The organism is Vibrio sp. L5-1, assembly GCF_021728315.1.
GTDB lineage: Bacteria > Pseudomonadota > Gammaproteobacteria > Enterobacterales > Vibrionaceae > Vibrio > Vibrio splendidus_K.
This window is the reverse complement of record NZ_JAKKCQ010000001.1, coordinates 1,326,446-1,384,116: the sequence shown is the minus strand read 5'-3', so window position 1 is coordinate 1,384,116 and position 57,671 is coordinate 1,326,446. Positions and strand designations below refer to the sequence as shown.

Genomic DNA, 57,671 nt, shown 5'->3' with positions numbered 1-57,671 from the left:
GTGGTTACTTATTGTGGCACTGATGTACTTCGCGATTCCGTTTACTTTGATGATCTACGGCGAGCAATATATCTCTTCTGGTTTAGCGTCGATCATCTTCGCGAACATGCCGGTTGCTGTCATGCTAATGTCTGGCTTATTCCTAGGCCTACGATTGGCAAAGCACCAAATATTCGGTTTGATCACGGCTGTTGTGAGCCTATGTTTAATCCTTGGCAACGAAATGCAGATGGGTGGCGATGATTACCTAATGGGTACCATTTGCCTAGGACTTGCTGTCGCCATTCACGCTGTTATGTATGTGTTGGTTCAGAAACACTGCAAGGGCATTGAAGTGCTGACTTACAACGCATTACCGAGCTTTATTGCTTCTCTATTCTTATTCGCTGTCTCGGCTATCGGTGAAAACGTCAATGTTGAATCGTTCACTTGGGATTCGATTTCAGCCGTGATTTACCTAGGCTTGGTAGCGAGTGTTGGGGGCATTGTTGCTTACTTCAAGCTAGGACAGGTTTCGTCACCTTTCCAAGCTTCTATCTGCTTCCTGATTTTCCCTGTAGTTGCTCTACTGATCTCTTGCTACGTCAATGGTGAAGTTCTGTCTGAACAATCATTGTTTATGATGATTCCCCTGCTTTGCGGCATCTTGCTCACCAAGGCGCCAAAGGGAATTTTCAAGCTTCGCTCTACGCTAAAAACGGCAAGCAACAACTAAGCTCCATGTTAATTCACCCTAGAAGCTCGCAATGAGCTTCTAGGGTTTTATTGAGTTACTCGAATCGAAGCTCCTACCTCCCCCCCCCCACTCCAACTGGTCTCACCGCAATCACTGTGTAACGACTCATAATTAATAATTAATAGTTAATAGTTAATAGTTAATAACACGCCAAACGAATGACTTAAAAGTTACTATCAACTACATTAGAAACAACTAGAATCGTCGACCATTGTCTTAGCCTACACAACATCAGTATTCAGAAAAGGAACGTCATGAGAGCACCCATTAAACACGTTCGACTCATCAAAGGTCAGCCTTGCCGTGCCACTGAGCTGTCTAAAAACGATGACGACGCGTTTCTTGAACCACACAGGCATGAATATTGGGAGTTGGTATGGTGCGTGGATAACCTAGGCAGTCAGAGTATTGATTTCATTGACTATGACAACAAGATCGGGCGTATTTTCACCATCGCTCCAGGTCAGGTGCACCGCTCAGAACTGGTGGGAGAAAATGCTCGTTTACTGGTATTTACCCCAGGTTTTGTCAAAACCAATCATCGCAACACACAATTAGTCGACACTGTTTTTGCCATGCATCAAAGTCGCCCTCCCTATTTGGATTGCAGTGAGGAAGGCAACCGCTACCTGCTGCCTATTTTCACCATGATCAAAGAAGAATGTGAGCGAGTGGATAGCGACTGGGATTTGGTAGAATCACTCATGAATAGCTTTTTGCGCTACATATTACGCTTTGCCACCCAATCCTCATTGAAAGGTGAAGTGCGCGACAGCCGAGTAAACAAGGTTACTGATTTGATTGAGCAACATTACGCCACGCACAAACATTGCGAGTTTTATGCGCAAGCGCTGTCGATAACTAACAAGCGCATCAACGAAATCGTCAAAGCAGAACGAGGTAAAACGGTCACGCAACTAATCCACGACCGAACCATCTTAGAAGCGAACCGAGAATTGATCTTTTCGACCAAGACAATTAAAACCATCGCTTTTGAACTCGGCTTCGAAGACCCTGCCTATTTCAGTCGTTTTTATCGCGGCCAAATGAACGAGTCACCCGCAGAGTTTCGAACTCGATGTGCAGATAGTGCAACATAATACGCAGATAATCCCTTTTTAGAATTCAATTAAGTTCGGATAATGCTCCCTCTTTATTTCATCCAATTTGTTGGGAGCTTTCTGGAATGGGCATTAATCTCAAAACCGATCCGATCTCAAAATCCTTTTATCAATACCTTTGGCCCGCACTAACGGGCATGGTGATCAAGTCTCTTTTTATCATGGGAGATGCTTGGTTCGTCGGACGTGGTGTTGGCCCTGATGGGCTTGGTGCTATCGCTTTGACCATCCCTGCTTTTTCAATATTCACCGCCATTGCCATGATGGTGGGCATTGGTGGCGCAGCACTTATGTCTATCGAAGTCGGCAAAGGAAACACAACATCTGGCCAAACACTTTTTAATCAATCAATGCTCAGTACCGCTGTGCTTAGCACCATTTCAGTCAGCATCGCTCTGTATTTTCTAGACGACATGATTGCGTTAATGGGCGCTTCTGGTTACATGGCTGAACTGACTCACGATTACCTGTCTGTGATGCTGCCATTCTTTGTGTTGTACTCGTTAGCTTGGGTCATGTCATGCTTTGTTCGGAACGATACCAACCCAAAACTGGCGACTTACGCGATGTCGATCGGTGCTGTGGTTAACCTAGTACTGGATTACTTCTTCGTCTTAGAATTTGGCTGGGGCATGAAAGGCGCGGCCTACGGTACAGCAATTGCTCAAGGTGTTATCGCTTGTATTTTATTAAGCCATTTCGTGCGTAAACAAGGCACCTTGGAAATGAGCTTAAAAGGGATTGGTTTGGGCAAACTGCCAAGCATCCTAAAAATAGGTACGCCGACATTCTTCATTGAAGTAACCGCAGCGATGACAATCTTATTGTTCAACTACGTGTTGCTGCATCAGTTTGGTGAGAACCATATTATCGCCTACGGCTTAACAGCAAACATTGGGGTTTTTGCTCTGTTTGTAATGGTCGGCATAGCTCAAGCATGTCAGCCAATCATCAGCTTTAATCATGGTGCCAACAAACCAAACCGAATCGAAGCGATTTTTCGCTTAGGTTTAAAAAGTGCAATTGGTAGCGGCTTGGTGTTTATGGTTCTGGTGTACCTGTTTGCTCCACAAATCGCAGCCCTCTATTTGGGTGACTCAAGCGATTTGATTGCACTGTCATCAACCGCATTGACGTTCTTCTTCTTTGCTGTGCCGCTGATGGGCATAAACTTAGTGATCGCCAATCTGTTTCAGGCAACGGCCAAACCTAAGCAAGCAACACTGATATCTCTAGGACGAGGTTTTGTGTTCGTCGCATTGGGTATCATGATTTTGCCAAAGCTATTCCCAGAACAAGGTATTTGGGCAAGTATCCTGTTTGCTGAAACCTTAACAGCCACATTCAGCTTAAGCATGTTACGCAGCTATAAGAAGCGTTTTTCAAGCTCCTTGGCAGAGCCAATGGCATAAGAAGCAATCCGTTTAGAGCGTAACGCTTCTTTGACCATCCGTAGCAGGTTTACTCATGAGTAGAGCTTCCTTATCATTATTCCATCATCAAACTCTTGTTTCATTAGAACCAACAAATGAGCCGCTCAAAGATTTACACCATGGAAAATGAAGACTTTAATAGTCAAATAAAAATGAACGGTAAAACCCTCAAAACAATCTTCCATGAGGGCTTTACTTATTTTATACATCCCAACGTACATTTTAGAAACCCTAGAAAAATAACCACTTAGCCAGGGGAGATTCAATGATATTTTATATATATTCACCCATAACACATCAACAACTGAACATTAATTTAAACATTAAATAATCAACACACAGAAAGGCTTATTAGATTTCATACTTAACATGACACATATTTAAATATAAATATTCTGATAAAGTGCTTAAAAAATTATTATTATCATTTTAGAAAACCCCACATACAAACTCTGTTCACTCCATTTTCCTAAGTTACGTGTATTAAAGATAGTGTCGCTAATTGTCTCGTAGGTTGACGAATTAGAAAATTAAGGTCTTTGTAAAGTGCTAGATATCACGTTTATTGAAAAGTAATGTTGATGATTTAAATTTAGATTTAAAGAGAATTAGTAATTATTCTATGGCTCAACTAATCAATAGACAGAGTTTAAGGTACTCATCAGCACTTCGGATTAATTTTCTACCTATGGAGGGTCACAATGACCAAAAAGTACATTTTTCTTATATTCACCGCATTAAACTTATCTGCATGTGGAAGTGATTCATCTCCATCATCAGACACTCACCAAGACAACTCTTCTCTGACCGTATCCCAGTCAATTCAAGCTAAAAGCATACTTTTAGAATGGAATAAAATTGAAGGAATTAAACATTATAAGTTGATACGTTATAGACCCTCGGCTTATGGCTTAATTAGCGAAGTAATTGAACCATCAATCACTGGTACTTCATATAAGCTAAAGATCGACCTCGTCGATTTTGATGCCGCTTTTTCTGATTATGAACTGTTAGCCTGCAAAAATAATGATTCTTGTCTTGTTCAATCTTCACAATTTCAATTAAAAAATCTAGAACAAACTGTCATCCGCGTTAAAACATATCTTGAACATTCTGATTGGAACAACGTTCGCTTTGGCGAAGCGCTAACTTGGCAAAATGACCATTTAGTTGTCAATTCAGGTAAAGATACAACTCGTATAGTTGATATTTATACAAAGCAGAAAAATGGCAATTATGGTTATGATGAAGACATAGCAAATAGCACGAGCTATAACATTGACGGACAAAAAACAACGAATAGTCTTGTGGGCATAGGTAACACTCTCGAAGACATGATGCTTGCAACATCTACGTGTTCGACGAAAAAAGAAGCGCTCGTTCATATTAACAAAATGCACCACGATAATAATGGGCGTCCAAAACTTTCGCTTGAAAATTACAGCGGTTCAAGTGGCCAAGCTTTAGCTAGTTCAGGTGAAAATGGCGATATCATCATAATGGGAGACCCCGAAAAAAATAATGCAGGGGAAGTCTCATTCTTCCTCAATAAAGACCTCAACTTTCCAGCAGCTCCTGAATCGGGCATAAAAACCTTACGTCACCCTAATGAGTTGAAACTAAAGCGCCCAGATGACCTAGCTGCAGATGCAAGGTTCGGTGCTAGTGTCGCTCTTGCAAAAGACAACGTTTTAGTCGTTGGTGCTCCTATGGATTCATTACGAAAAGATACTGGAAATGAAGTCAAACACGGTGGTGCTGTATACGTATACCGTCTTAACCCCTCTCCAAACGAAGACAATGATATTTGGCGTTTAGAAACCGTATTGAAATTGCCTATTCCGATTGAAAACAGTGGTTTTGGGTCATCAGTCACTATAAGTAAAGACGCAAACCTTATTCTCGTTGGGGCTCCTGGAGTTGATCAAGTCTTGAGCTATAAATATGACTCACAAAGAGGATTTTGGTCAAAAGTCGATACAATAGATCCAGTAAAAGCATTTAAAGGTCAAAAATTTGGTTCCGGTATCGCGTTTAGTGACAATGGTTATCTAGCGGTATCCGCCCCGCTTGCCCCATGGCGTGGATTTGGTTTTCATCACGGCTCTGATACCTTAGAAGTTGGTGGCGACCCAGATGGTGCTGTTTATGTTTACCACTTGACTAGCTATGGTGATCGAGACTATGCATGGCAAGGAGTTTTTACAGGTGATAGTGTCAGTGGTGTAAAAGAAGAGTTCGGAAAATCAATGATGTTTAAACCAGGCAGTGATGAGCTTGCTATCGGAGCACCCGGACACCCTTCGGATCCTGATCTCGATTGGAGCGACAATTCATGGAAAGATGCTGGAGCCGTTTACATTTTCTAAATTAATAGAGTAACTGTACATCAGCTGAAAGGGTATGAGGAACCAAACTACAACCCTCACTTGAGAAAAGTAATTATTGGAATCAATAACGTAGACATTCACATCTAGGATTTTATTGTCTCATTCTCTAGTGGCAATCACCCAATGAGCATGACTTTAATGTAAACATTGAAATTCATACCGAATCAATATTTAACTTTGTATTATATTGTGACTTATTAATTAGTTTACGTTAGGGGATTATTTTACTGTTAGTAAACTCGGTGACTTTACTTATACCCGTATCCATTGTTGATGGTATCAACCAATCTATAACTAATCAGAGCCAAGGTAAGTTATTATAAAGTTTTATTTAAAATAATATTAATCACTAAAAAGTAGGAACATTGAAATGAGATCAGGTTATGAAAGTGAACTATCACTTATTTTTGGTGGTGAAGATATAAAAATGGATCGTATATTATTTCTGATGGAAAGAACTCATCAGTATGAGAAAAGTCTATATTGGATGAAAATTAAATTTATGATCTTCGGAATGATAATTCCCACAGTACTATCAATAGCTGCACTCTTTTTCTCGGTTATTAAATAAATCATTCACGTGTATTAACTTAGTCGTAAGGTCGAGTTTTCACTCGACCTATCACACTATACTCAATTCAAAAATCGCGATTCGAACCCAACATACGATACTTGTCCATTTAGGCCGCTATACACATTCCTTTGAACATGAGAACTGAAGCGAAAACTGCTTATTTTTCTCGCGTTGATAAGGTATATCACACCTTACCCTACTGTTCGTAAATCCGAGTCATCAAGTTCACCCGTTTAGAGCGTCACGCCTTTGACTACCATTTAGCGCATACAAAAAAGCTCCAATATCGCTATTGGAGCTTTTTGTTTATCTCATCAGATTGAAATGAACATTAGCGCCAGCTAAACATCCGGACTTCGTTACCCTCTTCAGGCTTCTTAGGAATGTTTAAAGACAGCGCCAAAGAAACCGCCGCCATCACTGCACCAATGTAGAAAACCGTTGCAGGAGAAGACAGCCAAATCACACCAAACGCAACTGGAATAACAACCGCTGCAATATGGTTGATGGTGAAAGAGACACCCGCGGTTGATGCCATGTCAGCAGGATCCGCAATTTTCTGGAAGTAGGTTTTGATCGCCAATGCCAACGCAAAGAACAGATGATCGACCACGTAAAGTGCTGCCGCCCACTCAGCGCTTTGCACCAAGCCATAACCAACAAACACACCAATCAAACCCACATACTCAAAGATCAGCGCCTTACGCTCACCGACTACACCAATAAATTTACCAATGCGTTTTGCGAACAAGAAATTAAACAGATAGTTGATTAAGAACAGTAGCGTGATGTCAGCAGCCGAGTAACCGAACTTCTCTACCATCAAAAAGCCTGCGAACACCGTGAAGATCTGTCTTCTTGCACCACTCATAAAGGTGAGAGCGTAGTAGAGCCAGTAACGCTTTCTCAGCACCAACTTCTTATTCTGTTGAGTCTTGGTCTGAAACTCCGGGAAACCAAAGGTCATCACCAAAACCAAAATAAAGCCAATACCGCCAGTGATGCCATACACCCAAGCAAAGTCGAGTTTAAATTGCTCTAGCATCATCCAAATCGAGCCATAGGTGATTAACGAGGCTAACGCGCCAACAGAGATCATTTTACCTAGCATCTCTGGCGCTTCTTCTTTACTCAGCCATTGCAGTGACAAAGACTGCTTCAGCGTTTCAAAATAGTGAAAGCCCGTCGACATCAAAATCGTAGTCAGCAACAAGCCAGTAAGTGAAGGGAATAAACCGGTAATCGCCGTGCCTACGGTTAACATCGCCAGCGATATCAACATAAAGCGTTGCTCACGAATGAATGCCAACACAAACACCACAGTAAACGCTAAGAAGCCCGGGATTTCACGAACACTTTGCAGCAAGCCAATATCAGCACCGTCAAAGTTCGCTTTCTCAATCACGAAGTTATTCAGCAGAGCCATCCAGCTCGAAAACGCAATAGGGACAACAATCGAAATCAGTAATAAGAAGTTTTGCGGCGTTTTCCAGCTCGCTGTTGATGCACTCATGACAGCCAAATCCTAAATAGTAATCCAGTATCATACTCCGGTTTTATGGGAATTAACAAACGATTAACTTTTGTTTTCTAGTGTTTATACAGAGCATAAATGCATGGTGCGAAAAGAAATAAACAAGAGAAATAGGTCGTTATGAAAAAGAGAGGTGAAATAAAAAAGGAGGAATCAGAAGGGAGCAAGCCTCCCTTCTTTGAAGCAATAAACCGTTAAAGGCCTTTATAGAAAGTTAGCCATTCACCTCGTTCTAAGCCACTGACGTGCACACCAGAGATGCCACTTGAAGTTGTCGCATTGGTCGGAGAAAACGAGAGGTTTACGTTTTTGAATTGATCGGAGATTTCACTTTCCGTGCCCGTTTGAGAAAGAATGTAGCCCAAGTTCGTTGAACTCCAATTTGAATTGCCGCTGTCTTCCCACTTTTTGAGGAGTTCTTTGGTCACCAGTTGGCTGCCAACTTTTAGAGCCGGGCCACTAATATTTCGGAATTGATAATAGTCCGCACCTGAAGAAGTTAACGCAATCACCTTATCTTCTAACACATACAAAGACTTGATAGCATTGTTACTCAGAGACTCTGTTACAAGTAAGGTTCTCGTCATGTTATCAACGATATAAAGAGAACTTGCTGTGGTAATCGCACTGGTTTTTCCGTCTCGCGATGTCGCTATCTTGCTAATAGCAGAATCAACGGTCAGCTCCCCAAGTACAGTTTGTTGTATCGAGTTAGACACCCACTCAACCTTATTGCTATCCAACCCCAACAATATCTGCTGATTCACGACAATATTGGCTGTTTTAAGGTTTAACTTATCAATCGTCATCTTAGTGGATAGGTTAGAGGTGTCGATAACTTCTGCCGCTAAATTACTGTTTGAAAAGTAATTCTTATAAATAATTAATGCTTCACTTTCGTCATAAGATGACATGACTTGCGGTGAAGAAGCTTTCAATGCGTGACTCCAGCTTTTCATATCAAGTTTATTAGCACTTAGCAATTTGAGTTCTTGCTGTGAGTATATCGAGCTTCCGGTGTTTTTAATCGCCAGTAACGAGCCACTTTGTAACAGAGGAACCACTGCTGCGAAGTTATCATTGATGCACGACTCAGTCGATTTAGGCGGAACGGCTGGATTAGGTTTTGGAATGGGTGGAAGCGTGCCTCCACTGCGACTGCTGTATGTATCAATCGCAAAAGCCTTCACGCCAACATTGTTATTATTCGAACCATTGAGGCTTGTGAGGAAAACACCATTAGCGCCTTGGCTATTACAAATATCACTCGATGTGGGTGAGACGTAAGCGGTCGGTTTGTAAACCTTGTATGCCTGAACACCATTTAGCGCAGGAACTAACTGAATGATTTCACTCGAATCTACCGGTATTTCTCCGCCTCCAGTGCCACCTCCGTGATCGTCATCATCGTCATCGTCGTCATAATCATCGTCGTCGTGCGAACGGATACTAACCAGACCAGAAACCGCTTGAGATGCAGGGTCACCATTGATTGTCACCGGCTTATTGCGTGAAGAGCTATCAATTTGCATAACCACATCATTAGCCGTTAAAAACACAATCTGACTGCTCGCTGGATTCAGAGCTATCGACTTCGCACCAGACAATTGCGGTACCGATTGTGAACCGCGAACAACCAAAGAGTCTTCAATTTGTAGATGCCGAGAAACCGCCCCAGCCACATCGATAGCTGATAAATCTAGAGTCTTGTGCTCAATCATTAGATCTAACGCGTGAGCAATATTAGTATAAGGCGCTTGCTTGCCGTCACTTTGTGCCTTTTTCAAAGAATTTAGCAACAAATCAGATGAATCTTTAGGGCCATAGGTGGTATCGAGCGTACTGAAATTGATACCAACATGATCACCCAACTTACTTTGAAGTGATGATTTTGCTTGTTCAATATCGTTGCTTACGCCGGGATTAAACATCATCTCACTATGAATCAAGGTCGTGAAAGGTGTGACCAATTCCATATTGGGAGAAGCGGTCAAAATTGCACCATCATATTGCCTCTGTTTCGCGTACCCAGAAACCTCTTCAAGCTGTTTCTCTTGGTCACTGCATACGCCGTTCAGATCTGCATCAGCACATACTAATGAACCTTGATAGGCGTAGCCTGAAGCCGATGTTCCAACCGAACTATCCCCGTCCGAACCGCCACCACATCCAGAGACCATTAAGACACCAGATATTGCTAGTGACAGTTTGCATATTAAAAATTTATTGTGCATTTTTTCGACCGATTCACCTAGTTTATGATTTGATTGATAGTATTTTATTTTGCTATTAAATCACTTAACGAAATAAAAGATCAAATGATATTGATAATTACTATCATTTAAATTAATATCCCCCGCCTTTCCTATGGGTAATTTATAAATTATTTGGAGTTCAGGTGGTAAGAAATCCATACAAATTAATGAGTGTTTCACTCGTTTCCACAATGCTGATTGCTTGTGGCGGAGCAGAGTCAGATCCGAAGCTCAAACAGTCACAAACTAAGCCAAGTTCTCAGAATATTTCGGGCATAGCTTTGGATGGTTATTTACACAACGCGAAGGTTTGTTTAGACAGAAACAGCAATGCCATGTGTGATTCTGCTGATGGAGAAATTGCCACTACGGACACCGAAGGACGATTTGAGCTAGACGTCGACAATGATGCCGTTCAATACCCAATATTGGTCGAAGCGATTGCTGGCGTAACCATCGATATGGATTCACCGAATCAACCTATCGAATCCGGATTTACTCTAGAAGTACCGAGTAACAACTCAGACGTGATTAGCCCCGTGACATCTCTCATTGCCAGTGTGTCGAGAACCAGTGGAATCAGTTTTGATGATGCAACCCTGCTTGTAGCCAGCGACTTAGGCATAGATAAACAACTGGCTGTTGGTGATTATTCCGCATCAAACTCAACCAAAAGCCGTGAAGTACACATGTTTGCGCGTGGTGTTACTCGCGTACTTCAAGAAGCACAAATGGCCTCTGTTGATGCAGGTGTCGACCAAGTAAATGCTCGAAAAGGGTCTATGTACAAGCTGGCAGAGCTTGATTTAGCAGAATTTAAAGCCAAGACCGATTTGCTGTCTCATGGCGCATCAGGAACCGACAGCGCATTGAAACAACTTGGTAAGGAATACCGAGACCAACTCAAAGTTTCCCAAGAAGACATCGATGGAAATGAAATCATCACTAGGCCGCCAGCTCCTAAGCATGGTCAAGTCAATGATGCCTCAGACACCTTCGACTGGCAGTTTGTACGTGGCTTCAACCACAACACAGATTACGAATATTCGCTAGATTCAGGTAACACTTGGACAACGGTAATTCGTAAGCCGATTGTTGTAGGGAAACTGGCGTTCGACAAAGGAGCCGTTCAAGTTCGAGTTGCTGCGTCTAGCGTTCGTAATACCCCTGCCGGAAAGCCCATTCTCTCAGACAAAGCATTTACGCTAACTACCGTGCCTGCTGCTCCAGCTTGGATTACTGTGAATAACGCGATCAATCAATTTGACTGGGCATTTGTCGACTCGTTTAATGAACTAAGTTTGTATGAATATTCATTAGATAACGGCTCAAACTGGACAAAAACAACTGAAAAGCCTCAAGACATTCAAGACCTAGATATTCCAGTTGGACATCTAAAAGTTCGTGTAGCCAAAGATGACTCGCTAGGTAACCCGACGGGATTAAGTTCAGCGTCAGAACAACCGATGACGGTAACCCCAATCCAACCAGTAAAACCGGTATTGGAATTTGCTAACGACAGCACCAATCAGATCAACTGGCTTTGGGTTAATGGATACAAGGATCCGTCTTTCTACGAGATTAATCTAGGCAATGGTTGGCAGGACGTAACCGCACTGCCGTATCTTGTTGGCAATGTTTCACTTCCTGCAAACACGATTTCGGTTCGCGTTAAGTCAAATGCACTGGATGCCCGTCCCGCGGGAGTTCCGTTGGTTATCAGTTCTGTATTCACTCGCTCAGAAAATCAACCTATAGCACCAACCTCACCGATTGTTGACGATGCAGAAAACACATTCGCATGGACAGACGTTGAAGGATTTACGGGAAGTAATCTCTACGAATACTCTCTCGATAGAGGCATTACTTTTACCCCTGTAACTAGCAACCCACAAGCTATCCCTGATGAGATATTTTCCAAGGGGCAAGTCTGTGTGCGAGTAAAAGCGGAATCGGATCCTCAGCATGACCCTGGTGAAACCTTGTGTTCAGACAAGGGCTACTCTGTTACTCCTAGTATGCCTGCCGCACCGACATCACCAATCTCTCATGATGGATTAGATACATTTGACTGGACGTTCGTAAGCGGATTTTCAGAGGCAACGGATTACGAGATCAATGCATTCAACACCGGTTGGACCGTCGTTACCACAAAACCATATCAACTAAACGATCAAGCTTACGCTATCGATTCAATCCAAGTACGCGTTAAACGAGATCCGATTACGGGTCGTCCTAGCGGTTCAGAGTTGACGAACGATGTTCCTTTTACTGTTCGTCCGTCAGCACCAAACGCCCCGACGGGTCTGGTGGTTAACGACACAAACAATACTCTCGATTGGGCATACTTCGGCGAATTTACTCAGCCCGAGCACTTCGAAGTCACACTCGACTCCGGCTCAACTTGGACAAAAGTAACCGTTAAGCCTGTAGTGATTGGCAATGTAGACAAGAACATCGCTGAAGTGCAATTGCGAGTAAGCAAGAACCCAACTAATGGCATGCCTCATGGCGTTGCAACTCCAACTGCACAAGCCTTTACCAAAGTGTTTGAAATACCCGCGCCAACCTCGCCTGAAATTGTAAATACTTTCACAGGTAGTAACCCAATCAATACCAACGGATTTCAATGGGCTTACTTAACCGCCAACGTTGAGGGTCAATCGGTTCGTTTTGATCAAGCCGAAAACTATGAGTTCACCAACGATAAAGGTGTCACTTGGCATCCTGTTGTTTCAAAACCTCAATTTATTGGCCCAGAAGCGTACGACAAAGCCAATGTCGGTGTTCGATTAACAAAGAATGCTAAACAAGGTGTATCAAACTCAATCAGTGACACCCTTTGGGCTACAGATGCTGTTAGTAGCTTCACTGCATTAAAATTCGTACCGATGAAAACCCGTTCGCAGGCCGCTGATTTTAGTTACGGTGGCTCATGGAATTCCTACTCCTTAAATTGTATTGCTGAATACGATGACAAAGGACAAGGGGAACCGACGTTTTGGGCGGAACGATTCTCTTCAGAAATCGATACTGTATTCGATAAAGTCACACAGCTGGATGATTGTGGTATCGCAGGTTGGACGCTTCCAGACACTAGTGAAGTGATCACGCTATCACAACGAGACCCCGCAACACTGCCTTCAAACTTAAGAGGTTACTTAGTATCGAATCAGACACAGAATGCATTAGCGGATAAAAATGGCGTCGCTGTCACTATAAACAAAGGCCAAGAATCTGTTGAGCAGTATTACAGTAAATACGCATACGCTAAATGGCAATTACCGTCTGGGCCGCAGCTAGTCAGTCACATTGATGCTTCAACAACTGCTGTTGAAACCCTACTCAATACACAAAGTTCAATAGTAAAGGCGGCTGAGGCTTACCTAACAACATGGCTAGCGAACAATCAGAAAAAAGCGCAAAGCTACGCGACTTTAGAAACCCAAGCACAAGCTAAAGCGGTTGAACTGGCGGCCTTTACTAAACCATGGCTTGACGAATTGAGTGCAGTGACCACGAAGCTCACTATTTACGACTTTCAGGTGTCGGTTGCTCAAAGTCGTACTGATGCGGAGAGCCTTGAGTTCATTACCAAAGTAAAAGCTTACAAAGAAAAAGCAGCGAAACTACAGCAAAACTCGAACGGGTTAAATGCACTAGTTGAAGGTGCTAAGTTTGCTCAGAACATGGCGTTCATCCAGAAAAAATCGGTAATGCTAACCGATGCCACAAGTGCAATAGGCTCAGCCTCATTGGCTTCAGAACTGCATCAAGCAAGTTTGGACCTCTACAGTGCCATTTCAGTATTAGAGAGCCAATATGCGCAAGTCACTGACTTCATTAACCAACTGAATACCGCAACTAACGGAATTAGCTCTGAGTTTGATTCGCTCATCGCTCTATATCAAACACTCATCAAAGAGATGAGCACAACAGCCACACTCCACGATCTCGCTCAATCCAAAGTGTTAGCAAAAGATGGGCTAAAACAAGCGGCAGACAATGGGTTTAGTGTTTCTCAAGCCAACGCAATGGTAAGTAATCGCTTCGCCAAGTTGGATGAACTAGGAAACTACCTGACAAGCGACACAACCTATCAACAAGGTTGGCGCTGTGTTGAAGACACGAAAATTTCAGGAAAACGTCGAGTATGGGCGCTGCTCAAAGATGGACTACCGCATGGTGCTGACGATCTTGCCTATGATGCTTCAGCGACCGGATACGCCAGCATACTAGGCAGCAACGAACTACTCGCTAACACTAATAACAACAAGCTGTGTGGTTTTAGTGACTGGGAAGTTCCGCACTTAGCACAGCTGCTGTCGATTAACACCAAAGCTGTCGAAGGTTCAAATTCGAAAATGACCTTGGATACAGACGTATTTCCAAATTACTTGGGACTCAAGCCAGAATACGACAAATCTTATTTCGATAATGGAACCACGTTTTATTACTGGTCTAGTGCAGCAAGCGGTGATCAACAATACATCACAAGTTACGACACTAAAGAAAGTAGCCAAACCTTAGATAAAGCTCGTACCGATGGTTCTGAAGACAAAGTCGTCTTAGCTCGATTATTCAGAGAAAAGTCTGCTCATTATCAGTATCTAAATGCGCAAGGAACGGTAGTAACCAACCGACAAAATGCAGTGTGTGCTCAAGACACAGACAGCAACTTGGTTTGGCAACTCTTCTCTCGAGGTGATAGTAGCCGTTTCAAGAAATACGTAGATATTGCCCCTCTTATCACAGCACAAAATACCAAGAGTATTTGTGGCAAAGCTAATTGGCGTTACCCGACAAAAGCTGAACTCTATAGCTTATTGCCACTTAACAACGAAGTGTTTGAGTTCAACGAAGCAACTGGTGGTAGCTATGGCTACTACATCACCAGCGACCCTGCACCTTATGGCCGCTTCAAAGGGTTAAATATGACAACCATGACGGAGACTGACGTGTCTACCGCGAGCTATTCATCAGCTTATCTATATCGATTAGTTGCAGACTAACAACACCTTTACTAATTACCACAGCAGCCTCAGCTGAGGCTGCTTTTATCTAGGAAATAACAACATGTTGAACAAGAAAAAGCAGCGCGGCGCGGCCGCTATCGAATACGCAATCCTCGCAGCAGCAATGTCAGTGGTTTTACTCAGTTTTGTTGGCGGTGAGAACGGTGAGCTAACAACAGCTATCAGTGACGCCTACGGTACTGTAGTCGAAAAACTAAAAGACGCACAACAAGCCTCAGAGTAAGCCCGTTTATTGCAAATTAAAGGAATAGTTATGACTGCCAAGCGACTCATGTTGCTGTCGTTATTTTGCTCGGTGCTCGGAATATCCGTTTTACTGTTGAGCCAAACCAATAGCGAGTCTGCGACCACCTCTTCTAAACAAGCCGTTAAGCAAACGGTCAAAGTGCTGGTTCCGACTCGCACGATAGAGATAGGTCAAGCCTACACACCAAACTCGTTTCGATGGAAAGAAGTTCCACAGCAAGAGTTAGAGAACTACATCGACCACGTGACACCAGAAGATATTTCTGCCGCTCATACGATGTCAGGGCTTGCACGCACCAAACTCGTCAAAGACTCAATATTGTCGAAAGCGGACATTACCGAGCCCGAAGGTGGCTACTCGCTCTCATTGAAATTACAACCAGGCTATCGCGCGATTTCAGTCCCTGTCGATCAAGTCACGTCTAATTCAGGCTTCATTGAGCCGGGCGACCGAGTGGATATTCTCCTACTCGGTTCACAAGATGGCGAGCTACTTCGTTACGGCAATTCATCTCAAGGATTGTACGTTACAACGATAGTGCATGATGCAAGAGTCTTGGCATTTAATGACAAACAAACGGCAGAGTCTTATCAAAAGGCCCGTGAATCTAATCAACATAAAAAAGTTGTCCCTGACGACAGCAGTGTCTCTTTAGAAGTGACACCCGAGCAAGCAAACCAAGTAGTACTTGCGAAGCAATTAGGAAAGTTAACGCTTGTATTACGCGGGCAAAACGAGGCTCAAGATCAACCTCAACACGCAAATGCCGTGACGCTGAAAGTCATTTCTCCAGACACAACTCAGGTATTACCTGACGTGGGTTTGGTGGAATTTAGAGCCGAAAATAAAACCGTCAATAATAAAACTGGAGCTGATAACAATGGCTAACATCTGTCGTTGGTGGGGTGTTCTCCTACTATCAAGCCTATGTGTCTCTTTTGCATCTACAGCATCAACATTTGATGTGACGATCAATGAAGCGAGAATGATTCGCTTACCTGAAAAAGCGAAATCCATTTTCATCTCTAACACCCATATCGCTAATTACCAAACCTTAACCAATACCAAAGTGATGATATTCGGTAAGCAAGCTGGCAGCGCTACGATCACCGTTTTGAATGAACAAGAACGCGTGATTTATACCAACAAGATTCGCGTCACGCATAACAGCCGCGAGTTCAATGAACTGGTTAAAAACAAGTTCCCAGAAGCGTCAGTCAACGCGGAATCTCTGGGCGGAAAGTTATGGCTTAAAGGACGCGTTCCTTCTCCGATGATGGCACACAATATCGTGTCGCTCGCGAAAGGCTACTTATCCCCTATTGTCGGTTCTACCGAACAACAAGAGAGCTCGAATTCACAGGGAAACAGTAACAACAGCAGTAGTTCAACCAATCAAAATCAGCAGACTCAACTCAATGATGATGAGCTGATCAATCAATTGGTTGTCACCATGCCAAATCAGGTCAACATTCGTGTAAAAATCGCTGAAGTCTCAAGAAATGTATCCAATAAGTTGGGCATCAAATGGGGTTCAATCGCTGGCGGTGTGGGGCAATTTTCATTTTCAAAGCTGCCTAATGTCAGTAGTTGGGGCAAGCCGAGCATTACTGCTCTGATTGATGCGCTAGCAACCAACGGCATGATGTCTGTGCTTGCTGAACCTAACTTGACCGCGATGTCAGGCGAAGATGCGGAGTTTTTGGTGGGTGGGCAAGTACCGCTGCCACTGATTACGGCTGACACCACTCAAATCGAATACAAGGATTTCGGTGTAAAGCTGAACTTCACCCCAACCGTGCTCAGTCAAAACCGTATCAGCTTAAAAGTAAATCCCGAGGTCAGTAACATCTCAATCGAGAGCCAACAAGTGATAAACGGAACTAACTTCCCTTCTTTTACCACTCGTAGCGCCTCCACCACCATTGAATTGGCAAGTGGGCAGAGCTTTGCTTTAGGTGGGCTATTGAAATCGGAAGATATCGAACAACTACAAAAAGTACCGCTCATCGGTGAGATACCAGTACTCGGTAGCCTATTCCGCTCGACTGAATTCACTCGTAGAGAAACAGAGTTGATCATCATTGTAACGGCTTACCTAGTTCAGCCAACTCGTTCGGACTCAATGCCACGACCAACCGATGGCTTAATTCCGTTGAGCGATGTTGAACGTTTACTGGCATGGCCAAGAGAGCAACAAAAAACATCAAATAATAAAGCGACTTACACCGACAACCAGAAGCCTCGCTTACTGGGTGACAACGGGTTCTACTACTGAGGACATCATGAACAAATTATCCTTATTACTGCCCGCTCTCTTTGCGCTTGCGGGTTGCGCGCCAACGCCTACAACCCAACAACCTTCTGTGGATGTGGTGTCCGTGACAAACAAGCTGACTTTAACACTGTCGGGTAAAACGTTATCGGCTCAAGAGAAAGCTGATATCTCTGACTTTATTGCTCGCCGAGGCACGCTCTCCAACTTAATGATCAAGATTGAAAATACGACTCAGAAAGGAGAAAGCCAAAGTGAAAAAGTCAGGCTTCGTCTGATCGAGTCAGGCCTCTACCCTTCGCAAATTTCAGTGTCAGACACTGCGGCGCAAGGTAAAGGCGACATCACGATTTTTGTTGAATCTTATCGTGCCAAAGTAACGGCATGTGACGCGGGTAAAACACCAAGAACCACACTCAACGCTTATCGTACTCAGCGCAATTTTGGCTGTGCGAATGCCAATGCACTGGCGCAAATGGTCGCAAATCCAAAAGACCTGATAGTTGGTCAGCCCATCGACAGTGCACAAGGACAAAAAGCGGTGTCTAGCATCGATAACTACTTTGCACCACCAGCACAAAACCAACAGACAAACTCTGGTTCTTCGAATACCACGCTAGGAGGTTCGCAATGAACCAAGTACACAACTTAACGGTACTGATCGCGGCATCAGAGCAGCTCGATACATTAGCGCTCACATACACATTGAATGATTTCGGTATCAACAACATCACAACCTCTTCGAATCAAGAAGATGACGTGGTGAGACAGGTACTTAAGAACGATGTTAAAACCATCTTCCTCGATGTACTGAATAGCGAATTGCCAGAATCGAAACAGGTTGTGCAGCGTTTAATACAACGTACTGGGTGCCAAGTTATCGCGATTGGTCATTCAACCGAAATTTTTGCTTACCGTGGAATGCTCGCATCCGGTGCCAGTGACTATTTAGTCAACCCTGTGACACCACAAGATCTTGAACACGTCTCCTTTGCTGCTTTGCAACTCAACAACGAAAAACGAAATGAAAAAATCGTTTCCATTGTCAGTGCAAAAGGTGGCTCAGGAAGCAGCACCATTATCGCGACGTTATCGCAGCAGCTTGCCGAACTCGATAAACGAGTAACTTGTATGGACCTCGATTTTTCGATGGGTGATTTAGATTTGCTACTCAATGTCGAAGGCAACACGGCGTTGGTAGAGCTTTTACAATACCCAGAAAGATTAGAACCTCTCGTGTTTGAGCGCAGTGGGATCAGTGTGTCACCCGAGCACACGCTCTTTACCGGTTATCTACCTTTAGACACCACACCATTTTGGCCACAAAAGAGTGCATTCGATCAGTTTACAAAGTTCTGCCTGCAAAGTTCAGACTACTTATTGATCGACATCCCGACCTATTCATTGCGTGACCAAGTTGGCTTTGAAGCGCTAAAAAGTGCCGATATCCGAATCATTGTGGTCGAGCCTACACTCAGCTCCATTCGCAATGCAGGCCAGATAATCAAACGACTTCAAAACCAAGCAGCTTCGCAAACCATTGTGGTGTTGAACCATTGTAAGTCCGATTCCGCATCCCTTATTTCGGTCAATGATGTGAAGAAATCACTCGGCACATCCGTAGACGTCGTGATCCCGTTTTTGCCTAACCATTTCCTGAGCAAGTCATCGCTTGGTCAGCCTGCCCATAAAGGCAATAGGAAAGTGAAGCTCGCGTTTAACTCTCTACTTGAACTAGTCACTGGTGAGCCGCAACAAGGCAGCCGCCGTTTTTGGAAGCGAGGCGCATAATGTTTGGTCAGAACACACAAGCCATAGATCCGATTGTAACGAATAGAGCTCGAAAACATGAAGCCCTAACATCAACACCTTCGGTTCGTGAGCATTATCATGTGATTCATGAAGAGGTCATCAAGGCGATCGACCCATCGGTTGTAGTGAGCTTAAGTGCACTCGATCTTGAAGCTAGAATTGCCGAAATGGTGTCAGATATCGTGGTCTCTAAGCAGTTACCACTTGGTCACAATGACGTCGCTCACTCAGTAGAACAACTGCTCAATGAGTTTCTAGGATTAGGTCCACTACAGCCCTTAATTGAAGACCAAGGCATTACCGACATCATGGTCAATGGGTACCGTGAAGTCTACGTAGAACGCTCAGGAAAATTGCAAAAAACGGCCGTTCAATTTCGCAATGAAGAACAACTTCTCAACCTAGCGCGACGCATCGTCAGCAAGGTTGGACGAAGAATCGATGAATCGAATCCATTAGTCGATGCTCGGTTGGATGATGGTAGCCGTGTCAATGTGATGATCCCACCGCTAGCGCTTGATGGAACCTACATTTCCATCCGAAAATTCAATGAGAATAAGCTAACACTCAGCCAATTGGCTCAGTTTGGCGCAATGTCGAAATCGATGGTTAAGCTTATCGATATTATTGTTCGCTCACGCCTTAATGTGCTTGTTGCGGGAGGCACTGGTGCAGGTAAAACCACACTGCTCAATGCGATGTCTTTTAGCATTTCACCTCAAGAACGCATCATTACCATCGAAGACACCGCAGAACTGCGTCTACAACAACCTCATGTTGTACGAGCAGAAACCCGCCCAGCCAATGCAGAAGGCTTAACGCCGATTACTCAGCGAGAATTGGTGCGAAATTCTCTACGTATGCGACCAGATCGTATCATTTTAGGCGAAGTTCGTGGCGATGAAGCCTTTGAGATGATGCAGGCAATGAACACCGGCCATGATGGTTCACTGTGTACATTGCACGCAAACTCGGCGACTGACGCACTCGTTCGGATGGAAAACATGTTGATGATGAGCCAAGCGACTCTGCCTCTGTTCTCATTGCGCCGCCAAATCGCAGACACCATCGATGTGGTTATACAAGTCGAAAGAATGCGTGATGGCAAAAGACGCATTGTTTCGATCACCGAGGTGCAAGGGTTAGAAGGAGAACAATACATCACTCAAGACTTGTTCAAATTCAAACCTTTATCGGAAGATCAACAAGGCAACCTGATTGGCGAATATAAGAGTGCTAAGTGCGTACCAAGCTTCAATGAAAAAGCCAAATACCACCAACTCGATGCTCAACTCAGAGTTGCGATGGAGCTTGAAGCCTGATGATCCTAGTTCTCACTGTTTTTGTTTTGTTTGTCGCGATCGGGTTAATCAGATTGAGCTCAAAGCAAGCTATCGTGAATAAACGGCTGTTATTGGTAAGCGGCAGTCAACGCTCGATCACAGCTGACATTTCAATCAAAAAAACCAACCACCAGCGCAGTAACAAACTGCATGCTTTCTTTTTGCGAATGAATGCATTGCTGCCAGTTTGGGATAAGTACTTTATTGCCTTGTCAGCTATCGGCTTCCCTGCATCTGGCCACATGTTATTTCCCCAACTGGCAATGCATCATCAACTTCTGGCCGCTGTTGGACTTTGGTTTGTATGCACATGTGCCTTGGTGATGTACCGCCGAAAAATGCAGATAGAAGAGTTCGAACAAGGCATCATCAATGTGCTAGGGCTGATTTCTAGAGCGGTGGCTGCGGGGCTCTCAGTCCCACAAGCAATTGAACAAGTGTCAGAAACCCAACCTGGACTGCTAGGACGTGAGTTCTCTTATATTCGCGATAACTTAACGCTCGGTTTAAGCCTTCGCCAAAGCCTCGATGATGCATGCGTTCGCCTTCCTTACAGCAGTTTCCGCTACTTCTCGGTCGCGTTGATCCTGAATCAATCGAATGGTGGCCAACTGCGCGACATTCTTCAAAGCTTAAGCAGAACCATGCATGACAATCGAGCGATGAGAAAAAAGGTCAAAAGCTTAACCTCGGAGCCTCGTATGACAGCCCTCTTTCTCTCTATCTTACCCTTGGGGTTATTGGGTGGTATCTATTTGATGGAACCCACCATGATAGTCCAATTATTCAACACAGAATCGGGACAGCGTGTACTGACCTACGCCGTCATCAGCATCAGCTCAGGCACACTCATTTTGAACGCTCTGACTCGTAACAAAAGGTTCTCATCATGATGTATGTTGCCTTGCTTCTGTTGGGATGTGCATTACTACTGACAGTTGTCGCGCACTTGTCTTCTTTCAAACGAGATGTAGTAACTGAACGACTGACTCGCGTATCGAGCTACTCCTCTAAGTACACCACCGCTTCAAGTAAATGGCGCTTCCAAGGTGCAAAACCACGACGCCAGAAGTTAATCCTCATTGGCTGGTTGAGTCCTAATGCAGAGATCTATTTTCTTGGCTTAAGACTATTGACGATGGTGACAGGATCTATTGCTTGGTATGTCACTCGAATCCAAGTGCTTAGCATGAACTCTATGGCCGAATGTATCGCAATCGCCATTGTGGTCGGCATCCTGTTCGACCGCATTCTAGATTGGCGTGTGAACCAAGTACGAATGCAAATTAGCCGCGTTATTCCTGATGCCGTCGATCTGATGGTGGTGTGTGTCGCATCAGGTCTAACACTCGAAGCAGTATTTCGCTGTGTCGGTGAAGAGATGCGTGCTATCTCTCCAGCGTTGTCACGCGAATGGCTACTCACTGCGACTGAGATATCGGTTCTTGATTCACCACAAACGGCACTTTCAAACCTAGACAAACGAGTCCAGCTTTCTGACATCAACAATATTGTGACCACCATGAATCAAGCGCTTCAATACGGCACACCTCTCGCTGAAGCGTTAAAGCTAATTGCCTCTGATAGCCGCCAATATCACTTCTTAGAGCTTGAAGAGTGGGTAGGAAAAATACCAGCCAAGATGTCATTCCCTTTAGTGGTCTTCATCATGCTACCTGTCGTGGGCATTATTGTCGTGCCAATCATGTTATCCCTTAAACAAACTCTGGGGGGCTTATGAACAAGATCGTTCTCTTGGGTTTAGCGCTGATTTTAGTTGGCTGTCAGTCAACGAATAACGTTGAAAAAGAGATCTCTGAAGACATGAAAGTCGCAGAGGTTGCACTGATGAATGGCAAACCAGAAAGTGCCATGGAGCTGTACCGAAAGATGCTGGTATCGAAGCCTGATGACCCGCAACTGCTATTGTTAATGGGGTCTGCTGCGAATCAAGCGAGTCGTTATGATGAGGCGCTGCATTATCTAAAGCGTGGTATCGAGCTTAATCAATCGAGCGCGATTTACAGAGAACTTGGCCGCGCGTGGTTGGCGCTCGGTGAGCTTGAACAAGCAACAACAGCGCTCGAAGAATCTATCAGATTAGTCGCAACCGATGATGTTGCCCAAAACAGTTTAGGCGTGAGTTACTCGCTCAATAAGCAGTATTCAAAAGCGCGTGAATCTTACTCTCAAGCCCTTAGTTTGATGCCATCCAGTAATGAGTACCGCAACAACTTAGCCATGGCGTGGATACTCGATGGTAAACCAGAACAAGGGATCCGCATTCTGCACCCGATCTTTGTCCGAGGGGAAGCGAGTGTAAAACTGCAACTCAACCTAGCACTGGCTTATGCGCTTTCTGGAGACAGTGCGTCCGCAAAAAGTATCGCTCGTGCACATCTATCTCAACCTGAGTTCGCCAACAATAGTCTGTATTACCAAGAGCTTGCTGCTAAAAATGAGCAAGGAGAACTGTGATGTTCTCTCGTCAAAAAGGGGCGCAGAGCGTCGAGTTTGCAATGTTGGTGATACCGTTTCTGATACTCATCATTGGGTTCTTTGAGATCTGCCGTCTGCTGCTAGTCAACATCATGTTTGATGTAGCCGTTAATGCGGGCGTTCGAGAGGCCAAGACACGGCCGATTAGTCCTATTTCAGACCAAGCTTTTGCCGAGACTATCGCAAAGTTCCCACTGATAGATAAGAGCAAGCTCGTCTTGGATCCATCGCCGCTATACGCCGAAAACTTCTCAGATTTAGTTAATGAGAAACCGGTATCCAAAAGCAGAGCAGTGTTAGGCGAGTACAAGGTGTCTTACTCATTTTCATTTGCCTTATTACCTAATCTATCAACTCAGTTTTCTGAGTCTATCGGCAACATGACAACCTTGAAAAGAAAGGTACTGGTTAGTTATGACAACAAATAAAACACCTCGAAAAAAACAAGCGGGTTCAGCAGCGATTGAATTCCCCTTCGTTGTACTCGCACTCATGATCATTTTGTGGGGGCTTGTTGCTACCTACCGCTTATTCAACCTACAGACTCAGCTCGACAACGTGACATATAACCTAGTCAACGCCGTTTCACTAACACAACTGAAACCAGAGCAAGGCCCAAACGGATTACCTAATACGTTAAAGGATCAGCTTCTCGATCTCGCCGAACGTTATCTTCCGCAAAACATCAAGCGCAGCGATATTGGGTTGGTACTTGAAAGCCGTGTATTTGATACCACTGCTTCGAACTGGGAATACAAGCACATCCATGCCGGGATCATCTGTCAAAAGTACACACCCATCGATCAACTAGAGACACTTATCGTTGAGGGTAGCGGCGACCCTGCGTTAGTTGGAAGACCATCCACCTTGGTTCAACTCACTTTATGTGTGAATACACCGTTTGACTACAAGCGACTCAATCTTCCTAAAACACTCTCAAGTTCATCAGCCGTGATAGGAAAGCATTATGGTTAAACCAATATTCGGCAGCATTGCGCTTAAAAAACAGCAAGGCTCCATGACCATTTCATTGTTGGCGTTACTGTTTCCAGCGCTTTTCATTGCCGTTGGCACCCTGATGATCTCGGCTCAAGTAATGGTTTCAAACCGAGCAGCGCAAGCCGCCGATTCTGCCGCATTAGCTTGTGCCTTTGCTGATACAGCCACACTCCCAATGATGCGGGCTTACCAAGAGTACTATCAGCCAACCCTAAAAGGTGTGAGTGGCTTAGAACCAGAAATCATAGGCTCAGAATGCCGTATTAGCCTAGGTTATTCATTGTCACCCTTACTGCCCAACTTCCAATATGAGAGCTATGCAACCAAGGTAACGGCGACGGGTGGTGGTTATAAAAGTGTGGTTGAAAGCAAGCAATCTTCGATTCCAACGGAGCTGGTTTTAGTACTTGATGTGTCTGGGTCGATGGGTTCAAACATCCAGTCGTTGAAATCCATTTTATCCAATGCATTGAATACGATTCAATCTCAGAGCAATAACGCTAACGATTTAGATTCTGTAAGCATTTCAATCGTTCCCTTCGACTCTGGAGTCGCAGCGCAGCGCCCACCTTGGTTATCCAAAGAAGCGGCAGGAATCTACTGTATTGATGGGCTTAGCTATCGCAATGGCAATTTCTCTGCGGCACTGACCGTCGATAACCTCGCGACGCTGCACTCAGAGCGACCAGTGAAATTTACACCACCGAGTAAGTGGTTAAGCGACTGCAATCAAGATTCACCAATGCTGCCATTGACCAGCGTATTTTCCCGCGTCCAAAACTCGATAAACAACCTAACAGCAAATGGCGGCACTCGCTCTTTTCACGGTTTGTTATGGGGAGTGAGACAACTGATCCCTAGCTGGCAACAAGCATGGGGAATCAACGTCAGCACAGTACCTGAAACCAGAAGAAAGCTAGTGCTCTTCACCGACGGTGCTGACGAAGGAGACACGTTTGACCAACTGGTTAACGCCGGGTTCTGTACTACCGCAATCAATCAATATGGAATCGAAATGAACTTCATCGGCTATGGCGTCAGCCCTTCTCGAATCGCTCAATTCGAGAACTGTGCCGGGGATCCACAACGCGTGTTTAGTGCCACCAGCACGGCTCAACTCAACGGGTACTTTTCCGATATTTTAGCGGTTGAATACTCGGCAACCATCAAACTCACTCGCTAATCCAAACAAAGCGTTTGATTGGAAACACCTGAATTTAAGCATTGAATTAAAAACAAACAAGTTAAAAACAATATGGAGAAAAACATGTTTACACGAGCCCTAGCGCTATTGGTGCTGTGCCTTTCTTTACCTGCATTGGCTTATCAAGAAGGGGATTCGTTGTCGCCAGACGTCATCGAAAAACTTCAACTCAACAAGGATGAACTGACCATTGTCGACTTCTTTGCAGAGTGGTGCGTGTCTTGCCGCGAAGAGCTACCAGAAGTCAATCAACTCTACACCGAACTCAAAGGCACAGGCGTCACGTTTAAAGGCGTTGATGTGGATGAAGATGTTGAGGTTGGCTTGGCGTTTCAAAAACAACTCGGACTGGAGTTCCCTATTGTTAACGACCCTGAACAAGCGTTGATCGCAGAGTTTAAACCTATCGGCATGCCTGCGCTTTACTACATCTACCAAGCCAAGGTTATCAAGATTCGTTTTGGTGCCATTAACCACATTAGTGACGTGATTACTGATGACCTCACCAAGATGGGAGTGCAACTTTAATGCTAATCAAAGTCACCCTTGTTGGGCTACTCGCTATTCCAATGACGGCTAATGCCACGCTAGAACTCGACCTCAGTGGTCTGGGCAAAAAGCCCGTTGAGCAGCAAACCACTGACAAAAACGAAGGTCCTCTCGTTGAAGAGGAGATCATCTCCAGCACCGTTTATTCAAGTGGCGGTGATTATTCAAACCAAGAAGCAAAACGTGCAACCAGACGAAACATTGAAATGGTTAAACCCAAGGCAAAGCAACTGGTTATCGAACAGAAAGTACCAGAAGAGAGTAACAAACCTTCTGCCCTGGCTTTCGTTGATGAGTTTCTTGGTATTGAACCCGTAAAGCCTTGGGAAAAAGGCACATTGGCTCAAAAAGAGATGAAACCCGGTGGCACGGTGCCTGAATTCGACGTCTTTTCTGAAAAGGTGTTCGCTTACAAACAAGGTTCCGTCGGCGGCAGTGGTGTTGGTGGCGGTGGCTGTGGTTGTAACTAACCGATCCATCAACGAACAAATCAGTATTTAAAAAAACAAAATAAGAAAAAAATGAAAAAATTACCAATTACGCTGCTGAGTGCAGCGGCAGTGGCTAACGTGGCATTAGCTGAAGATCATATCTCTGTTCATTACCTTAGCTATGAGGAATACGATGACAGAGTATCAGCCAATGACACCATGGTTTCGATTGAGAAAAGTATCGGCTTAGATTGGACACTCAACGCAGAGATAAGCTACGACAGTGTTTCAGGCGCCTCTCCAGCATGGGGGCCTACAACACCTCCTGCTTCCAATGCCGATCAGGTAAACCGCGCCCTGAAAACTCAACAAGCACAAAATAAAACCGACGAGGTTATTCGTGCAGGCTACGATCCTCACCGCAGTGGCTATGAAATCCAAAAAGTAGGCCTTGAAGACACTAGAAAATCCATCAGCTTAAGCGCGACCTATCGCGATACCTTACGTAATGAATGGACTCTCGGTGGTAACGCCTCTCAAGAAGAAGATTACGAAAGCCTTGGTATCAATGCCAAAGGTTTGGTCTATGCCGATAGCACTAAAAACCGCTCTTACAGTCTAGGTGGCTCTGCCCTTTTCGATCAGACTCAAGCGTTCGGCAAATACTCGTTGGCTTCATCAAACAGCCAGAGCTGGGAAGACATTTTCACGGGCAGTTTAGAAGCCGGATTATCACAAACCTTCACGCCGAATCTATACAGCATTTTTACTGCTTACACGGGTTACCGCAGTGGCTATTTGAGCAATCACTATTTAACGGTTCTGCGTGAAGTCGATATCAACGACGACGGAAAGATCGATGATGATGAAGTGTTCTTGGGACAAGATTCTCGACCGGATACGCGACTCTCTGGCGGTATTAATATCCAAGCTTTTTACTCATTGTCCGACAGTCTAAAAATCCGACCAAGATACAAATGGTTTATGGATGATTGGGGCGTAATGTCTCACCAGTTAGGCGGCAAATTATCTTGGCGAGTGAGTGAATGGTTAACCTTGGCACCGGGCTATTTCTGGTACACGCAAGATGCAGCCGATTTCTATCGCGATCCAAGTAGTGCCGATCCTTCTTTTGCATCGTCAGGCTACGCAACTTCAGACCTTCGCTTAGGCAACTTCACGGCCAATGCCTATGAACTAGGGGCGAGTATCAAGGTACATAAGAAGTTACGCTTAAATGCGCTTGCTGCGTACTACGAACAAAGCAACGGTTTTGAAGCACAGTGGTGGGCTGTTGGAGCAACCTATGAGTTCTAACCTGCCCTTTGTACATCGCTTTCATGCCATGACCGTACCGTGTGAAGTGCAAATTTTGTCGATGGATTTGGCTAACTTTCCAAAGGCAAGCGCAACAGCAATAGCGACTGAGATAGAGCAAAACACACGCCGATTGGAAGACAAATATAACTTCTACTGCGATGACTCATGGCTAACACAGCACATTAATCAGCGAGCATCATGTGATGTCGAACTCGATTCTGAATCTGCCGAGGTTTTCCAACACCTCGACCGATTAAGTCAACTGACGTTCGATACCTTTGATACTACGGTTGGCAGCATCAAACATCTTTTAAAACAAAAGCCGAAGATGTTGCACAGCCATGCTTTCCAAGCCTTGTCTTCTGCTTTGGGCAAGCAAGCGTGGGAGCTGAAAGGGACAATGGATCAAAAAGGGGCCGTCGTTCTACAAGGGACAAGGCTACACGTCCCTGATTCCCGCACTCGCTTCGACTTTGGCGGCGTCATCAAAGAGTACGCCGTCGACCAAGCCGTAGCGATCGGAAAACAACTCGGCGCGACGTCGATGTTAGTGAATTTTGGCGGTGACATCTATGCGTTAGGCACCAAACCGGATGGCTCGGCATTTAACATTGCTGTATTAGATCCAAGAGACAACAAGACCCCATTTTTCGCCGTTCCGTTAACGGACGCAGCGCTCACGACTTCGGCTCACAGTGAACGCCAAGTGCAATTTGGTGACAAGACCACCTCTCATATTCTGTCAAAGCAAGATGTCGAGCAGAAGATCCTTTCTGTTACCGCTATCTCGTCGTCCACATTGGAAGCCGGCGTGCTCAGCACTTCTCTGACACTGAACCCAAGTATTTCAGTACCCGAAGATAGCGCTGTTATCTACATCGACGATCAATTACACATTCACCAAAACACGGAGTTCCTTCATTCATGAAGTGCTACCTACTTACGTTAATTCTATTGTTTAGCGGATTGTTACATGCTCAAGAAAACGAGTTTCTTCCCGTTGAAGAGGCCTTCCCCGTCACATGGGAAGCCACAGACCAAGGCGCGGTCATCAGCTTTGATACCCACAAGGGTTACTACCTGTATCAATCTCGATTTTCGTTCAAAGGAGAGTCGTCATTATCTACGTTAGAACCGAGTTATTCGCTGCCAGGTGAAAAGAAAGAGGATCCTAACTTTGGTAACGTCATCGTATTTCACGAGCCCGTTACCGTTACTGTTCCTTACTCAGGGAGTGGGAAACTCACCGTGCGTTATCAAGGCTGCGCAGACAAAGGACTTTGCTACCTGCCGCAAAAGTTAGTGCTCGATTTGCCGATGCTCGAAACCGTAGCTGAAACCCTGGTTGAGGAGCCATCAAACTCTCTATATCAAACCCTAGGTGAGATCAGTGAGGACACGAATGGCTTGTCTTCATTCCTATCCCAAGCCGGAAAGCTACAAGCACTTCTTGTGTTCTTCTTGCTTGGTTTAGGCTTGTCCCTGACGCCATGTGTACTGCCGATGATTCCGATTTTGGCTAGCATCATCGGTGGCGAAAAAGCGATGACAGGCAAGAAAGGGGCGGCACTCTCCAGTTCCTATGTTCTGGGTATGGCGACCAGCTATGCCATGACGGGGATCTTAGTCACCACCTTGGCAAAAGGCGTCAACCTGCAAGCCGCGATGCAACAGCCTTGGTTGTTAAGTAGCTTTGCAGCGGTTTTTGTTCTGCTCGCATTGGCGATGTTCGGATTCTATGAACTCCAACTGCCTGCCGCCCTGCAGCAAAAGCTCAACAGCGGCTCAGACAAGCTTGGAGGCGGTAAGATCGCCAGTGTCTTTGCCATGGGCGCAATATCAGCCTTGGTTGTATCACCTTGTGTCAGTGCTCCATTGGCTGGTGCGTTGCTGTACGTCTCAACAACTCAAGATTGGGTGTTTGGCGGAGCGACTCTGTTCGTTATGGCGCTTGGTATGGGCATACCGCTTATCGCGATCGGCGCAAGTGGCGGGCGTCTGTTATTAAGAAGTGGCGCGTGGATGGTTTCAGTTAAGCAAGTGTTTGGCGTGCTGTTGTTAGCGGTTGCTATTGTCCTGTTGAGCCGCTTTGTCGCTCCATCGATCATTATGATCTTATGGGCGCTGCTTGCTATCGGTTCCGGTGTGCATTTCGGTGCTTTAGAAGCCGCACAACCGGGTTGGGCGCGTACTCGTAAGTTCTCTGCTTTGCTACCATTGAGCTATGGTTTAATTTTGTTTGTCGGATTTTTCTTAGGTAATACCGATCCTCTTAACCCGCTCGCGAATAGAGAATCAACCCAATCCATTGCCGTCACTCCCTTTGAAAAAACTGACTCTATTGTTCAGCTAGAACAACAGTTACAAACCGCAGCGAGCAGCGACCAAAAGGTGCTAGTCGACCTTTACGCAGATTGGTGTGTGTCTTGTAAAGTGATTGAAACCAACGTGTTCAACGACCAACAAGTGAGCCAAAAACTTAAAGAGTGGAAGACAATAAAGCTTGATGTGACAGAAAGCTCTCCAGAGCAAATGGCGTGGCTTAATGATAAGAATGTATTTGGCCCACCAGCAATTTTCTTTTACTCACCCGCCAGCGGTGAAATAGAGCCTGCGCGTGTAATGGGAGATATTGATAAAGAGAGTTTCAATAAAAAACTCAAACTTGCCAATAAGCTCGCTTACACACGAACAACAGAAGCTGATAGCCAAACGAACTAAGGCCTACGCTAGATAAAATCAAAATCGCCCAATCATAAATTGGGCGATTTTTTCTTATTTGGTTTGCAGATAAGAGGCAATTTATTCTGGGCTTTCTAGCTGCTCAATCACCGTTTGAGTCAAATGCTCAGTATACGGGTTGATCTTCCAATGCTCTGGACTCCAGCCTTTTACAAAACGTTGAAAATCAGCCCACGCTACATAAAACATTGGTCTCCATGAAGCTTCGACTTCATCGAACGAAAGCTGTGGCTGATAGTACGTCAATGCCTCTTCCAAGTATCGGAAGTAAGTCTCTAACATCTGTGATTCAAGCTCTGCACAATCTTGCGGCCTCACCGCACTGCTCATAAACAGAGCCACGTCTTTCATCGCACAACCATGACCCACATATTGGAAATCGACGGCAGCTGCATTTTGGCTTTCTGAATCAAAACAGAAATTGGCAAGCTTGGCGTCGCCATGTACCAAAGTTTGATACGGACATTCTTTTAGTAAACGGTCGATGTGCTTGGCTTGGTTCTTCAATGGTAAATCAGGCAAGGCATTAAACTCATCAGGGCGTGTGTCTAGATGCCAGTATGTGCCGACTTGCCACAATGATGACGACTGTTGTTGATTGATATTAATGTGCTTTGCGTGAAAGTTAGCGAGCCATTTAAGACAAGCATCGCGTTGTTTTTGCTCGATTGAGGTGTAGGTAGACGCGCATTCGTACGGAGTATCTTTGGTTGCCAGATCGTCAGAAACAGCAAGCACATTAAACTGAGAAGTTAACGGAAAACCGATTTCGGCTAAGTCTTGCATCACAATCAACCATTCGTTCTCTTGTAACTCACAATGCAGCCCTACAGGTACAGGGCAACGCTCATCCCACTGTTGAGTGAACGACTGATACCATGCCGTTTCAACTTGGTAAGAGTGCACCTTTCGTTGGTGAGAGAGTTTGGTATTCCAACCCTTTGGGTGTTCTGCTTTATCTGGTAACGCGACATGTTTAACAATCACACTTTTCAGTTCAGCATGGCCTTCTTGAGAAAAGACCAAGCGAACTAACTCGCCATATCCTCCCCACAGGCGTTGAATCACTTGGACATCAAACCCTTCATGACAACCCAACGAGGTCGCTATTTTTTGATAAAGCTCAGGCTGATTTTGACTTGAACTCGCTTCAGGTTGAGCCCGATTATTTGACGATATTGATTGAGACATATTACTCGTTGCTATGCTTTATCAGATAGAAGATGTGACCACTGTGGCTGCCTATTCATGTAGTGAACGACATAGCTACAAACTGGCACAATTTTAAAGCCTGCTTGTTCAATTTCAGGCAAGACCGACTCCATCATCACCTTGCCAAAGCCCTTGCCTTGTAGTTCATCAGGGATTCGTGTCGAGGTGATATGTAGTACATCTCCGTCCTTTTGATACTTAACGACCGCGAACTGGTTGGGTTCTAGCTCAACTGTGATCTGGTTCACTTCTTGATCCCATTTTACTGCCTGCATTCTCAACTCCTGCAAATAATTGATACGACAAACAATAAAAGTTTGAAGTATGAGTTCCTTGTAATAGACTAACGCAAGTGCATATAAATAAAACTAAGTACTTACAAACAAAGTAGTTAATTCAGTGCCATCGGCTTAATATAAAAACAGCAATGATAAAAGGCACTCTATAAATCTATGTGAGTACGCCTACTCAATCTAGCACGTAATAACCCCTTGTTAGCAAGTTACCAATATAACTAACAGACGCATGTTGGCGCATGGAGAATATATAATGAACGCACCACTGAAGAAGCCTTTGGAGCATAATCAGGCACTTCAAGATCCTCGTAACCGCACCGTTTCTACGATAAACAGCACCGATGCACTGGCCATGATTGAGCACGGCAGTGAGCTGACATTAAATGTCTCGACTCCAGTTGGCACGAAGTTTCTCGCCACCACCAAGTTTATCGGTACACACAGTGATAACTGTATTGTGGTTGAGGTTCCCGAGGTATCCAATGAAGATCTTAATTTTTTCTTTCAAGAAGGTTTTTGGATGACCGCTCGAGCCTACTCTCTGCGAGGTGAGGGCGCACTTATTCACTTTAGAAGCCAAATTCACCATAAGATTGGTGAACCCTTCCCTATTCTTGTACTTTCGACACCAAGCACGATGCAAGTCACTCAGTTGCGTAAAGAAACACGCTATGAAGTGAACTTGGCTTCAAGAATTATCTTCAACGACCAACGAGCAAACTGTGAGATAAGAGACTTATCGAAAAGTGGTTGTCGTTTTGTGACCTCTCCGACCTCTCGTGCAATTCAGATTGCCGATCGAGTGTCTATCGAGATTACACCTGAAAACTACAATGGCCCTCTTATCCCTCCTTTGAGAGGCATCATCTGTAATCTGCAAAAATCGACGCACTACGCTCGATACGGTGTGGAATTTGATGATATTGGCCGAGCTAACGCCAAACACTTGTTGGCAAAATTGAAGTTCGATGGCACCAAGCTCTGCTTACGAAACGGCTAAGATCATTTAACACACTGCGCTCATCTAATTCGTGAATTGACCAAATACAAACCACTCACTCGCGAGCTAAGTCGCAACCAATAAAAAAGCCATCGACTCTAGAATCGATGGCTTTTGCGTTTTGGCTGTTTATTTATCTGTTTATCTGTTTATCTGTTTATCTGTTTATCTGTTTATCTGTTTATCTAGGCATAAACTAGCTAACTATCTAGTCTAGCTATACAGCTATTTACGCAGTGCGTTCAGTTTAGCTTGAGCGATACCAAAAATAGTATCAATTGGATAGCTACCCTCATCACTTGCCTCACCTGCGGCTTTGCCTGTGAACAGTTCAATCGCCTCTGTGACATGGTCAATCGCCCAGATATTGAACTCGCCTTTTTCAACTGCTTTCACGATGTCACCGCGCAGCATTAAGTTATGAACATTCGAGCGTGGGATTATCACCCCTTGTTCGTTTGAACGTCCTTTGATTTCACACACATCAAAGAAACCTTCAATTTTCTCGTTCACACCACCAATAGGCTGAGACTCACCGAACTGGTTCATTGAGCCGGTAATTGCGATGTCTTGGCGGTTTGGCTGCTTAGAAAACGCAGACACCACCGCACAGAACTCGGCCATACTCGCACTGTCACCATCGACGCCACCATACGATTGTTCGAAGGTGATGTTAGTAGTGAGCGGGACTTTAGCTGTCTTACCAAATACCGAAGAAAGATAAGCCGATAAGATCATCACCCCTTTCGAGTGAATACTGCCACCTAGGTCTACGTTTCTTTCAATATCAATCACTTCACCATCACCGTAAGCTGTGGTAGCCGTGATTCGGTTCGGCGCTCCAAACATATGATCGGTTGTGCTGAGTACTGACAGAGCATTCACTTGCCCAACCGCCTGACCATCAACATGGATTAGCGTTGTTCCGTTAGTGAAGGTTTCCATCACACTGTCTTGCAGTCGTCCAACACGCATCTGTTGGTTAGATAACGCTTGGTCGACGTGCGTTGCACGAATCAAGTTCGATTTTGAGCCTCTCGCTACGTAGTTTGACTCACGAAGCAGATTCGCAATGTGTGCTGAATGCAGCGACAACTTACCTTGGTCACCCGCCTGACGAGAACTGTGCTCAATGATGCGAGCAATTGCTTTGCGGTCACAATGCAGCATGTTGTTGTCATGTACGATGCTCGAAATGAAGCGTGCATAATGCATTTCAGAATCTGCAGTACGCTTCATCTCATCTTCAAAATCGGCCGTGACACGGAACAGTTCACCGAACTCCGCATCGTAATGTTGCAATAGCTGATAAGTGCGGTAATCACCAAACAAAATGATCTTAACGTCTAATGGAATGGGTTCTGGATCAAGCGATACCGCTCCCGTTAACGTGACCTCTTTTTCTAATGAAGTGAAGCTCAATTGACGCGAACGTAGCGCGCGCTTCAGGCCTTCCCAAACATAAGGCTGTTCGAGGACTTTAACCGCATCCATCAACAACACACCGCCATTGGCTCTATGTAAACTACCAGCGCGAATCAATGAGAAGTCCGTAAATACGGTACCTTTAAAAGTTGCCGTCTCGACATAGCCAAACAGAGAGTGATAATTCGGATTCTCTTCAACCACGATCGGCAGCGTCTCCTCCTTCTGGCTCACAATCACGTTAACCTTGTAACGACGTGGCATTTTCTTATCCAAAGAGGCGGTCGCAACTTCTGCTTGCTCTGTGCTCTCTTCCAAGAAAATATCTGCGTTGTCGACAATGTCTTTACGCAGTGCCGTCAGGTACTTTTTGATATCTGCATATTGGCTGTAATCTTGCTTCAACTGCTTGATGAAGTGCGTGATCACATCTCGCGCCGTATCATCATTAAGCTTTTGAATTTTCTCTGTATACGTCTCTTCAAGCTCGGTCAGTTCGCGAGAAATGGTTCGTAGACCCACTTCCAATCCATCAATGGTTTTATCGAACTGGTCTTGCTCTTCCGGCGAAAGCAGATCGAAGCTCTCTTCGGTATGAAGATCATCCCCATTCATTGCGACAAACTGGTAATCACCCTGAGTAGTAATCGTCAGGTTGATGCCCTTGTCTTTCGCTTCTTGGCTAATTGTTTCGAGTGCAGCTTGTTGCTTCGTGGCCAATTGGTTTTTAAGCCTATCTGCACGGCTAAAGTACATCTCATTGTCGAATGCGAGCGGCATGGCTTTAAGCAATTTACGCATCAGCTTTTCAATGTCTTGCTTTAAGCTGCTGCCCACGCCACGTGGCAACTTGAGTACCTTCGGTGTACGAATATCTTCAAAGTTCGCGATATAACACCAATCAAAAAGCTCTTGGACCTCTTGAGTGTGTCGGTTTAGATAGCGCAAAATCATGGTTCGCTTACCCAAACCATTTCGCCCTATCGCATAAATGTTGTAACCCTTTTCCTTGATTGACATCGCGAACTCAACGGCCTTTTGTGCACGTTCTTGCCCGACGATTTCGTCAATTGGAGCCAGTTCTTTGGTCGACTTACATGGTAGCTTATCGAGTTCCGCTACCTTATACAGCTGTTCTGTATTGAGTCTTTGCATCGCCATCGCCGCCTCCTTAGTCCTTCATTACTTGGGTGTAGATAAAATCAGTGTAGATGTAATTTCCTATAAATTTAGTGACTTACGCAACATCGCTGTTCAACTGAGCAAATAACGCACAATTTGAGCCGTTTTTAAGAATAACCGGCCACTTTATTTACCAACTTAACATGTGAATGATTTTAATTTGCATTTGATAATAAATATCATTAACATTTTCAGATATTATAAATTGAGGATGTGGATATGGAAATTGAACGATGCTGGATGCACTACCTAAAAGCTGAACAGTTAATGGAACAAGGTCACTGGCCAGAAGCACAGCGCCTGTATGGTGATGTTCTAACGTCTCTTCCTCACCACATCCAGGACGCTGCATACCAAAGCGACATCAAGCCCTGCCAATTTGCCTGTCTACTTGCAGGGCTTAGAGACGCAAGTGTCGCTCAATCAGAGATTTTCAACCGTTTAGGCCATCATCAGCAAGCCTTCGACACCTTGAATCAGTCTTACGCACTGATGCAATTTATCTCTCTCGAAAGCACAGAACTGATCCAACGCACCTATTCACTGCTGGAAAAACAGAGTGAAGATCTACTCAATCACTTGATCGCTTTTTGCAGTGCTCAACGCAGTTCGTATTGGATGCTCGAACTAGAACAAATTCAACGTGCTCATCACCATTTTGGGCAACTTAAAACCACGTCAGAAGTGAAATCTTCACCTAATGTCTTAAATTGATAAGGATATATCATGTCGGACCGGGCCATTCTTAAAGTCAATAACCTCTCCGTTAGCTTCACAACCAATGATGGAATCATTGATGCGGTAAAAAAGGTTAACTTTACCCTTAATTCTAGCGAAACCTTGGCCATTGTTGGTGAATCAGGTTCAGGTAAATCAGTCTCTTCTAACGCACTCATGCGTTTGCTCCCTGATAACGCCATCATTGATGCTCAATCTGAAATAGAATTTGAGGGGCAATCAATACTTGGCAAGACTGAACGAGAAATGCAGTCGATTCGTGGCGACAGAATCGGCATGATCTTTCAGGAACCGATGACCTCTCTCAACCCATACCTGCGCGTGGGCACACAAGTGGCTGAAGCCATTATGTGTCACCGCAATGTATCGAAATCAAAAGCAAAACAGCGTGTGCTAGAGCTCTTCAATCTTGTGCATTTACCAATGCCAGAACAGGCTTACAACAAGTATCCGCATGAGTTTTCAGGCGGTCAGCTGCAACGCATCATGATTGCGATGGCTTTAATCAATGAGCCCGATATTTTGATTGCCGACGAACCCACCACCGCATTGGATGTGACCGTACAAGCGGAAGTGCTTTCTCTTATCAAAGAAATCCAAAACAAAATGGGCATGGCAATTTTGTTCATCACCCATGACCTTGGCGTAGTAAAACATTTTGCCGACCGTGTTCTGGTGATGTGCAAAGGTGAACTGGTTGAAGAAGGGATGACTCAAGCCTTATTCGAGAATCCAAGACACGATTACACACGCATGCTGATTGACTCGATTCCTAAAGGCGCCAAGGTTCCTGTTGAGGCGTCAGCCCCAGAGCTATTGTCTGCTGACGATATCCGAGTTCAGTTCTTGGTTAAATCACATTTCATCAAGAGTAAAAGTCAGTACTTCGAAGCCGTAAAAGGGATTTCGTTGAATCTTAAACAAGGCGAAACGCTAGGCATTGTAGGTGAATCAGGGTCAGGTAAATCGACTCTTGGACGTGCATTAATTGGCTTGCTGCCAAGTACCGGACGTATTGTTTACAAAGGCCAAGACGTTAGCTTATTAAATGATAAAGAGCGTCACAAGCTCAAGAAAGATGTCCAAATGGTGTTCCAAGATCCTTATGGTTCTTTATCACCACGCATGACAGTTGGGGAAATCATCACCGAAGGCTTAACAGTGCATCAACCTCATCTATCCAAGCAAGAACGTCTAGAAAGAGCCCGTAAAGCATTGATTGAAGTTCGCTTAGAGCCGAATTCAATAAACCGTTATCCGCATGAGTTCTCTGGCGGGCAAAGACAACGTATCGCGATTGCTCGCGCACTGATTCTAGAGCCCTCTTTCATTTTGCTGGATGAACCGACTTCAGCACTCGATCGCTCAGTACAACTGACCGTGATTGACCTGCTCAAAGACATTCAAGCCAAGCACAATATCGGCTTTCTGTTCATCAGCCACGACCTCTCGGTAGTGAAAGCACTGTCAGATCGCGTATTGGTGATGCAGAAGGGTGAAGTGATGGAAGAAGGGTCTGCAGAAGAGATTTTCAATGCACCGAAAAATGACTACACCAAGAAGTTAATCGCAGCGTCATTCGACTTAGAAAATAAATCGAAAAAAAATGCGGCGTAACGGGAACTAATCAACATTAACAGCGTCTTATATGTACATTCTGAATAATCTCCTAATGGATTGAAATCTAGAATGGATATAGCAAAACTGGTTTGGCCGCCAAAAGAAAATGTCGCATGGATGCGACATTTTTCGTTTCTGAAGGGAAATAATTCATCTTGACGTGTCATTCCCTGCCATCAAATCACTTCATGGCATACTAGCGATACAAAGACTTGGTCGACTCTCTCACAATCAAATCAATCGGTGGCAATCGAGCCTCATGCCTCTCGCCAGATAATAGATTCAAAATCGATTGAGCACATACCTCTCCAATTTCTTCAATAGGCTGTCTTAATGTCGTTAATGCAGGCGTGAAATACTTAGAGGTTGGCAGGTCATCAAACCCGATCACCGACACATCTTCTGGCACTTTATAACCGTGATCATGCAATGCCTTAATCGCACCGTAAGCCGTTTGGTCATTAGCAGCAAATAAGGCGGAGAAGTGAACCTTCGACTCTATCAATTCAACGGTTTTCTCGTAGCCTGACTCACTACTGAAATCACCCTGTTTAACGAGTTTTGGCATCACTTTTATGCCCGCCTCTTGAAGTGCTTTCTTATAGCCTTCAAAGCGATTCCCCGAATCAGGTTGACTTGAAAGCCCCTTAATATGAGCAATATTCACATGCCCTTGTTGCAGTAAATGTAAGGTTGCCATGTAGCCGCCCAACACGTTATCAATGTTGATGGAGCGGACGTTATTCTCAACAAAATCGTAGCCAACCATCACGATAGGAATGTCTTGTGCATACTTGGCAATCTCTTCCTGAGTAATGCTTCCTGTCACGATGATCATGCCATCCACGTTACTTTTTGCGAGATACTCCAACGCGTGCATTTCCAACTTTTTCTGCCAATGCCCTGTCGCGATTACTAACGAATAGCCTTGAGCGATCAGTGTTTTCTCCATGTCATTGAGAATACGACTGGTATAAGGGCTGTCAGGGTGTTGCACCAACACACCAATGGTGAGTGAACGTCGGTTGGTGTTTTCTTGCATTTGAAAATTAGGTTTGTAGCCAGTATCTTTAATCGCTTGCTCAATATTTTGGCTTTTATCGTCAGACACATAAGTGGTTCGATTAAGGAAGCGAGACACGGTGCTGGGAGAAACGCCAGCCAGTCTTGCTACATCGTATACGGTGGTTTTTTTTGTTTTAGTACGCATCTCGATACCTTAAATTCAATCGATTAAAGGGAGCGTAATCGCCCCCTCTTTTTCATTTCACCAGTTAGTTTTTAGTTCTTTCAGTACAAATAGGCGAAGATCATCCCCGGTCTGAAGTAACGACCAGCCGTATATTTCAAGCCAGTACTCAGTAACCATTTGTGTAAGCCTGCCAGCTTTTCTAGCGGGATTTCACCGCTCAGCATTTTAACAAAATTATCAGTATCTTTCGTCAATGTTGGATTGATACGACCGTCAGGTAGCACACAGTTTTGACATTTAAGTACACTTAGCCATTTTTTCGCATCATTTTGCGACACTTTAAATGCTTCTATAAGATCTGTCTCATTGACAGACACAGAGCAATTGAACCCCTCTGGTGCTGCAAATGGAATTTTCGAATAGTCATAGAGCGCGGTATACACGGTATCCATCAATGTTTCTGCTTGCTGTGATTTACCCGCTAAATTCAACGCTGTTGCCACACTAAACTGAACACCAATCCACACATCTTGTGCCTGAAATGCTTCATGTGGTGAGCCATCGGCTAACGTCATATTCGCAACACCCAACTTGGGGCTATTAATTTCGAAGTTGTGCTTATAAACATAGTCCAATGCGCGTTTGATGTTCTGTTGGGGGAAAATACCGTCCAAGCCGATGAGCTTTAGGTAACTGTCAGCCAACAAGGCATCACCAAAACTGTTGTCAGAATCTGGCACTAAATCTAAGTATTCTTGTGTAAAGGCTTGAGGCGCAGTCTCACTCAACAAGCGTTTCTTAGAGACTCTTTGAGATACCTTACTGATGTTGATGGAGGTATCCGTTTCATTTAAATAGGCATTGAGCGTGTTCTTGTCAGCAATCGCATCACCCGTCAAAGTCAGGCCCAAGGTTTCCAGAGCTTGATAGCCCGCACCGATTAGATGCTTGGCTTGAACTGGCGTCACGAAGAAGTGGTAGTAACCCTCTTTGTCATCCCACAAGCTTTGCTCAACCGTGGCTAACGCCTTTTTAGAACGCGTTAAGTAACCGCTAGCTAGCTCGCTTTCACCCATCAATTGTGCAAGTTCGCTCGCGGCTTGTAGGCCAGCAACCCAAAGGCTCGCACAGTAAATTGAGATGCCGTGAGACGCGAGGTTATCAAAGGTATCGTCTGTGCCTCGGGTTAGTGGTAAATCGTCACCTTCAGCGATCAAATTCGATAAGAAATCGATGCTTTCAGTTACCGCTTGCCAGCACTCTTTAACCACTGAGATATCTTGGGTGTTTTGATAATGGCGGTACACCATCAAAATGTATTTCGGCGCTAAGTCCTTCCATTCTTTCACGTTGTGCCAGCTGTAAGCGTCTGGCTGGATGTCGAATGGACTACCCAAGTCGTGGATCACCGCACCTCGAATAGCACGCACGCCTTGGTACTTGTCATCAATCAATTCGGCATCAGGCGTCGCTTCGTATTCCCAGTATCGGCGCTCGGTAAAGTCTTCCGCCAAAATGGCCTTAGAAAACTCTTTCATCACGCAGCCATCAAGCTCAGGCAACAAATAAAGCAGTGAGAATGAGCCGTAGAAATACACATCCAGAGAGTTAAAGAATGGGTAGTCGACACACTCTTTCACCAAGAACTTATCTTCTTTATCCCATACCGTTGATTCGGCCAGAAAAGACAATGAATTCATCGCCATCGTCGCATAGCGCAATGCAGAATCAGGCTGTGATATCTTGCTTTGAGCTTGCTCTAGGAAAGCCGTTTGTTGCTTCACGATCTGATGCTCAATCGCTTCTAGCTGTGGCAATACCTCTTCTAACATCGGCAGAGCCGGTTTCGTTTGCGGGTAGAATTGCGTGTAAGCTTTATCTGAATACCAGCCATTAAGCATGACTTTGCTGTGCGCCATCACCTGTGCAAAACGCAAATCAACAGACTCACCCGCTGCCAACTCAACCTGAACCACCACCAACGCGCTCAGTGCTTCACGCCCGGTGTAGATACCGGTTTGGAACTCAATGTTGGTACGGCCTGTTTTGAGTGCGAATTCTGTTTGCTGAGCAGTCTTAGAGGTATAAAGCGTTGGCTTGACAGAAATCGAGACCTTACCAGATTCCGTCAAATGGTTATCCGCTTGAACACCAAATACCACTTCGCCTTCAATGTCGCTTTGATAAGGCGATTGGCTAGAGAGCTGAACACCCGTAAAACTGTGACTTTCGCCTTTTAAGTTGACCACTTCATGCTGCTGAGCGATTGGATTTTGAGACAAGGTACAAGCCGAATCTTGAATGCCATCGCGACCTTTTTGGTAGGTTGAGCCAATTAAGTTTTGTAGAGGCTGAGCAAGCGTAATCACGCGTGTTTGCGATGAATTATTGGTTAATTCGAAGTGATTCCAGTGCATCGGTAAAGAGCAAAGGCGTTTGTTCTCTTTAACGATCGGAGATACTACCTTTCGCTTTATATTAATATCTTCGAAGCTGCTGTATTTATATTCAGCTAATGGATACAAAGCTTGATATTCTATATCCCTACCATTAACACTATCTATATGATTATTATCACCCGCGGTAAGCGATAATAACTTCGTTGTATCATTTGTTAATAAACCATTAAAGAAATCTAAGGCGACATATAATTGACAAATTGTTGAAGCTGAGTCTTCTTCAATCAATAATTGAGTCTTATTTGAAAATTCAACGTTCCATTTTGTAAAGTTAGCTTTATTTTCTTGGTAGAAGCGACCATTTGTTAACGCAGCTCGGATCAGGTTGATCGCATTCGATACGTTTTTGCTTTCAATCTTGTTGCCATCAAACAAAGCAGGATAAAAATTCAGGTGAACACTCAACTCTTCTTCGCTAAGAACTTGCAGCGTATCGATAGTTGGCACATTCATCACAGATGCATAAAAATCATTAAAATTAATAACTTGCTCTGAGCAATCGACGAATATTCCCGGAATAAAGCTGAAGTTTGGTGTATTGCCGTTTGGCGTCAGTGTAAATGTGTTGCCAATTCCGCCCACCGCCATACCGGTATTTTCTGGTGTGGTAGAAATTGGCGTGTACCAAGGTTGAATAAATTCAACTGCATCACCTTTTTTACACAGATGTTCTGAATTTCCTGAGTAACTCGTATATGGAATTTTATTATTCATTTTAAAACCGCCATTGAATATTTTTTTCTTCTTGTTAATATCTTTTTTAAAATGGAGACATCAACATGTTTAAAATTATAAATGAAAAATTTGGAAATATTGACTCTGTCACATTAATAAACCACCAACATGGTATAGAACTTCAAATAATCAATGGATTTGGTGCTGTCATTAATAAATATACCGTAAATAACAGTCCATTCTCTTTTATTTGTGGCTATCAGAATTATGATGAACTGATCAACCAACATCCGTTCTTTTCCCGCAGTGCTAAATTATTCCCTTTTCCAAACCGTTTAAACTTAGGTCGTTACAGTTTCGATAACCAAAACTATCAACTCCCAACTAATTTTCCTTGGTCTGATCACGCCGTACATGGCCTGCTCTACAACCAACCTTTTTCAATCACAAACAGCGTAGCCACTGAAGAATCCGCCAGTGTGAAGTTGCAGTATCAAACGTCATCTTTGCATCCTGCTTTCCCGTTTGCGTTCAACCTTGAAGTCACCTTCACTATCGATATCACGGGTAAACTCGCGTCTTCAACAACTGTTTCTAACCTTGGTGATTCTGCATTCCCGTTCGGTGATGCTTGGCACCCTTATTTTTCACTAGGCACTGATCTGGCGCACTGCAAACTAACCATGTCACCTTGCTCTGAAGTCGTGCACGTGGACGACCTACCCAATGGTGAAAAACAAGTGTTTGATTGTTTGTCACTAGGCGACTCACTCACCAATCAAAGTCTCAACCATTGCTTTGAGTTTGATTCAACAACAACCAACCAACTTGCGTTTACACGCTCAGATTCGTCAGCTGTTCTTCGTTATCAACAAGATGCAAGCTACCCATTCGTTCAGCTATACACGCCCGCTAGCGAGCAAAGTATTGCGATAGAACCGATGACTTGCCCTGCAGACGCATTCAACAACCAAATCGGCTTATTAACGCTTGAGGCTAATCAATCGCAAACCTTCACTTGGCAATGCCAAGCCATCTTTCAACCACAATAAAGCAACCAAAGTAAGGCAGCCGCTGAATGCAAAATACAGAAAGAAAAGCCACCGCTTAATGCGAAATCAGCCCCCCAGAGAACGCATTACAAGAGAGAAAAGCAAACTAAAGAAGCAATAAAGGGCGCATAAAGCGCCCTTCTCTTTTTTAACCTAAAACAACCTCAACGGTATGCTCACCTGACGTGAATACCGGTGCTTTGTTGCCTTCAATCACCTCACCATTCACCTTCATTTGTGCAACACCATTACAAACATTATTTGGGTTCGTGACATGAATGTTGTATGTTGCACCGCGGAACTGACGACGGACTTTGAATTCAGGCCATTCTGCCGGAATGCAAGGATCCACCAGCAAGCCATCCACTTCAGGACGAACACCCAGGATCCATTGCGTACCAGCAACGTAGGTCCAAGATGAAGTACCAGAAAGCCATGCATTTCGGCCTAAACCAAATTGCTTATGTTCGTCACCCAAGATGTTTTGTGGGTAGCAGTATGGCTCAGATTCGAAGGTATCAATGTCATCATTCTTAGAAGCTGGGTTGATTTGACGATAGTACTCGTAAGCACGCTCACCGTTGCCCATTTTCGCTTCTGCGATCATCACCCATGGGTTTGAATGCAAAAAGATACCGCCATTCTCTTTCGCACCTGGTGGGTACGTCGAAACGCCACCTAGCTGCGGATCAAAGCCGTTGTAGCCAGGTGTTGAAAGCTTGATGCCATTGGTGGTGTTCAGCTTGTTATAAACAGAATCTAGAGCTTGAGTTGCACGTTCTTGAGTCGCGAAACCTGAAATTACAGGCCAGCTCTGACCGTTGGTATAAATCTGCCCTTGCTCGTTTTTATGAGAACCGATTGGCAAACCTTGCTCATCAAAGTAACGAACAAACCATTCACCATCCCAGCCGCACTCATTGACCGTGCTCTGCATCTGTTGGTACTGATCTTTAAACTTAGCCGTCAGTTGCGCTTCGCCACGCAGCTCACACAAATCCAACATATCGAGCAATGCTTTGCCGTACATGTTTGCCACCATCATCGACTCAGCACCCGTTGGCAGGTTCACCGTGTCATTCCAGTCAGCAAAACCCAATAGCGGTAGACCGTGCTCACCGGTATTGGTGTAAGTAAACTCAATCGCGCGGCTCAGGTGGTTCCAAACAGTTCCCGTTTCAACTGGGTTGCCCGCTTTATCTTTTTGATAGAACGGGATCTCTTTATTCAAAAAGTCTGCATTACCCGTTTCTTTCACATATTGAGTCACCGCGTAGATGATCCACAGGTGATCATCGCCGTAGTAATCAGGGCGATCTTCCTCTTCACGAGAGTCACCCGCGTTCGCTTCCAATGTTGATGGGAAGAACTGATGCATCGCAGAACCGTTAGTATTCTGAACAGACAACAGACGCTCAATGAACTCACGCGCCTCTTCCGGCATGTGAGTAATTACGCCCAACGTATCTTGCGAAGAGTCACGGAAACCGATGCCACGCGCGCCATAGCCAAGCTGATACAGAGACAGGTAACGAGACCAGTTTTTGGTTGTGTGACACTGACGTGGGTTATGTACGTTAAGCATCGAGTTCATTGCTGGGTCTGGCGTCTCAACCTGCACCGCTTGTAGGTAACCATCCCAATGTTCAGCCAATTCAGCGAAAGCCGAATCGACCACTTGATGGTCACGGTATTTAGCCAATAGAGGCAATGCTGCTTCTAGGCTTTCTTCCTGTGCGATTTGTACAATCGTACGTTCGGTCTGCTCTGGAGATAACCAACCTAAACGTAGGTTAAGCGCACCAATATTGTCGCCACGCAAACACTCGGTGTTGCCTAGTTCATCATTGTTTAGTGCTTCTGGCGCTGCCCATGTACCGTAGCCCAAATTACCTAGGAACGATTGGCGATCACCATCAAAAGACGTCGCAGGGCGATCCGCTGTCATCAAGTTCACCGCATAATCGCGCTTCATAAAGGCATACTGCTCAAGCACGGTATGACCCGACTCTTGCTGGTGTGCTTTTAGCGTCATGGTTTGTGGAACCCAGTCCGCATTGAGTAGCTGTTTAAGTGCATCGAAGTGTGTGAATTCATACACAGGTACCACATCAACGTGCAGTGCTTTACCTGAAATGTTGGTGACTTTGATGTCTTGTAGCATTACTTGGTCAGCTTTTGGTACGAAGAAAGTCGCTTCACAACGCACACCAAAGGCTTCTGCAATGATGGTGGTGTATGACAAGCCCGTGTGGTTTTCAAACTTCTCGAGCGGCTTCAGAGTGGGTGTGTAAAACGGTGAGAACACCTCTAAATTGCCTGCTTCATCACGCACCTTAAGGTATAGGGTCGAGCCTTTGAAATCTGAGTTTGGCAGTTGAGCAATGTACTTGGTGATGCGGTTGAGTGCCGGATCGCCTTTACACAACAACACGCCGCCGTTGCTATCGACAATGCCACCGAAATCTAATGTGCCAACATAGTTACACCATTTAATCGGTGTACATGGCGTGGTTGCTACGTATTCTTTGTTTTTATCGTCAAAATATCCGAATTTCATCATCACTATCCCTAGCCCCTCCCAAATCAGGAGGAGCCAAAACAATTTGTCGTAAGTTGGTTGGTGTCAGCTCATGGCTGATTTAAATTGACTGGCTAGCTCGCTAGCGAGTTCTCACTCAGGGCATCAAACAAGTGGAAAGCATCCAAATCCAAGTAAAGCGTCAGATCTTTTACATCCACTTCAGCCGCTTGGGTTTCAACCATCAGCGGTTGACCGCCAATTTCTGTTTTCAGAAGAATGCTTGCGCCTAGTAGTTCCTTGTCTTTGATTTTTACAGGGAATGGCAGCACGCGGTCGTGGTCAACTTGCTCGGCACGTAGGTGAATGTCTGTTGGACGAACACCAAAATGCAGCGCTAGGTTCTTAGACGCCAGAGACTTAAAGCGCTCAGGCAGTGGGATATGAACATCGCCAATTTCAACGAAGTACTCGCCTTCTTTTTCAATCAGTTTTGCTTCCAACATGTTCATTGACGGGTTACCAATGAATTGCGCGACAAACTTGTTTGCAGGACGCTGGAACACCTCGGTTGGTGTACCAACTTGAGCAACATAACCGTCTTTCAGAATCACGATACGATCCGCCAGTGTCATCGCTTCGATCTGATCGTGGGTTACGTAGATCGTGGTAGTTTTAAGCTCTCGGTGTAGGTGTTTGATCTCTTCACGCATCACACCACGAAGTTTTGCATCTAGGTTAGATAGTGGCTCATCGAACAAGAAGACTTTAGGCGTACGAACCATCGCACGGCCCATTGCCACACGCTGACGCTGACCACCAGAAAGCTCTTTTGGCTTACGGTTCAGTAGTGGATCAAGCTCTAGCATTTTCGCCGCTTTTAGCACTTCTACGTCGATTTCTGCTTTTGGCATGCCCTTCAGTTTTAGCGCAAAGGCGATGTTCTCGTACACCGTCATATGTGGGTACAGAGCGTAGCTTTGGAATACCATCGCCAAGTCACGGTCTTTCGCGTCGACTTTATTCATCAACTTGCCGCCAACGACGATGTCACCAGAACTGATGCTTTCAAGGCCAGCTAGCATGCGTAGCGTTGTCGATTTACCACAGCCAGATGGGCCAAGGAAAACCACGAACTCACCGTCTTCAACCGTAAAATCAAACTCTTTGACGACTTCAACATCACCGAATGATTTTTTGATGTTCTTAAATTCTACTTTAGCCATTATCTGTTCTCCTCAGCGCGCTCTAGCAGCATATTTCGGTACGCAATTGCGCTCTGTTTCAATGTTCTTTCTTGGGTGGTGTAGTCAACATGGACAATGCCAAAACGCTGGCAGTAGCCGAATGCCCACTCAAAGTTATCCATCAGACTCCAAGCGAAGTAACCGTCGACTTTCACACCCGCTTCAACCGCGTTGTGAACCGCTTCGATATGACCTTGGAAATAACGAACGCGTTGGTCGTCCATCACTTGTCCGTTAACGCGCTCGTCGTTGCCTGCAGCACCATTCTCTGTAATGTAGATAGGTGGCATATTTTCGTAACGAGCATCCAGTCTTACCAATAAATCGGTTAAACCTTGTGGGTTAATCTCCCAGCCAATGTAAGTGTGTTCAGCTTCAGTTTGTTTCACCGATTCAATATCGCCGTTCTCGTTGAAGCGAGCGACATTCCGTGTGTAGTAATTGATGCCGATGTAATCAACCGGTGCGCTGATGATGTCTAAATCGCCTTCTAGAATCATAGGCATGTTCATCGCTTGGCGTTCAACCACCAACTGTGGGTATTCGCCCTTCAATACTGGGTCGATGAACCAGTGGTAGTTTTCCGCTTCACAGTAATCTGCTGCCGCTTGGTCTTGTGGTGTGAACGGGTAAGCTGGCGTCGCATTGAATACCACACCATGCTTGGCATGAGGGGCATTCTTGCGAAGAATCGGCATAGCCAAACCATGTGCCAGCATTAGGTGGTGAGACGCTAGGTAGCCCTCTTTTTCACCCTTGATACCTGGTGCGTGTTCGCCCCAGCGGTAGCCTAGGAATGCAGACACAAACGGTTCATTCAGCGTGGTGTACACATCGATGTTGTCACCAAAGTATTTACTCACCACTTCTGCGTATTCTGCGAATTTGTAAGACGTTTCTCGGTTTAGCCAGCCACCCTTATCTTCAAGGTATTGCGGAAGATCCCAGTGATAAAGCGTCACATACACCTTCATTCCACGAGCATGGCACTCATCAATAATTTGCTCGTAAAACTCTAAGCCTTGTTGGTTCACTACACCGTCTTGCGGCAGGATGCGCGGCCATGCAATAGAGAGACGGTAAGCATCAACGCCTAAACCTTGTATCATCTCGATGTCTTGCTTCCAAAGGTGGTAGTGGTCACACGCCACATCACCATTGTCGCCGTTATCGACCTTGCCCGGCGTCTTACAGAAAGTGTCCCAGATAGACGGTGTACGACCGCCCTCTTCAACGCCGCCTTCAATTTGGTATGAAGATGTCGCGACACCGAATACAAATTCCTTACTGCGTAACTTTGAATCACTTGGAAGTTGATATTTATTCATTGTTATAACCCTTAGACCTAACCTTTGACTGCGCCGGACGTTAAACCACTGATCATTTGTTTCGATGCGAACAAGTAAGTAATCACGAGTGGTAAAATTGAAATTGTAGTACCTAGCATCACCGCGCCCCATGGCGTATTTGGAATGCCTTGAACGCTTCGTAGCGCCTGTGTAATCACGTAATTATCTGGGTTGTTAAGCACCACTAGAGGCTGCATAAACATGTTCCAGAAGAAAACGAACTGAACGATAGCCAATGTTGCGAGTGCAGGCTTCATAAGTGGCAGTACCACGCTCCAGTACGTTCTAAACTCACCAGCACCATCCAATTTCGCCGCTTCAAGTAACTCTTTTGGAATCGATGCAATCACGTGCTGACGCATCAAGAAGATACCAAATGGTGTCGTGGTGAACGGTAGCCATACCGCAATGTGGTTATCCAATAAGCCTAAGAATTTCACTATCATGAAGTAAGGGATCAAGCTAAGCACAGGCGGAATCGCCATTGAGCCAACCAGCATACCGAACAACACGTTCTTACCGCGGAACTTAAACACAGCAAACGCGTAGCCACCCATGCTACAAAACAGCAGCGAGATGGTGGTGCCTAAGAAAGCCACGTAAATCGAGTTAAACATCGCTTTCCAAAACGGCATGATTTCAAGCAATTTGGCGTAGTTAATCGCCAGGCTATCACCAATCGCAAAGCTAATGCCCGTGCCGAAAATTTCAGAACGGTCACGCGTTGATAGCAGTGCCGACCATACAAATGGAAAGACTGTAATTAGCGCTGAAACAACCAGTAAAATGCCTAACATGACCATCAAGATCTTAGTCAGAATATACATGCTGCGTTCGCTTGGCATCAGTCCACTTAGTGGTGAGGTATTTGTCTTAATTGATGTCGACATCTTAATGTTCCCCTAAGCCTTTCTTACCGAAGAGTAAAAATTGAACCAATGTACAAGTCGCGATGAGTGCAAACAGTAACCATGAGATAGCAGATGCTGTGCCCATTTCTAGCCATTCCCAACCCACTTTGTAGAGGTACATCGAGATAGTTAAACCAGATTGGCCAGTACCACCTGTACCACGTGTTAATACGAACGGTTCTTCAAACATTTGCAGGTTACCGATGATGGTCATCGTGATAGCAAAGAAGATAAATGGACGAATCATTGGTAGTGAAATGTTCCAGAAGCGGCGGAAGGCATTGGCACCATCCATACGTGCAGCTTCTAAGATGTCTTTAGGTATCGTCATTAAACCCGTCGTGTAAAGGACGATGTTAAAACCGGTGTATTTCCAGAAAACCATGATTGCGATAGACGGCTTCACCATAGTGGCATCGTCTAACCAACGGATTGGTTGGAAATCGTTAACCCAAGCGAATGCCCAACCAAACAGCGTGCTATCGGCCAGAGCCATTAGCGTTTGGTTAATAATTCCTGAGTTAGGAGAGTACATGTTGAAGAAAATCAGAGACGCTGCGACCGTTGATGTAATGAACGGTAGAAAGTACGCCGATGTTAGCCAGTGACGCATACGGTCACCCATTGAAACCAACATGTAAGCCACTGGAATAGCGACTAAGTGCTGAGCCACGCCTGAAGTGATCGCTAGCCAAAACGTATTCTTCAATGAACGCCATAACCACGGGTCAGTCAAGGCAATATGATAGTTCTCAAAACCAACGAACTCCATTGCATCCATGCCTCTTACCGGGTTCCACTCGTGGAACGACAGGTAAACGGAGAACAACAGCGGGAAGATCCCAAATACAGAAAAAATGATCAGAAACGGCAGAAGAAATCCATACGGTGTAAGCGCTTTCAAATTTAGACGAGAAAAAAGACTTTTATCCGCAGGTTCCATCGTTGTGCTCGCTGTATGATTCATAGTAACGACCTCTTAAAAAAAGGAAGCGCGTTATCCACGCTTCCTCACTTACTTAAAGTAAAAATAAATTACAAACTGCGTGTGCGACGCTTGATTAGACGTTCAGCCTCTTTCAGCGCTGTCTTGATATCTTTACCTTCATCAAGCACTTCCATTAACGCGTTCTCCAAAATTATAGAACGTGCAACGTGATCGCCTTGAGCTGGGGATACAGGCTTAATGTTCTGTGCTACTTCAGCAAAAAGAAGACGTGCTTTTTGTCCGCCAAGGAACTCCATCTCCTCTTGGAAAAGCTCATCGTCATACGTGGTTACGTTAGAAGGGAAGGCCGCGATAGTCTCAAAGGCACCCAGCTGAACATCTCGATCAGTCGTCATGTATTCAATAAGAGCCCACGCTTCATCTGGGTTGTCCGATTGAGTTGGAATAGAAAGGAATGAACCACCCCAGCTTCCGTAGATACCATCTGGAAGGTTAGAGACTGCCCATTTACCCGCAGTATCTGGAGCCATCCAGTTTTGAAGGTGACCCAATAGCCATGCGCCAGATAATTGAGTTGCTAACGTACCGTTACGGAAGCCTTCGTACCATTCGTTAGACCAAGCCAGAATGCGGCCGTCTAAGCCTTTGTCGCGAATCTCTTTTGCTACTTCAAAAGCGTGAACAAAACGCTCTGATGTCACCACTGGGTTACCATCTTTATCAAAATAAAGGCCTTCACCCTCAGGAACCGTCGTGAAGATAATGGCTTGTGCAACATCTGATGCTGAAGCGATAAGTTGTACGTTTTGCTCTTTCAGTTTTTCACCAGCAGCGATGTATGAATCCCAATCTTTGATTGCTTCATTAACATCAATGCCCGCTTTTTCAAATACATCGGTACGGTAGTACATAACACCTGGACCAAGGTCGACAGGGATGCCGTACATATCACCATCAGCGCCTTTGCCCTGTGCCCACGCGTAAGGTGCGAATCGTTCTTCGTACTTATCTGCACCGTAGTTTTCAGACAAGTTAACTAGGCCGCCAGAACCCACGAATGGACCAATTTTCTCAACGTCGACAACAATCACATCACCGGCACCAGAACCCGTTGCAAGGTTAGTGGTTAGTTTCGTATGGTGGTCACCGTGGTTGTTCATAAGGTAATCAACTTTGATACCCGTTTCCTTTTCGAAATCAGGCAGTAATACCTTTAGGCTGCTATCGAAATCAGGGAAACCGTCGAAACGAATTTCTTTGTCGGCTGCATTCGCAGCTGTTGTACCTAATCCTAAAGCAACCGCGCATGAAAGCGCTAAGGTCTTAAATTTCATGTTCTATCCTTAATATTTTTATAGGGTAACTGGTAAATCCGATACCGAGTTTCTAGTGACCAACGTCGGCAGCAATTTAAAGTTCACGTCATGTTTTATTTTTTTTAGCTTCTGTAGAGTGAGCTGTACTGCTTCAACGCTCATCTCTTCAATAGGGAAATTAATGGTGGTCAAACTAGGGGTCAGATAGCGCGCGAAGATGGTGTTATCGAAGCCCACCAGTGATACATCTTTAGGAACAGACAGCCCCTCTTGATGCAACACCTCGAAGGCGCCAAATGCCATGTGGTCATTCGAAGCAAATACTGCTGTGAAATGACACTTACGATTAATCAGCTTCTTCATAGCACTGATGCCCGTCTCTTCAGTAAAGCCCGCTTCCGAGACTAATGCTTCATCGTATGGCACACCCGCTTCTTCCAAGGCCTTTCGATACCCCTGCAAACGCCCCCTAGCATCTGCTTTATCTAAAGGCCCGGTAATACACGCGATATCTGTATGTCCCTTTTGCAAAAGATATTGAGTAGCGAGTAGCCCCCCGACTTCGTTATCAATATCAATGCAACTCATCGCCATTTCTGGGATGAAGCGGTTAATTAAAACCACAGGGGTCCCCTGTTCTTCCAATTCAATTAAATAGTCATCACTGAGCAGTTGAGTGTGAAGAATCAAAGCATCAACACGACGCCCCAATAGAAACTCCACCGACTCGCGCTGCCCTTGTTCGGTGTTCGAGCCCGCCGCAACAACAGCGTGGTAACCAAAGCGGCGTAGGTTTTCTTCTATGCTATGCAAGATGCCTGAATAGAAAGAGCCACCAAGCTCTGGAACAACAACGCCCACACTACCAGTACGACTTGAAGCCAAAGCTTGAGCGATAGAGTTCGGGCGATAACCCAATTCTTTGATCGCTTTTTCAACCTTTAGCTTCTTGTCATGACTGACTCGGCTAGTGCCATTAATAACCCTAGACACTGTCGCCTGAGACACACCTGCATGTTCTGATACGTGTTTAATTGTTGCCACTCGAACCTCGATACTTCATTAGCTTGTAACCGCTTACAAAACGATTATTAAAGAAAGGCGTCTTGGTTGAAGTGAGTGTCATCACACTAAAGTTGGAGGTAAAAAGGCCAGTTGTGGAAATCATGAAAGCGCTTACAGATTAACTTCACGCCATGAAACTGTTTCATGAGATTATTGTTCATATTATCAAGATGGCGCTCGGTTACTTGTTCGTCAGATCAAACAAGCCCGCCTAAATCCATTTTTTGAAAACGTTATTTGATGATGAATCCGCAGCTGACGGCAATATACACGGGGAAAGTGACCTTGTTATTTCAATGGCCTTTCGAAATTGTATGAGAACATTTCACGGTAATCTTTAGCTCAAAGCCTTTTCATCAGAAAAAACCAGATACGAAAACGCCCAGCGGAAGGCTGGGCGTGAAATCATGGAAGAAATTAACTGGCTCTAATCTTTGTGATTAGATGATTCCGCTAATTTAAACTCTTGAGTTAATGAGAATTGCTGTTGCGACATGGTTTCAAGCTGTTGACCGTGGGAAAAAAGCACTTGGGAACGTTGCGAGTTATCTTCAGCCAAGGTGTGTATCTGGTTGATATTTTGAGTGACTTGAGAGGCAACGACTTGATGCTCTGTCGTCGCGGTCGCAATTTGATGGCTTCTTTGCTCTACTTCGTTGAGAAGATCAGACACTGTCGATATCGAGTGATTAACTTCGCCGGTTTGTTCTACGCATTGAACCATACCCAGCACGCACTGATTGATCTGTTCAACCGCCAGTTTAGAGCTAGTTTGCAACTGCTCGATCTTGTTGTGTATCTCTTGCGTTGATGCATTGGTTTTGGCTGCTAACACTCGAACCTCATCCGCAACTACAGAGAAACCACGCCCTTGTTCTCCCGCTCGCGCGGCTTCTATTGCCGCATTCAACGCCAGTAGATTGGTTTGCTCAGAGATCCCAGATATCACATCCAGAATGGACCCAATACTGGCGCTTTCGCTTTCAAGCTGACCAATGGTCGCCGTTGACTCCGCCAGCTTATTTTCTAGGCTGCCCATCAATTCGACGCTTTTATTCATGGTCTTTTGCCCATCACTGGAACTGGATACCGCTTCGGTCACTAGCGTTAGAGTTTGGTTGGCCGCCTGAGTGATCTCCGTCACTGAGCACTCAATTTGTTCCATCGCTGTCGCTACCATCACCGTTTGATTGGTTTGTTCTTGCATCGCTTCACGCAGGGAACGACTGGTGCTTTGGTTCTCAAGGGAAGCTTCTTTTAGACGTGTAGAGGAGTGGCGCATGTTGTCAATCATTTGAGTCAGATGACTGATAACCAAGTTCACTTTATTGCTGACTACACCGAACTCATTATTGGCTTGATACTGAACCATCACGCTCAAGTCTTTTTTGGCGACTTGGTCTAGTGCACTTTGCAGTAATCTACTTGGCTTGCGAATCCCTTTAGCTATGTTCAGCCCGATTAGCAGCGCAATAAAAACCGATCCAATAGCAATGATGGCCTGCATCAACAGTGCTTGATGAGAGAAGTCCATCGACTCGTAATATAAACGTTTAGCCGTGTCTTCCGCGTACATAGAAAGCTCATCAAAATGGCTTAACTGCACATCAATGAGCTGTTCGATCTCCACTCTTTGCTGAGCAATGCTCTCATGTAGCTTCACGGCTTCCATATGCGTTGACACAGCTCCTTGCGCTGAAAATACATGTGAAGCGAGCAGTGATAAAGACTGTTTACTGCGGCGTAGCAAAGACGAGTCCAGATTATCCAAGTCTGATACAGCTTGTTCGAATCGCTCTTTACGACTTTGAAGACGACGCTCAACACCACGAACCTCCGATGAAGTTTGCAGTGAAAAAGCCTCATTGGCTTCTGCCGCAATCAAGCTCAACTGAACCAACAAGGCTTCTACCGCTTTTTGCGTGTTACCCGAACTCGTACTCGCCAATTGATTAACCAAGGTGTTATTGAGTTGTCCTACCACAGATTGAAATTGTTCCTGCTCCATCGAACCGAGATCTTTACTATCCAAATAAGAGACGTATAAGTTCAAGGACTGTTCTATCTTATTGATGGTGGCAACGCCCGCTTCTTCAATATTTTGGAGTATGGGTTCAAGTGGTGAGCCCGATTCAGCCTTGCCATCAAACCAATTTAACTGCTGCTGATAATGCTCGATGTTACTCACGACGGTTTGTTTTAGTGGTTCGAGTTCATCAATGTAATTGGCGGATAAATAGGGAGTAGTGCTGCGATTAATGTCCAAAAAACGAATGGTGAGCGTTGAGGATTGGAGCATTAAAGGAGTGGCTTGTTGAGTGATGGTTTCGATGTGTGAGGTTATGTTCTTGTTGCTGCTAATACTCAACCATGCGCTACCAAGCATGATTACTATCAGCGTGAAGAAACCTAAATAAACTCGAGACACGATGGAAGAAAGTCTCATCGTTATTCCTTGATCTAGTGGCGAAAAAAAGGGCACAAAAAATGTGCCCAAGAATGGAGTTATTTAACGTGCCCTAATCAATCTGCCTTTAGGGCTAAAATGGACAGTATTACGTGCTCTTAATAAGCATAGATATTTGAAAACATGGCTCCTTGAAAATATGCCGAATTCAAAGAGCAGTGCGTTCTATACCCGTGATTACCACCAAGCTTCAAACATTGCACCGAACGACAATGTATCAACATTGGTTGTCTTCACTGTGTTGCCTTTGGTTTCTACATCGCCCACGGTTGTGTAGAAGCGAAGCATTGGACGGCTCCAAGGTAAGCCACCAAGTGATACGTTTTGAGACAGAGTGACTTTCCATGCGTTCTCTTCACCGTCGTCATCGTAATCAACCATGCCGTAGCCTGCTTCTAACCAAGTAGAATGAACATCATTCCATTGGTACTGTGGACGAACGATACCCGCATATTCCGTGTTCTCACGGTCTAGATCTGAGCCAGAATTGTCTTTGTAAGACACTAAGTAATCAATGATGAACTGTTCAGATGCAGCGTAGCTACCCTCAACACTTGCATACAAAGTCTGGTAATCACCTTTAAGGTCATATACCGATGAATCTGCACCGTCACCGTACTTAACAACCAACTTGTTAGACTCACCCAAGCCTAATGTTGCACCTACTAGGTATGCCGTTTCATCACTGACTTTTTGACCTGGGGTCACGACAGGCTGCATTGAATCTGTCACTGGATCGTATACGTACTCAGTCGTCGTAGACGTATCCGCTTCGCTCGATGCAAAACCGTAGTTCGCGTAAAAATCCAGATTACCAATACCAGCGTCAATACTGTGTAGCTTCGCTGTCACGGCGTATCGACCATTGTCATTTACGAGGCCGCCTTTCACTTGGCCAACAAAGCCCATATCTAGCTTAGCGCCGCCGAAATCTAGGTTGTTAAAGCCAGCGCCTTGACCATCGTGTGTCATCCAGAAGTAATCGTTCAAACCTTGTTGCGGACGTTGATGGAAGTCACGACCAGCCCACATATAAAGTTCTGGTTGGCTTTCAAATACGTTGGTTACACCTGCGTACATTTTTTTCATGCTTAGGCCGCCGTCGTCAGCCCAAGCGTCTGCTTCCCAGTGGTCAGCCATGAATACGACGTCCCAGATAGCGCCATTGTCAGCTTGGAAAAGCTTAGCTAGCTGAACCTCACCACCATTAGCTTCGTTACCCAAACGACCGACAGAACGACCTGTTGTACCTATGTCTACATAACGCTGATCACCGCTCTTGTAGTGAGCGCCGTAACGAGCATAACCAGAGAAGACGATGCCATCTGGCACCTTAGTTTCAGCCGTTAAAACCGCGGGTTGTTGATCGTTAACATAATCAATTTCAACAACCTTAGATTCTAACTCTTGGATTCGTTTTTCTAATGCTTCGATATTAGTATCAGCAGCAAAAGAAGAGAGTGAAGCAAGCGATGCCGCCACTGCGACCGTTATTGGCAAAAGCTTAAATTTTTGCATTGTATTTCCCTATTATTTTTTTGAGTTTTCATCGAACAGGGAAATATTAAGCAATGAAAGAGTTGAAAAGTTGGTCGCTGTTCACACTGATAAATCAACTTAAATGCCATGAAACTTTTAGAAAATCCATGACGAAAACTACTGATTTTAGATCAACAGGTTATAGTGGGAAATGTGTAAAATATCAGCTTGAAATCGCTTTCATTTCATCAGTAATGGTGGCGGCTATCACGTAAAAGGGTGCCGAAAAGCAAAGAGAACGAGGTGTGAATTTGATTGGTTTTCATATATATGAAAAACCTCAAAATCTAAGGCAGATTTTGAGGCTTTTTGGTCTGAGTTAAATACCCAGTTATCTAAAATCAAGTATTCACTAAAATGAATCTAGGGACTCTATTCTCATATTGAACAGGGTAAATGCGTAGATATCAGCAGCGAGGTCGATAGCTTTACTCAACGGCATACCTGCCCCATGCCCTGCATTGACGTCAATACGGATCATCACTGGCACGCCACCTTCATGCTTGTCTTGCAGCTCTGCAATGAATTTATAAGAGTGAGCCGGTACCACGCGATCATCGTGATCGGCAGTCGTCACCAATGTCGCAGGGTAATCCGCGCCGCGCACCACATTATGAACCGGAGAATAACCAAGCAGGTATTCAAACATCTCTTTGTTCTGCGCTGACGTGCCGTAGTCGTACGCCCAGCCTTCGCCAGACGTGAAGGTGTGGTAACGCAACATGTCCAACACACCAACCGCAGGTAAAGCCACTTGGAACAACTCAGGCCTCTGTGTCATACACGCCCCCACCAACAAACCACCGTTAGAACCGCCGCGGATCGCTAACTTATCGCTACTGGTGTAGTTTTCTTCAATTAAGAACTCGGCAGCAGCAATGAAGTCATCAAATACATTCTGTTTTTGTTGTTGTGTACCGGCTTTGTGCCACGCCTTGCCGTATTCGCCACCACCA

At 44.9% G+C, this 57,671-nt stretch carries 43 protein-coding genes (2 of these 43 running past the window's edge); 26 read left to right on the top strand and 17 right to left on the bottom strand.

Features of this window, described 5'->3' with window-relative positions:
- The 4 genes from L3V35_RS05705 to L3V35_RS05690 all read left to right on the top strand — a co-directional run.
- On the top strand, window positions 1-715 hold the 3' portion of the coding sequence (locus L3V35_RS05705) for a DMT family transporter (RefSeq protein ID WP_054546175.1). It extends 203 nt beyond the left edge of the window; the window shows 715 of its 918 coding nt (coding positions 204-918); its start codon lies beyond the left edge, outside the window; the stop codon is at window positions 713-715.
- 275 nt (window positions 716-990) lie between these two features.
- On the top strand, window positions 991-1,836 hold the full coding sequence (locus L3V35_RS05700; protein ID WP_054546174.1) for a helix-turn-helix domain-containing protein: 846 nt from the start codon (window positions 991-993) through the stop codon (window positions 1,834-1,836).
- Window positions 1,837-1,922: 86 nt separating this feature from the next.
- Entirely contained in the window at window positions 1,923-3,269 is a 1,347-nt protein-coding gene (locus L3V35_RS05695; protein ID WP_054546173.1) for an MATE family efflux transporter, read from the top strand.
- A 722-nt stretch (window positions 3,270-3,991) separates the two neighbouring features.
- Window positions 3,992-5,659, top strand: a complete 1,668-nt coding sequence (locus L3V35_RS05690; RefSeq protein WP_237298814.1) for an FG-GAP repeat protein — start codon at window positions 3,992-3,994, stop codon at window positions 5,657-5,659.
- Window positions 5,660-6,585: 926 nt separating this feature from the next.
- On the opposite strand, the gene L3V35_RS05685 is transcribed toward L3V35_RS05690, so the two are convergent.
- Window positions 6,586-7,767: an MFS transporter gene (locus L3V35_RS05685; RefSeq protein WP_054546170.1), complete on the bottom strand. Its 1,182-nt coding sequence runs from the start codon at window positions 7,765-7,767 to the stop codon at window positions 6,586-6,588.
- Between the two features lie 215 nt (window positions 7,768-7,982).
- Window positions 7,983-9,968 carry a hypothetical protein gene (locus tag L3V35_RS05680; protein ID WP_237298964.1) on the bottom strand — a complete coding sequence of 662 codons (1,986 nt, stop codon included), beginning with the start codon at window positions 9,966-9,968 and terminating at the stop codon, window positions 7,983-7,985.
- A 242-nt stretch (window positions 9,969-10,210) separates the two neighbouring features.
- Between L3V35_RS05680 and L3V35_RS05675 the strand changes: the two genes are divergently transcribed.
- From L3V35_RS05675 to dsbD, 18 genes are all read left to right on the top strand, one after another.
- The gene (locus tag L3V35_RS05675) at window positions 10,211-15,055 is read left to right on the top strand and encodes a DUF1566 domain-containing protein (RefSeq protein ID WP_237298812.1); all 4,845 of its coding nucleotides are present in this window, start codon (window positions 10,211-10,213) and stop codon (window positions 15,053-15,055) included.
- A 64-nt stretch (window positions 15,056-15,119) separates the two neighbouring features.
- The gene (locus tag L3V35_RS05670) at window positions 15,120-15,302 is read left to right on the top strand and encodes a Flp family type IVb pilin (protein ID WP_102560008.1); all 183 of its coding nucleotides are present in this window, start codon (window positions 15,120-15,122) and stop codon (window positions 15,300-15,302) included.
- A 30-nt stretch (window positions 15,303-15,332) separates the two neighbouring features.
- The gene (gene cpaB / locus L3V35_RS05665; RefSeq protein WP_237298810.1) at window positions 15,333-16,214 is read left to right on the top strand and encodes a Flp pilus assembly protein CpaB; all 882 of its coding nucleotides are present in this window, start codon (window positions 15,333-15,335) and stop codon (window positions 16,212-16,214) included.
- Window positions 16,207-17,604, top strand: coding sequence for a type II and III secretion system protein family protein (locus tag L3V35_RS05660; RefSeq protein ID WP_237298808.1), 1,398 nt, complete (start codon window positions 16,207-16,209; stop codon window positions 17,602-17,604). The genes cpaB and L3V35_RS05660 overlap by 8 nt, the downstream gene beginning before the upstream one ends.
- 7 nt (window positions 17,605-17,611) lie before the next feature.
- Complete coding sequence (locus tag L3V35_RS05655; protein ID WP_237298806.1) at window positions 17,612-18,235, top strand: CpaD family pilus assembly lipoprotein; 624 nt, start codon at window positions 17,612-17,614, stop codon at window positions 18,233-18,235.
- Window positions 18,232-19,392, top strand: coding sequence for an AAA family ATPase (locus L3V35_RS05650; RefSeq protein WP_081279995.1), 1,161 nt, complete (start codon window positions 18,232-18,234; stop codon window positions 19,390-19,392). The genes L3V35_RS05655 and L3V35_RS05650 overlap by 4 nt, the downstream gene beginning before the upstream one ends.
- Window positions 19,392-20,735 carry a CpaF family protein gene (locus tag L3V35_RS05645; protein WP_237298804.1) on the top strand — a complete coding sequence of 448 codons (1,344 nt, stop codon included), beginning with the start codon at window positions 19,392-19,394 and terminating at the stop codon, window positions 20,733-20,735. Before L3V35_RS05650 ends, L3V35_RS05645 begins: the two co-directional genes overlap by 1 nt.
- Window positions 20,735-21,649, top strand: a complete 915-nt coding sequence (locus L3V35_RS05640) for a type II secretion system F family protein (RefSeq protein WP_267136087.1) — start codon at window positions 20,735-20,737, stop codon at window positions 21,647-21,649. Before L3V35_RS05645 ends, L3V35_RS05640 begins: the two co-directional genes overlap by 1 nt.
- Window positions 21,646-22,497, top strand: a complete 852-nt coding sequence (locus tag L3V35_RS05635; RefSeq protein WP_237298800.1) for a type II secretion system F family protein — start codon at window positions 21,646-21,648, stop codon at window positions 22,495-22,497. Before L3V35_RS05640 ends, L3V35_RS05635 begins: the two co-directional genes overlap by 4 nt.
- Window positions 22,494-23,234 (top strand): tetratricopeptide repeat protein, encoded by a 741-nt coding sequence (locus tag L3V35_RS05630; protein WP_237298799.1) that lies wholly within the window; start codon window positions 22,494-22,496, stop codon window positions 23,232-23,234. Before L3V35_RS05635 ends, L3V35_RS05630 begins: the two co-directional genes overlap by 4 nt.
- Window positions 23,234-23,683 (top strand): TadE family protein, encoded by a 450-nt coding sequence (locus tag L3V35_RS05625; protein ID WP_237298798.1) that lies wholly within the window; start codon window positions 23,234-23,236, stop codon window positions 23,681-23,683. Before L3V35_RS05630 ends, L3V35_RS05625 begins: the two co-directional genes overlap by 1 nt.
- Window positions 23,670-24,230 carry a tight adherence pilus pseudopilin TadF gene (tadF, locus tag L3V35_RS05620; protein WP_237298796.1) on the top strand — a complete coding sequence of 187 codons (561 nt, stop codon included), beginning with the start codon at window positions 23,670-23,672 and terminating at the stop codon, window positions 24,228-24,230. Before L3V35_RS05625 ends, tadF begins: the two co-directional genes overlap by 14 nt.
- A complete protein-coding gene (locus L3V35_RS05615) occupies window positions 24,223-25,437 on the top strand; it encodes a VWA domain-containing protein (RefSeq protein WP_237298794.1) in 1,215 nt (404 codons plus the stop codon). The genes tadF and L3V35_RS05615 overlap by 8 nt, the downstream gene beginning before the upstream one ends.
- 84 nt (window positions 25,438-25,521) lie before the next feature.
- The gene (locus L3V35_RS05610) at window positions 25,522-25,986 is read left to right on the top strand and encodes a TlpA family protein disulfide reductase (protein WP_237298793.1); all 465 of its coding nucleotides are present in this window, start codon (window positions 25,522-25,524) and stop codon (window positions 25,984-25,986) included.
- Entirely contained in the window at window positions 25,986-26,477 is a 492-nt protein-coding gene (locus L3V35_RS05605) for a DUF4266 domain-containing protein (RefSeq protein ID WP_237298791.1), read from the top strand. Before L3V35_RS05610 ends, L3V35_RS05605 begins: the two co-directional genes overlap by 1 nt.
- A gap of 51 nt (window positions 26,478-26,528) precedes the next feature.
- Window positions 26,529-27,755: a DUF3570 domain-containing protein gene (locus L3V35_RS05600; RefSeq protein ID WP_004732807.1), complete on the top strand. Its 1,227-nt coding sequence runs from the start codon at window positions 26,529-26,531 to the stop codon at window positions 27,753-27,755.
- Window positions 27,745-28,686, top strand: coding sequence for an FAD:protein FMN transferase (locus L3V35_RS05595; protein ID WP_237298789.1), 942 nt, complete (start codon window positions 27,745-27,747; stop codon window positions 28,684-28,686). Before L3V35_RS05600 ends, L3V35_RS05595 begins: the two co-directional genes overlap by 11 nt.
- Window positions 28,683-30,479 (top strand): protein-disulfide reductase DsbD, encoded by a 1,797-nt coding sequence (dsbD, locus tag L3V35_RS05590; RefSeq protein ID WP_237298787.1) that lies wholly within the window; start codon window positions 28,683-28,685, stop codon window positions 30,477-30,479. The genes L3V35_RS05595 and dsbD overlap by 4 nt, the downstream gene beginning before the upstream one ends.
- Window positions 30,480-30,560: 81 nt before the next feature.
- On the opposite strand, the gene L3V35_RS05585 is transcribed toward dsbD, so the two are convergent.
- Window positions 30,561-31,691, bottom strand: coding sequence for a phosphotransferase (locus L3V35_RS05585; RefSeq protein ID WP_237298786.1), 1,131 nt, complete (start codon window positions 31,689-31,691; stop codon window positions 30,561-30,563).
- Between the two features lie 11 nt (window positions 31,692-31,702).
- The gene (locus L3V35_RS05580; RefSeq protein WP_004732803.1) at window positions 31,703-31,987 is read right to left on the bottom strand and encodes a GNAT family N-acetyltransferase; all 285 of its coding nucleotides are present in this window, start codon (window positions 31,985-31,987) and stop codon (window positions 31,703-31,705) included.
- A gap of 274 nt (window positions 31,988-32,261) precedes the next feature.
- Here L3V35_RS05580 and L3V35_RS05575 point away from each other — a divergent pair, with 274 nt between their 5' ends.
- The gene (locus L3V35_RS05575) at window positions 32,262-33,008 is read left to right on the top strand and encodes a flagellar brake protein (RefSeq protein WP_004732802.1); all 747 of its coding nucleotides are present in this window, start codon (window positions 32,262-32,264) and stop codon (window positions 33,006-33,008) included.
- A gap of 225 nt (window positions 33,009-33,233) precedes the next feature.
- Here L3V35_RS05575 and L3V35_RS05570 read toward each other — a convergent pair whose 3' ends face one another.
- A complete protein-coding gene (locus L3V35_RS05570; protein ID WP_017077005.1) occupies window positions 33,234-35,594 on the bottom strand; it encodes an ATP-binding protein in 2,361 nt (786 codons plus the stop codon).
- A 240-nt stretch (window positions 35,595-35,834) separates the two neighbouring features.
- On the opposite strand from L3V35_RS05570, the gene L3V35_RS05565 reads away from it, so the two are divergent.
- Entirely contained in the window at window positions 35,835-36,329 is a 495-nt protein-coding gene (locus L3V35_RS05565) for a hypothetical protein (RefSeq protein WP_004732800.1), read from the top strand.
- A 12-nt stretch (window positions 36,330-36,341) separates the two neighbouring features.
- Entirely contained in the window at window positions 36,342-37,970 is a 1,629-nt protein-coding gene (locus L3V35_RS05560; RefSeq protein WP_237298784.1) for an ABC transporter ATP-binding protein, read from the top strand.
- 199 nt (window positions 37,971-38,169) lie between these two features.
- On the opposite strand, the gene L3V35_RS05555 is transcribed toward L3V35_RS05560, so the two are convergent.
- Together L3V35_RS05555 and L3V35_RS05550 are read right to left on the bottom strand one after the other, a co-directional pair.
- Window positions 38,170-39,183, bottom strand: a complete 1,014-nt coding sequence (locus L3V35_RS05555) for a substrate-binding domain-containing protein (protein ID WP_054541431.1) — start codon at window positions 39,181-39,183, stop codon at window positions 38,170-38,172.
- 80 nt (window positions 39,184-39,263) lie between these two features.
- Window positions 39,264-42,338 carry a GH116 family glycosyl hydrolase gene (locus L3V35_RS05550; protein WP_237298782.1) on the bottom strand — a complete coding sequence of 1,025 codons (3,075 nt, stop codon included), beginning with the start codon at window positions 42,336-42,338 and terminating at the stop codon, window positions 39,264-39,266.
- 65 nt (window positions 42,339-42,403) lie between these two features.
- Here L3V35_RS05550 and L3V35_RS05545 point away from each other — a divergent pair, with 65 nt between their 5' ends.
- A complete protein-coding gene (locus L3V35_RS05545; protein ID WP_237298780.1) occupies window positions 42,404-43,351 on the top strand; it encodes an aldose 1-epimerase in 948 nt (315 codons plus the stop codon).
- A gap of 148 nt (window positions 43,352-43,499) precedes the next feature.
- On the opposite strand, the gene L3V35_RS05540 is transcribed toward L3V35_RS05545, so the two are convergent.
- From L3V35_RS05540 to L3V35_RS05495, 10 genes are all read right to left on the bottom strand, one after another.
- The gene (locus tag L3V35_RS05540; protein WP_237298778.1) at window positions 43,500-45,914 is read right to left on the bottom strand and encodes a glycosyl transferase; all 2,415 of its coding nucleotides are present in this window, start codon (window positions 45,912-45,914) and stop codon (window positions 43,500-43,502) included.
- Window positions 45,915-46,006: 92 nt separating this feature from the next.
- On the bottom strand, window positions 46,007-47,098 hold the full coding sequence (gene ugpC / locus L3V35_RS05535; protein WP_009846155.1) for a sn-glycerol-3-phosphate ABC transporter ATP-binding protein UgpC: 1,092 nt from the start codon (window positions 47,096-47,098) through the stop codon (window positions 46,007-46,009).
- Entirely contained in the window at window positions 47,098-48,447 is a 1,350-nt protein-coding gene (locus L3V35_RS05530) for a GH1 family beta-glucosidase (protein ID WP_171310980.1), read from the bottom strand. The genes ugpC and L3V35_RS05530 overlap by 1 nt, the downstream gene beginning before the upstream one ends.
- A gap of 17 nt (window positions 48,448-48,464) precedes the next feature.
- Window positions 48,465-49,313 carry a carbohydrate ABC transporter permease gene (locus L3V35_RS05525; protein ID WP_237298962.1) on the bottom strand — a complete coding sequence of 283 codons (849 nt, stop codon included), beginning with the start codon at window positions 49,311-49,313 and terminating at the stop codon, window positions 48,465-48,467.
- A 46-nt stretch (window positions 49,314-49,359) separates the two neighbouring features.
- Window positions 49,360-50,346 carry a sugar ABC transporter permease gene (locus L3V35_RS05520; RefSeq protein ID WP_102551672.1) on the bottom strand — a complete coding sequence of 329 codons (987 nt, stop codon included), beginning with the start codon at window positions 50,344-50,346 and terminating at the stop codon, window positions 49,360-49,362.
- A 68-nt stretch (window positions 50,347-50,414) separates the two neighbouring features.
- Window positions 50,415-51,662: an extracellular solute-binding protein gene (locus L3V35_RS05515; RefSeq protein ID WP_065206436.1), complete on the bottom strand. Its 1,248-nt coding sequence runs from the start codon at window positions 51,660-51,662 to the stop codon at window positions 50,415-50,417.
- Between the two features lie 18 nt (window positions 51,663-51,680).
- Window positions 51,681-52,688: a LacI family DNA-binding transcriptional regulator gene (locus L3V35_RS05510; protein WP_054546146.1), complete on the bottom strand. Its 1,008-nt coding sequence runs from the start codon at window positions 52,686-52,688 to the stop codon at window positions 51,681-51,683.
- Between the two features lie 448 nt (window positions 52,689-53,136).
- Window positions 53,137-55,155, bottom strand: a complete 2,019-nt coding sequence (locus tag L3V35_RS05505) for a methyl-accepting chemotaxis protein (RefSeq protein ID WP_237298776.1) — start codon at window positions 55,153-55,155, stop codon at window positions 53,137-53,139.
- A 198-nt stretch (window positions 55,156-55,353) separates the two neighbouring features.
- Complete coding sequence (locus L3V35_RS05500) at window positions 55,354-56,694, bottom strand: carbohydrate porin (protein ID WP_171310982.1); 1,341 nt, start codon at window positions 56,692-56,694, stop codon at window positions 55,354-55,356.
- Between the two features lie 373 nt (window positions 56,695-57,067).
- On the bottom strand, window positions 57,068-57,671 hold the end of the coding sequence (locus L3V35_RS05495; protein WP_237298774.1) for a prolyl oligopeptidase family serine peptidase. Its footprint extends 1,457 nt past the window's final position; the window shows 604 of its 2,061 coding nt (coding positions 1,458-2,061); its start codon lies beyond the right edge, outside the window — the gene reads right to left on this strand; its stop codon occupies window positions 57,068-57,070.

Excerpts from the sequence above, each read along its gene's own strand:
- L3V35_RS05655 (WP_237298806.1), top strand. The coding sequence starts at position 17,612 with ATGAACAAATTATCCTTATTACTGCCCGCTCTCTTTGCGCTTGCGGGT.
- L3V35_RS05605 (WP_237298791.1), top strand. The coding sequence starts at position 25,986 with ATGCTAATCAAAGTCACCCTTGTTGGGCTACTCGCTATTCCAATGACG.
- L3V35_RS05550 (WP_237298782.1), bottom strand. The coding sequence starts at position 42,338 with ATGAATAATAAAATTCCATATACGAGTTACTCAGGAAATTCAGAACAT.
- L3V35_RS05675 (WP_237298812.1), top strand. The coding sequence starts at position 10,211 with ATGAGTGTTTCACTCGTTTCCACAATGCTGATTGCTTGTGGCGGAGCA.
- L3V35_RS05695 (WP_054546173.1), top strand. The coding sequence starts at position 1,923 with ATGGGCATTAATCTCAAAACCGATCCGATCTCAAAATCCTTTTATCAA.
- L3V35_RS05530 (WP_171310980.1), bottom strand. The coding sequence starts at position 48,447 with ATGAATAAATATCAACTTCCAAGTGATTCAAAGTTACGCAGTAAGGAA.
- L3V35_RS05625 (WP_237298798.1), top strand. The coding sequence starts at position 23,234 with ATGTTCTCTCGTCAAAAAGGGGCGCAGAGCGTCGAGTTTGCAATGTTG.
- L3V35_RS05630 (WP_237298799.1), top strand. The coding sequence starts at position 22,494 with ATGAACAAGATCGTTCTCTTGGGTTTAGCGCTGATTTTAGTTGGCTGT.
- L3V35_RS05610 (WP_237298793.1), top strand. The coding sequence starts at position 25,522 with ATGTTTACACGAGCCCTAGCGCTATTGGTGCTGTGCCTTTCTTTACCT.
- dsbD (WP_237298787.1), top strand. The coding sequence starts at position 28,683 with ATGAAGTGCTACCTACTTACGTTAATTCTATTGTTTAGCGGATTGTTA.
- L3V35_RS05670 (WP_102560008.1), top strand. The coding sequence starts at position 15,120 with ATGTTGAACAAGAAAAAGCAGCGCGGCGCGGCCGCTATCGAATACGCA.
- L3V35_RS05525 (WP_237298962.1), bottom strand. The coding sequence starts at position 49,313 with ATGCCAAGCGAACGCAGCATGTATATTCTGACTAAGATCTTGATGGTC.
- L3V35_RS05515 (WP_065206436.1), bottom strand. The coding sequence starts at position 51,662 with ATGAAATTTAAGACCTTAGCGCTTTCATGCGCGGTTGCTTTAGGATTA.
- L3V35_RS05570 (WP_017077005.1), bottom strand. The coding sequence starts at position 35,594 with ATGGCGATGCAAAGACTCAATACAGAACAGCTGTATAAGGTAGCGGAA.
- ugpC (WP_009846155.1), bottom strand. The coding sequence starts at position 47,098 with ATGGCTAAAGTAGAATTTAAGAACATCAAAAAATCATTCGGTGATGTT.
- L3V35_RS05595 (WP_237298789.1), top strand. The coding sequence starts at position 27,745 with ATGAGTTCTAACCTGCCCTTTGTACATCGCTTTCATGCCATGACCGTA.
- L3V35_RS05575 (WP_004732802.1), top strand. The coding sequence starts at position 32,262 with ATGAACGCACCACTGAAGAAGCCTTTGGAGCATAATCAGGCACTTCAA.
- L3V35_RS05640 (WP_267136087.1), top strand. The coding sequence starts at position 20,735 with ATGATCCTAGTTCTCACTGTTTTTGTTTTGTTTGTCGCGATCGGGTTA.
- L3V35_RS05560 (WP_237298784.1), top strand. The coding sequence starts at position 36,342 with ATGTCGGACCGGGCCATTCTTAAAGTCAATAACCTCTCCGTTAGCTTC.
- L3V35_RS05645 (WP_237298804.1), top strand. The coding sequence starts at position 19,392 with ATGTTTGGTCAGAACACACAAGCCATAGATCCGATTGTAACGAATAGA.
- L3V35_RS05700 (WP_054546174.1), top strand. The coding sequence starts at position 991 with ATGAGAGCACCCATTAAACACGTTCGACTCATCAAAGGTCAGCCTTGC.
- L3V35_RS05635 (WP_237298800.1), top strand. The coding sequence starts at position 21,646 with ATGATGTATGTTGCCTTGCTTCTGTTGGGATGTGCATTACTACTGACA.
- L3V35_RS05660 (WP_237298808.1), top strand. The coding sequence starts at position 16,207 with ATGGCTAACATCTGTCGTTGGTGGGGTGTTCTCCTACTATCAAGCCTA.
- L3V35_RS05565 (WP_004732800.1), top strand. The coding sequence starts at position 35,835 with ATGGAAATTGAACGATGCTGGATGCACTACCTAAAAGCTGAACAGTTA.
- L3V35_RS05555 (WP_054541431.1), bottom strand. The coding sequence starts at position 39,183 with ATGCGTACTAAAACAAAAAAAACCACCGTATACGATGTAGCAAGACTG.
- L3V35_RS05580 (WP_004732803.1), bottom strand. The coding sequence starts at position 31,987 with ATGCAGGCAGTAAAATGGGATCAAGAAGTGAACCAGATCACAGTTGAG.
- L3V35_RS05690 (WP_237298814.1), top strand. The coding sequence starts at position 3,992 with ATGACCAAAAAGTACATTTTTCTTATATTCACCGCATTAAACTTATCT.
- L3V35_RS05585 (WP_237298786.1), bottom strand. The coding sequence starts at position 31,691 with ATGTCTCAATCAATATCGTCAAATAATCGGGCTCAACCTGAAGCGAGT.
- L3V35_RS05600 (WP_004732807.1), top strand. The coding sequence starts at position 26,529 with ATGAAAAAATTACCAATTACGCTGCTGAGTGCAGCGGCAGTGGCTAAC.
- L3V35_RS05520 (WP_102551672.1), bottom strand. The coding sequence starts at position 50,346 with ATGAATCATACAGCGAGCACAACGATGGAACCTGCGGATAAAAGTCTT.
- L3V35_RS05545 (WP_237298780.1), top strand. The coding sequence starts at position 42,404 with ATGTTTAAAATTATAAATGAAAAATTTGGAAATATTGACTCTGTCACA.
- L3V35_RS05500 (WP_171310982.1), bottom strand. The coding sequence starts at position 56,694 with ATGCAAAAATTTAAGCTTTTGCCAATAACGGTCGCAGTGGCGGCATCG.
- L3V35_RS05505 (WP_237298776.1), bottom strand. The coding sequence starts at position 55,155 with ATGAGACTTTCTTCCATCGTGTCTCGAGTTTATTTAGGTTTCTTCACG.
- L3V35_RS05680 (WP_237298964.1), bottom strand. The coding sequence starts at position 9,968 with ATGGTCTCTGGATGTGGTGGCGGTTCGGACGGGGATAGTTCGGTTGGA.
- tadF (WP_237298796.1), top strand. The coding sequence starts at position 23,670 with ATGACAACAAATAAAACACCTCGAAAAAAACAAGCGGGTTCAGCAGCG.
- cpaB (WP_237298810.1), top strand. The coding sequence starts at position 15,333 with ATGACTGCCAAGCGACTCATGTTGCTGTCGTTATTTTGCTCGGTGCTC.
- L3V35_RS05650 (WP_081279995.1), top strand. The coding sequence starts at position 18,232 with ATGAACCAAGTACACAACTTAACGGTACTGATCGCGGCATCAGAGCAG.
- L3V35_RS05540 (WP_237298778.1), bottom strand. The coding sequence starts at position 45,914 with ATGATGAAATTCGGATATTTTGACGATAAAAACAAAGAATACGTAGCA.
- L3V35_RS05615 (WP_237298794.1), top strand. The coding sequence starts at position 24,223 with ATGGTTAAACCAATATTCGGCAGCATTGCGCTTAAAAAACAGCAAGGC.
- L3V35_RS05685 (WP_054546170.1), bottom strand. The coding sequence starts at position 7,767 with ATGAGTGCATCAACAGCGAGCTGGAAAACGCCGCAAAACTTCTTATTA.